Raw genomic sequence first — 50,520 nt, 5'->3', positions numbered from 1 at the left:
AAAGGCGGTGGGACAGAAATCGATAGACAAAGTCTCGATTTCGTAGTCCCAGCCCCGCGAAGATGATTAGGAGTTTTAGGAGTCTAAAAGACGAACGAAAAGTCCAATCAGCTACCGCGTCAAAGTTTGATTGCTAATAAAAAGTGAGGTCGGGATCTTTTTTCCCAACCTCTGTATATCTATTATTAGTATAGAAGTTCGTAAATTTCCATCGCAATCAAGTCGATGCTGTCAAAAGTATATGTTTCACGAGCTTCAACATCACGAAGTGTAAAGATTGGGCCATTTTCTTCATCATGGTTAAAAGCAACTTCAGCTACAACAACTCCCTCGCGCTCAAAGTTACGTTTTAAGTTACCACCATCTTTTGTCATTGCTTCTAGGCGGTTGATGATTCTAACCAAATGTGATTCCATTTTGATTCTCCTCCATTTCTTATCGTTACTATTTTACCATAAAGAGTATCCACTTGACTAGAAAAAACTAAGATTTCTCGCTATTTCTGTTTTCTTTGAAATTTTATTGAAAATAAAAGGAAAAAGATTGCATTTTTATTCAAAACATGTTATACTCATACAAGTTTTAAGTTAGAATTAGAAAGTAGTGAATTTATGAATTTTTCTTTTTTACCTAAATATCTGCCATATTTTAATTATGGTGCTCTCGTAACGGTCTTGATTTCTGTTTTGGTTGTCTTTTTGGGGACAATTTTAGGGATAGTCTTGGCTTTTGCTCAACGTTCTAAAATGAAGCCCTTAGCTTGGCTTGCCAATATTTATATTTGGATTTTCCGTGGAACACCTATGATGGTACAGATCATGATTGCTTTTGCTCTTATGCACATCAATGCTCCTACAATTCAGATTGGAGTTTTGGGAGTTGATTTTTCACGTTTGATTCCAGGGATTATCATTATCTCTATGAATAGTGGTGCCTATGTATCAGAAACAGTTCGTGCTGGTATCAATGCAGTACCTAAAGGGCAATTAGAGGCGGCTTACTCTCTAGGGATTCGTCCTAAAAATGCTATGCGCTATGTCATCTTGCCACAGGCCATCAAGAATATCTTGCCAGCCTTGGGGAATGAGTTTATTACCATTATCAAGGATAGTTCACTCTTGTCAGCAATCGGTGTCATGGAATTGTGGAATGGAGCTACTACGGTGTCAACAACCACCTACTTACCTTTAACTCCACTCTTATTTGCAGCCTTTTACTACTTGATTATGACCTCTATCTTGACACTAGCCTTGAAAGCTTTTGAAAATCGTATGGGACAAGGAGAGAAAAAATAATGACTGAAACGCTTATAAAAATTGAAAACCTTCATAAAAATTTTGGGAAAAATGAAGTTTTAAAAGGAATTGATCTGGAGATTAAAAAGGGAGAAGTTGTGGTGATTATCGGACCGTCAGGTAGCGGGAAGTCAACCCTCCTTCGCTCCATGAATCTCCTCGAAGAAGCGACAAAAGGCAAGGTCATCTTTGAAGGAGTGGATATTACGGATAAGAAAAATGACCTCTTTGCCATGCGTGAAAAGATGGGAATGGTATTCCAACAGTTCAATCTCTTTCCAAATATGACAGTAATGGAAAACATCACGCTTTCTCCTATCAAGACCAAAGGGGAAAGTAAGGAAGTTGCTGAGAAGAGAGCCCATGAGCTTTTGGAAAAGGTTGGTTTACCAGATAAGGCAGATGCTTATCCACAAAGTTTGTCTGGTGGGCAGCAACAACGTATTGCTATTGCGCGTGGTCTTGCCATGGAACCAGATGTCCTACTTTTTGATGAACCGACTTCTGCCCTAGACCCAGAAATGGTAGGGGAAGTACTAGCGGTTATGCAAGAACTTGCTAAGTCAGGAATGACCATGGTCATCGTGACGCATGAGATGGGTTTTGCGCGTGAAGTGGCAGACCGCGTCATCTTTATGGCTGACGGTGTTGTTGTCGAAGATGGAACTCCAGAGCAAGTCTTTGAACAAACCCAAGAACAAAGAACCAAGGATTTTTTGAGTAAGGTTTTGTAAGAATATCATGAAAAGCTCCAAGTGGGCTTTTTCTTATAGTTTCAGACTATAAGGTCTCTTAGGTAAGAAGTGTTAGAGGGACAAGTGTTTTTTTGATATAATAGAAGATATTTGTTAGAAAAGAGAAAACACATGACACAGATTATTGATGGGAAGGCCTTGGCGGCTAAGTTACAGGGACAATTGGCTGAAAAGACTGCGAAATTGAAAGAAGAGACGGGATTGGTGCCTGGCTTAGTCGTTATTTTAGTTGGAGAAAATCCAGCCAGCCAAGTTTACGTTCGTAACAAGGAACGTTCAGCTATTGCAGCAGGATTCCAGAGTGAAGTTGTGCGAGTTCCTGAAACAATTACCCAAGAGGAATTGTTGGATTTGATTGCCAAATACAATCAAGATCCAGCTTGGCATGGGATTTTGGTTCAATTGCCTTTACCAAAACACATCGATGAAGAGGCTGTTCTACTAGCCATTGATCCAGAAAAGGATGTGGATGGTTTTCATCCGCTCAACATGGGACGCCTTTGGTCTGGTCACCCAGTTATGATTCCTTCAACTCCTGCTGGTATTATGGAAATGTTTCATGAGTATGGGATTGACTTAGAAGGTAAAAATGCTGTCGTTATTGGTCGTTCCAATATTGTTGGGAAACCCATGGCCCAGTTACTGTTGGCTAAGAATGCAACTGTAACCTTGACCCACTCTCGCACCCATAATTTAGCCCAAGTAGCTTCTAAAGCCGACATTCTTGTAGTAGCTATCGGTCGTGCCAAATTTGTGACTGCTGACTTTGTCAAACCTGGGGCTGTTGTTATTGATGTGGGGATGAACAGAGATGAAAATGGCAAACTCTGTGGAGATGTTGACTATGAGGCTGTTGCGCCAATCGCTAGTCATATCACGCCTGTACCTGGTGGAGTTGGGCCTATGACCATTACTATGCTAATGGAGCAAACTTATCAGGCTGCATTGCGTAGCTTGGATAGATAGAACAAGCATTTATTCTAGATAGTGAAGAAACAAGTTCTAAAAAGTGAACTTGTTTTTTTCTTGCACTTATTTTAATAAAATTACAGTAAAACTTCTACAAATTATTGAAAAAACTCTACTATTTTGATATATTAAAAGCATCAATATTTATATGGACAAAATAAGTAAGCGTCTAGAGGGAGGTTTATTTTTTGGAGTAAAATGTAATCGCTTACTAGAACATTGGAAAGGAACAATAATGGATAAGAGATTTTTTGAAAGACGGTGTCATTATAGTATTCGTAAATTTGCCATTGGTGCGGCTTCGGTTATGATTGGAGCTAGTATATTTGGTCTTCAGGTGGCTCAAGCTGCTGAAACTGAAACAACTAGTTCCAGCGAGGAAACAATTCATCAAGTTCAACCTTTAGATAAGCTTCCAGATGATCTTGCTGCGGCCATTGCAAAAGCTGAGCAAAATGGCCCACAAGATTCCGCTACTGAAGAAGAAAATGATGCGGTTGAACCAGCAAAACCAGTAACTGAAGAAAAGATGACTGAGGCTACAAATCCTAAGGAAGAAAAGGAAGCAGAAGTAGTTAGCCCTAAAAAAGACAAAGTTGAAAAAACTGAAAAACCTGCTACTGAAGTGGATGGGAAAGAGTCTACAGATTCAGAAGCAAGTTCTGACAAGCCAGCAGTTCGAGAAGAACATTCAGGTACACCTAATCAGAATAAACCTGTAACGGACGATAAAAGCAAGGAAGAAAAAGCTTCGGCAAGTGAATTGCCTCAAGCCACAAAAGAGAAGGAAAAAGAAGACCAACTTTTACAGGAAAGAAAACAAAATTTCAACAAAGACTGGTATTTTAAATTAAACGCTCAGGGTGATTTTTCTAAGAAAGATGTTGATGTTCATGACTGGTCTAAGTTGAACCTTCCTCATGACTGGAGTATCTATTTTGATTTTGATCACAAGTCTCCTGCTCGAAATGAAGGTGGTCAATTAAATGGTGGTACTGCCTGGTATCGTAAGACCTTCACGGTTGATGAAGCTGCCAAGGACAAAGACGTTCGTATTAATTTTGATGGAGTTTACATGGACTCTAAGGTTTATGTAAATGGCAAATTTGTAGGTCACTATCCAAGTGGTTATAATCATTTTTCATATGACATCACTGAATTTTTAAATAAAGATGGTAGTGAAAATACCATTGCGGTCCAAGTTACTAATAAGCAGCCAAGTAGTCGTTGGTACTCAGGAAGCGGTATCTATCGAGATGTGACTTTAAGCTATCGTGATAAGGTACAGGTGGCTGAAAATGGAAACCATATTACCACTCCAAAATTGGCTGAACAAAAAGATGGCAATGTTGAAACACAAATCCAAAGCAAGGTAAAAAACACTGCCAAGACTCTAGCTAAGGTATTTGTAGAACAACAGATTTTTACCAAAGAAGGTAGGGCTGTTTCAGATTTGGTTCGTTCTGTAACTAAGAGTCTAGCAGGAAATGAGACAGCTGACTTTAAACAAACGATTTTGGTTAATAAACCAACTCTCTGGACAACAAAAAGCTACCATCCTCAACTCTATGTTCTAAAAACCAAGGTTTATAATGACGGGCAGCTAGTTGATGTGACAGAAGATACTTTTGGTTATCGTTATTTCAACTGGACAGCCAAGGAAGGCTTCTCTCTTAATGGCGAGAGAATGAAATTCCATGGAGTTAGTATTCACCATGATAATGGAGCCTTGGGGGCAGAAGAAAACTATAAGGCAACCTACCGAAAATTAAAACTCCTAAAAGATATGGGAGTTAACTCTATCCGTACAACCCACAATCCAGCAAGTCCACAGTTGTTAGATGCTGCGGCTAGTTTAGGACTTTTGGTCCAAGAAGAAGCCTTTGATACTTGGTATCGTGGTAAGAAAACGTATGACTATGGACGTTTCTTTGACCAAGATGCAACTCACCCAGAAGCTAAGAAGGGTGAAAAGTGGTCTGATTTTGACCTCAGAACCATGGTCGAACGTGATAAAAATAATCCATCTATCGTTATGTGGTCACTCGGTAATGAAGTTGATGAGGCTGATGGTGGAGCTCGTTCACTAGAAACAGCCAAGCGTTTGAAAGCTATTATCAAAGCAATTGATACAGAGCGCTATGTGACTATGGGTGAAAATAAGTTCAGTCGTGCTTCTACAGGCTTGTTCTTAGAATTAGCAGCAATCATGGATGCTGTAGGTATGAACTATGGAGAGCGTTTTTACGATGCTGTTCGTAAAGCCCATCCAGACTGGTTGATCTACGGTTCTGAAACTTCTTCAGCAACTCGAACTCGAGATTCTTATTTTGATCCTGCTCATTTACTCTGGCACGACAATCGTCCAAATCGTCACTATGAACAATCAGACTATGGTAATGATCGTGTAGCCTGGGGTAGAACAGCTACTGAATCTTGGACCTTTGACCGTGATCGTGCTGGCTATGCAGGCCAGTTTATCTGGACTGGTTTCGACTATATCGGGGAACCTACACCATGGCATAATCAAGATAATACACCAGTGAAAAGCTCTTACTTTGGTATCATTGATACGGCAGGATTGCCTAAGAATGATTTCTATCTCTATCGCAGTGAGTGGTATAGTGCCAAAGAAAAACCAACTGTTCGTATCATGCCTCACTGGAATTGGACAGAAGAAACGCTCAAGGAACGTAATATGCTCATCAATGGCAAGGTTCCAGTTCGGACCTTCTCAAATGCCGCTAGCGTAGAATTGTTCTTGAATAACGAGTCCCTTGGTAAGAAAGAATTTGTTAAGAAAACAACTGAAGATGGGCGTCCTTATCACGAGGGAGCTAAACCAAGTGAATTGTATCTTGAGTGGTTGGTTGACTATAAACCAGGTACCTTAACTGCTATTGCTCGTGATGAAAATGGCAAAGAAATTGCGCGTGATAGTGTGACAACAGCAGGGGAACCAGCTAGAGTTCGACTCACCAAGGAAGAACATGTCATCACTGCAGACGGTAAAGATTTATCTTATATCTATTATGAAATCGTTGATGAAGATGGCAATGTTGTTCCAACAGCTAACAATCTTGTTCATTTCAATCTTCATGGGCAAGGACAAATTGTCGGTGTGGACAATGGAGAACAAGCTAGCCGTGAACGTTATAAAGCTCAGAAAGATGGTACATGGCAAAGAAAAGCCTTCAATGGTAAAGGTGTTGTCATTGTAAAATCTACTGAAAAAGAAGGTAAATTTACTCTATATGCGGATTCTGCAGGATTGGCTTCTGACAAGGCGACGGTTACAACTGTTTCAGGCAAAAAAGAAAATCGTCATTTTGTCGCTTTTGCCCCTGTGAAGGCGACTACAGATGTTAGCGAAAATCCTAAATTGCCAGAAACCGTGACAGCTATTTATAGCGATGGTAGTGTCGAAGAAAAAGCTGTGACTTGGGACATCCCAGATGATCTCCTTGCAAGTGCTGGTGATAAAAAAGTTCTTGGTAGTGTGGAAGGACTCGAAGCCAAGGCTGAAGCCCTTGTTAAGGTGGTTGCACTCGATAAGTGGTTGCCTAAGGTAGCAACAGTCCCAGTGGGAACAGCAGCAGAAGATTTGGATAAAACTGTAACGGCTGTTTTGTCAGATGGTAACTTGGTTGATGCGGATGTCGTTTCTTGGACCTTGAAAGATCCTGATGCCTTGAAAAAAGAAGGTGGACGTACTGAAGCAACTGGTAAATTGGAAGGCAATGACTACGAGGTGACAGCAACCTTTATCGCAAGTGATAAGGAAACAGAAAATACTGTTACAGGTCTCACTGTTGGTGACAAGGCTCTCGCTGACTTTGAGTCTGGAAAGACCTACTACCGAGTATCCCTTCCTTATACTGCTAAGATTCCAAATGTTGGTGCACAAACCACTGGCTATCAGGTAACAGTTCAACAAGCCTCAGCTGCCAATGATTATCAGGCTTCTGTATTTTTGAGTGACCAGAAGGGCGATTTGGCTCAAACTTATTTGATTCAGTTTGTGAAAGAAGCGCCTGCCTTGACACGCTTGGAAGTAAGCGTTGAAGGAAAAGAGACTGCAACAGAAGACCAAGTTCTCCCTTATCATGTCATTGGGCACTACGAAGATGGTACACAAACTGAATTTTCGGCGTCAGATATCCATTTGGAAGTTAAGTCAGCTGATGGTGCTCATCTTGAGGTGAATGGTCAGAACTTGCTTCTTTACAAGAAAGGTAGTGTAACCCTCACTCCTCGTATTGACAATCAAACTGATAAGACTCAGTCTGTAGCAACTGAACTTGTGATTAAAGAAAATACAGTAGACAAGAAAATTGTCAAGCTACATCCTGTTTCTATCTCTACAGATATCAATCAGCAACCGAATTTGCCTGATCAAATCGGAGCAGAATTTGATAAGGGCTTGCCTCGTAAGGTAGCTGTAACTTGGGATAAGGTAGATGCCAAAGAACTTGGTTACTATCATAGCTTTACCCTTAAAGGTCATGTCGAAGGTACAGATATTGAAGCTGTAGCAAATGTAACTGTTGAAGGTTTGCAGGTTGCAGAAGAAATCAGTTTAACACTACCTAAGGGTGAAACTGTTCAATTGCCAGCTAACGTACGTGCCTACCATTCTAATGGAACAACTGTCTATAAAGATGTCCTTTGGGACAAGGTTCCTGAAAACTTTAGTCAGACTGAAGGTATCTATGAAATCAAGGGTCAATTAGTGGGTAGCCATCTAACTACCAAGGCCCATGTCCGTGTTTCTAGTCAAGTTGTTGCTGGAAATAATATCTCTAAACAGTGGACTGGTTCTCAATTGCCAGCTGCTATTGTATCCAATACGGGTGGTGATGATTCGGCAAGTACCCTGAACGACTTGACAGTTTCAAGAGCCAATACAGATGTTAAGAATCGATGGACTACATGGCAAACAGGCACAGATAATGATTGGGCGTCTATCTTGTTTGGTAATTCAGGTGATTTGACCAAACGATTTGTCGATAATCTTTCCGTTGATTTCTACACAGACGGAGCTATCGGACTTCCAAAAGAATATGTCATCGAATACTATGTCGGTCAAGAAGTTCCAGATCTTCCAAACGATGTCAATCATGCTCAAGGAGATACCAAGCATCCATTTAACAATGCTGCCAACTGGAAAGAGGTTGAACATCTCAAAGCTCCTGGACAATTATCTGCAGGTCAAACAAACCACTTTACATTTGATAAGGTTGAAACTTATGCTGTTCGTATGCGTATGAAGAAGGCAGATGGAAAGGCTGGTATTGGTTTAACAGAAATCACTATCTTAGGAAGTAAGGTTCCAAGTGCTACCAGCTCAGAAATTTCTATCCAAGTAGATGGCAAGAAGCTCGAACATTTCAATCCATCTAAGACAGATTATTATATTCCTCAAGCAAGCAAGGAAATCACTGCCACAGCCAGCAACAACGGTTTGGTAACGGTTGTTCCTGCAACAAGTGAAAAAGGTGCGACACGTCTTATTTTGAAAGCTGAGGATGGAACTGTTCTTAAAGAATATCGTATCTTCCGTGATGACGAAAAAGAGTCAACACAACCAGTAGCTGCGGAAAATAGTGCCCAGACCTTGAATGTTGGCGATCAGCTTCAATTGCCTGCCGAAGTAACAGTCTACTATCCATCACAAGATGGCTGGGTTAAAGCTAACCTTGCTGTCCAATGGGATGCAATTCCAGAACATGCGACTGCCCAAGAAGGTAACTTTGAAGTGCTTGGTCATGTTCTAGGAACAGACTTAACAACCAAGATGCAAGTAACAGTTGTTACAAAAGGTAATCAAGTTATCTCAGAAAATCCAAGCAATAATGCGACAGATTCTAAAGCCTTTGCGTCTACTACAAATGATACACAAGCAGCTTCTCGGGATAAAATTTTCTATATCAACGATGGTCACTTTAACGAAGATGGACGTTGGACTAACTGGTCTCGTACTCCGAAAGACCAAGAAACATCTGTGGGAATTCTCTTTAAGAAGAATGGTCAGATTACACCTCAGTCTGTTGGAAAAGTAGCTATTCAGTTCTTTAAAGACAGTGGAACAGACGCACCAGCGACAATGGTATTAGAAAAATATGTTGGCCCTGCCTATACAGAACCAAGTACCATTTCTCGTTATGAAGAAAATGCGGATCATCCATTTAATAAGGCAGAAAACTGGCAAGAAATTCCTTATAAAGCATCTGGAGAAATCGTGGCTGGTAAACCAATCGAATTTACCTTTGATCCAATTCAGACAACAGCTATTCGAGCACGCATGACTCGTAAATCTACAACTAATGGTCTAGCAATGGTCGAATTTAGTGCTTACTCTCCTGCTAAAGCAAACGATGTGGAAACTCCTTCAGTGACTATTTCGGTTGCTGGAAAAGCATTGGAAAACTTTGATCCTGCGGTTTCAGATTATACAGTGAACTTAAATGGCACTAAACCACAGGTGACTGCTCAAGCAAGTGGTCACGGTGTGACAACGGTTGTTGAGTCTAGTCAGGATAACCTTCCTAGCCTTGTTCGTCTTCTTGCTAAGGATGGTAGTCTTGTCAAGGAATATCGTATTCACTTTAAGCCTAGTCACCGTATTGTTCCTGAAGAAGGCGACCAAAGTCCTGTTCTCGAACGACCAAGTTTAGAGGTTGTCAAGACTGAAATTCCATTTAAGGAAATTATTCGTGAAAACAATGACTTAGCGCAAGATGAGCGTCGTGTAATCTCAGAAGGTAAGAAGGGTGAAAGAGTTGATTATGTTGAGGTTCTAGGTTCTAACCGTACCACTGTTCATACAGATACGACTGAGGCGCAAGATCGAGTTGTTGAAGTTAAGGTCAAACCAGCCATTACTACAAGTAAGGGTGATGAGCCAGCACCAGTAGTAGAAGTACCAGAATTCAAGGGTGGAGTCAATGCTGCAGAAGCAGCTAAGCATGAGTTGCCAGAATACACAGATGCAATCGGGACAGCAGGTGATGAGCCAGCACCAGTAGTAGAAGTTCCAGAATTTGAAGGTGGTGTCAATGCAGTAGAAGCCGCTAAGAATGAATTGCCAGAATACACAGATGCAATCGGCACGGTAGGTGACGAACCAGCACCAGTAGTAGAAGTCCCAGAATTTAAGGGTGGTGTCAATGCAGTAGAAGCCGCTAAGCAAGAGTTACCAGAATACACAGATGCAATTGGCACAGTAGGCGACGAACCAGCACCAGTAGTAGAAGTACCAGAATTTGAAGGTGGTGTCAATGCAGTAGAAGCTGCTAAAAACGAGTTGCCAGAATACACAGAGGCAATCGGCACAGTAGGCGACGAGCTAGCTCCAGTAGTAGAAATCCCAGAATTCAAGGGTGGTGTCAATGCAGTAGAGGCAGCTAAGAATGAAGTCCCAGAATTTACAGGTGGCGTCAATGCTCTAGAAGCCGCTAAGAATGAATTACCAGAATACACAGGAACAGTGGCTACAGCTGGAAATGAGCCTGCACCAAGTCTTGTTAAACCAGCCGAAGAGGTCCGAATCTTGACTGATAAGGAAACTGGAGTTCTGGTAGCAGGGCTAACTACAGAGTTATCTAAAGACCTCAAGCTTCAAGTTCAAAAGGTTCTACGTCAAGAATTAGCTGGTAAGCACTACGATGCTTATCAAGTGAAATTGCTGGATAAGGACAACCAAGAAGTTGAACTCAAAGGCGCTGTCCTAGTGAGATTACCAGTCAAGGGACAGGTTCAAGGAGTTTATCACATGAGCTTAGATCAAGGCTTACAGGTTCAAAAGGTGACGCTAGTAGGTGACATGGTTGAATTTGTCACCAAAGATCTAGGACTTTATGCGATTGTCTATAAAGAACAAAACCAAGAACCAGTAAAACCAGTAGAACAAGCTCATGGGCCAGCAGTTAAGGGAGAAAACTTTGAAAATGCTTCAGAGAAAGTAGATTCAGCAAGACTTCCAGAAACAGGTGAAAGTCGATCTGATACAGCTGCCTTCCTAGCAAGTCTCAGTCTTGTTTTATCAGTGGCTTTACTAACAGTTAAACGTAAAGAAAAATAAGGACTGATAACTCCCAGCTCTAAAAAACTAATTATTATAAATAAAGGAGAAGATAGCATAGTCTTCTCCTTTATTAATTGGGTAGTGAGGTGTATAATGAAGGTAAGAGAATGTGAGGAGAAGGACCATGCTTGTAAAAGTTTGTAATGCAGATTTTAGTCTTCAGTGGGATGGGATGTATCAATTTGCTCTTGAAAACTATCCTCAGATTCAAAAATGGGAATTGGAGAAGCTAGCAAAGTTTATTGCTTACGAACAGGATCATCATCGTCAGACAATTATGGAATGTGAGGATCTTGAATTAAATATACAAATTCATGATTACTTGCAAGAGCACAGCTATTTTCCTCCATACAGGCCAAGTCATCGCCTTGTAGCTTCTACCTATGATATCCAGAGGAAGTTGGTTACTTCAGATTATTGTAGTCATACTTGTACAGTTGAAGTGGCTCAGGCTATTTTTCAGACTGGAAAACTCATGTCAGCGGTTAAAGTATTTGGTAAAAGTGGGGCTGAGCTAGTTACAGATAGTCGTAATGCAGCTTCTGATCTAGCAGACTATTTTGACTATATTATGTTCGGATGGTCTAATACGTCTTCGGGTTACCGACTCGCAATGGAGCGTTTGTTAGAACGGGCACCGTCTGAGGAGGAATTGCAAGAAAAGTTCATTCCTGGCGTTAGTTTTCATTTTCTGTATGAAGAATTAATTCAAGCGCCAGGTTATATCTTTGATGGCTATCATGTTGCGAAGGTAAGAGATAGTTTAGATTTGGATACCTTTCTTCATTTGTGTGTTATTCCTTCAAAAGATAAGGCTTGTTTTGAAGGTTTGATTCCTTGTCAATTACAAGATAGAGTGATTTACCTAGACTATGAGGGAGAAGGGTTACAGGCTTGGAATACCAAGGTTAATCAAGTACTACATGGTAAGGATAAATTGAAGGAGTAGCTTATGAAAGAGATTGATCAAGCTCTACTGAAAAAAGTGATCATCGAGCGTTCTCGTTCTAGTCATAAGGGAGACTACGGGCGTCTTCTCTTGATTGGAGGGACTTATCCCTATGGGGGAGCGATTGTTATGGCTGCCTTAGGGGCTGTTAAAAGTGGCGCAGGATTGGTGACAGTAGCAACGGATAAGGAGAATATTCCAGCTCTGCATAGCCATCTGCCAGAGGCTATGGCTTTTGACCTTGATGATAAGCAATTACTGGAGCAACAGTTGAAGAAAGCAAGTGTTGTCTTGGTTGGACCTGGATTAGTGGATGATGAGCGTGGAGAACAGCTTCTCCAAACAGTTTTTTTTCATTTAAATCAAGACCAGACTCTCATACTGGATGGTGGTGCCTTATCCATTTTTGCGAAGACGGGAATGAAATTTCCCAAAGCCCATCTAGTTTTAACTCCTCACCAGAGGGAATGGCAAGTCTTGTCAGGCTTAGATTTGGATTCCCAAGGAAGCAAGGAAACAGGAGATGCTTTGAAGGGCTTTCCTTCAGAAACGATTTTAGTCCAAAAAGGTCCAGCTACTCGAATCTGGCAAGCCGGGCATGCTGATTTTTATCAGCTGGGTGTTGGCGGTCCCTATCAGGCAACTGGCGGCATGGGGGATACTCTGGCTGGGATGATCGCTGGCTTTGCAGGCCAATTTCCCCAAGCAAGTCTCTATGAAAGAGTGACGGTAGCGACCTATTTACATTCAGCAATTGCTCAGGAACTAGCTGAGGACAATTATGTCGTCATGCCAACTACGATTAGTCAACATATCCCAGCATTCATGAAGAAAATACAAAAAGACACCTGAGGTTTTCAGGTGCCTTTTAAGGATTAGAAGAGTCCTTTGACCTTATCAACAAGATTACCGATTTCTTCTGAACCTGAAATCAAGCTTTGAGCTTGATTAAGGTATTCACCGAGTTGATCCTTATTTTCTTCGACAAAGGTTTTTGCAGCAGTCAAATCTTTTTTCTCGATTAGCTCTTTTACTTGATTAAACAAATCTAATGGGTTCATGATTTCCCTCCTTTTCTAAACTTCTATTCAATCATTTTTTAGAAAAACTTGCAAGAAACTTGACCCTTCCAATAAAGTTCATGGATGTCAAATTGTGTAAATTTTGATATAATTTTTAATGATGACTTTTAGAAATGATCGGTACGTGGTCGTGGATTTAGAGGCGACCAGTACCGGAAGCAAGGCAAAAATTATCCAAGTGGGAATCGTGGTCATTGAAAATGGCGAGATTGTTGAACAATTTGCAACGGATGTCAATCCCCACGAACCCTTGGATTCTCATATCAAAGAATTAACGGGCTTGACCGATCAGCGACTAGCAGAGGCACCGGAATTTTCTCAGGTGGCTGGAAAAATTTTTGACTTGGTCAAGGACGGTGTTTTTGTTGCGCACAATGTCCAGTTCGATGCCAATTTGTTGGCAGAATTTCTCTTTTTTGAGGGCTATGAATTGCGCACTCCTCGTATCGATACAGTCGAGTTGGCCCAGGTATTTTATCCTCAGCTTGAAAAATACAATCTGGGGATTCTCTGTCAAGAGTTGGGAATTTCACTAGAAAAAGCCCATACTGCCCTATCAGATGCCCAAGCAACAGCAGAGCTCTTTCTTTGTATGCGACAAAAAATGTTTCAACTACCTAAAGGCTTGTTGGAGCGCTTATTGAGTTTATCAGACAGCTTACTCTATGAATCTTACCTAGTCATCGAGGAAGTTTATCAAAAACAGTCTCTCCTCGTTGAGCATGATTTGGTAGAAGTGCAAGGTTTATTTTTAAGAAAAGAAAAGCCAGCCCTTTCTCCACGTAAACTATCTAAAGATTTCCAAACCAATATTGCCTTGTTGGATTTGGAAGATAGAGCCTCGCAAGCTAGCTTTGCTCAAAAGGTTCAAGATTTTCTACAGAATGAGAAAATTGCTTTTGTGCAAGCTCAGACTGGAATTGGGAAAACCTACGGCTATCTCCTTCCAGCCTTATCACTAGAAAACGAAAAAGGAATCCTTCTCAGTGTTCCTACTAAAGTTCTACAAAATCAAGTGATGCAAGAAGAGGCTCGTAGATTGGAAGAGGTCTTTCACCTTACGATTCATAGTCTTAAAGGACCCCAGAATTATCTAAAACTAGATGCCTTTCATGCAGCACTAGAGGAAGAAGAGTCCAATCGCTTGTACACTCGTTTCAAGATGCAACTCCTGGTTTGGTTGACCGAAACAGAAACTGGAGATTTGGATGAGATTGGTCAGCTTTATCGCTACCAGCAATTTTTACCAAACTTGGTACATGATGGGAATCTTCCCAAAGCTTCTCTCTTTTGGTTAGAGGATTTTTGGAGGCGGGGGCAGAAAAAAGCTCGCTCTTGCCAGCTACTTGTGACAAATCATGCTTATCTCGTTACCCGACTTGAGGATGATCCCAGTCTACTAGAGGGCCGTCTCTTGATTTTGGATGAGGCCCAGAAGATCTTACTAACTTTGGAAAGTCTTTTACAAAAGAGTTTCGTTTTAAATGACATAGTAGACCAGCTAGATCAAGCTCTAGTTCGAGAAGAAGGGACGCTTCAGAGACGCTTGATGGAGAGTATTCGCTTTGAGCTTTGTCATTTGATGGACCAGTTCCTATCTGGCAAACGAAGAATGTGCCCAGCGACAACAATGGCACAACTCCAACAGGATTTCTCAGAGTTAGAAGTTCAAAGTTTCCGGGATTGTCAGCGATTTTTCTGCACTGATGGAGAATTTTGGCTATCAGCCTCAGACTTGTCTAGCAAGAAGGTTGTCATTTCTTCCAGTCGCAATCAACGTCTGCTCTTTTCGGAGATCTTTCCAGAGAGTTGTCAACTCTTAGCTGTCTCTGCAACCTTGGAAATTAGTAGCAGAGTATCTTTACCAGAACTAATGGGATTCCCGCATGCAACCTTTGACAGACTGGATGAGAATTTTCAAGAAAATCAAGAAATTTTGGTTGTTAAGGATTTTCCATTGGTGACTGAAACCTCTCAAGAAGACTATGCTCATGCTCTTGTAGAAGTGCTGGAAGATTTGTCTTATCTTGAAGAGCCTATGCTTGTTTTATTCACCTCAAAAGACCTTTTGTTGCAGGTATCAGATTCTTTATCTCTTTCTCATTTAGCCCAGTATAAGAACGGAGATCCGGCTCAACTCAAGAAACGATTTGAAAGAGGAGACTCTCAACTCTTACTAGGGACAGGAAGTTTTTGGGAGGGAGTTGATTTTGCAACTCACCCTCGAGTGATTGAAGTGGTGACACGCCTGCCCTTTCAAAATCCAGAAGATCCTTTTACGAAAAAAATGAATCAGGAACTGCGTCTTGAAGGGAAAAATCCTTTCTACGACTATCAACTTCCTATGGCTATTATTCGCCTCAAACAAGCAATTGGTAGAACCATGCGTCGTCTTGGACAGCGCTCATCTGTCCTTATCTTGGATAGCCGAATGACAAGCAAACGATATGGAAAGCAGATTAGCAAGGCCTTGTCACAGACTAGTCGAGTGAGAGAAGTTGGCAAAGAGCAAGTATTCTCAAAAGTTCAAGAATTTTTACACAAAAAATAAAATAAACATCTGAAAGAATGAAGGAGACCTTTATGAAACGTTCTCTCGACTCTCGGGTCGATTATAGTTTGATTTTACCAGTATTCTGTTTGCTGGTGATTGGAGTGGTAGCTATTTACATAGCTGTCAGCCATGACTATCCTCAAAATATTTGGCCTATTCTCGGTCAGCAACTTGCATGGATCGTCTTGGGAATTATCATAAGCTTTGTAGTCATGTTCTTCAATACAAAATTTTTATGGCAGGCGACTCCCTATCTCTACGCCCTAGGTCTAGTCCTTATGGTTTTACCCTTGATTTTTTACAATCCTAATTTAGTGGCAGCAACAGGGGCTAAAAACTGGGTGTCAATTGGAGGAGTGACACTTTTCCAACCTTCCGAATTCATGAAAATTTCCTATATTTTGATCTTGGCTCGGGTCGTTGTCCAATTCACACAAAAATATAAGGAAAAAGAACGAACGATTGCATTAGACTTTCACTTGATATTGTGGTTGATTGTCTTCACACTACCAGTCTTAGTTTTACTGGCCTTGCAGAGTGACTTAGGAACGGCTTTGGTCTTTGTCGCCATCTTTGCTGGACTCGTCTTGCTTTCTGGGGTATCATGGAAAATTATCATTCCAATTTTTGCGACAGTTGTATCAGGAATTGCAGGTTTTTTGGCAATTTTTATCACAAAAGATGGGCGTGCCTTTATGCATCAGATCGGGATGCCAACCTATCAGATCAACCGTATCCTTGCTTGGCTCAATCCCTTTGATTATGCACAAACGACCACCTATCAACAGGCCCAAGGGCAAATCGCCATCGGAAGTGGAGGCTTATTTGGTCAAGGATTTAATGTATCCAATCTCCTTATTCCCGTTCGTGAGAGTGATATGATTTTTACAGTTATTGCAGAAGATTTTGGTTTTATCGGCTCTGTCCTTGTAATTGCACTTTATCTCCTACTTATCTATCGAATGTTAAAAATCACTCTCAAGTCCAATAACCAATTTTATACCTACATTTCAACTGGCTTTATTATGATGCTCTTGTTCCATATCTTTGAAAATATCGGTGCAGTGACAGGCCTCCTTCCTTTGACAGGGATTCCTCTGCCATTCATTTCCCAAGGGGGATCAGCCATTATCAGTAATCTGATTGGTGTTGGATTGCTTCTATCGATGAGTTATCAAACGCATCTAGCCGAAGAAAAGAGCGGTAAGACAAGATTTAAACGGAAGAAAGTTGTATTGAAAAAAGTTAAATAAGGAGTAAATCATGGCTAAAGTAGCAGTTATCTTAGCAGATGGTTTTGAAGAAATCGAAGCCCTAACAGTTGTGGACGTATTACGTCGTGCCAATATTACTTGTCATATGGTTGGCTTTGAAGCCCGAGTGACGGGATCACATGCCATCCAAGTACAAGCAGATCGAGTGTTTGATGGTGATTTATCTGAGTACGACATGATTGTCTTACCAGGAGGTATGCCCGGTTCAGCTCACTTGCGTGATAATGAGCAATTGATTGCTAAACTTCAAAAATTTGAGCAAGTTGGTAAAAAAGTAGCAGCCATTTGTGCAGCACCAATTGTACTGAATCGAGCCGGTCTCCTCAAGGACAAAGAGTTCACCTGCTATGATGGTGTCCAAGAGCAAATTGCTGATGGTCACTATCGCAAGGAAACAGTAGTTGTCGATGGTCAGTTGACTACCAGTCGCGGTCCAGCAACTGCCCTTGCCTTTGCTTATAACTTAGTAGAACAACTTGGTGGAGATGCAAATGCTTTGAGAGAAGCCATGCTCTATCGTGATGTGTTTGGATTAGATTAACTAAAACGAGAGGAATCTATCAATTAGGGGATTCTTCTCGTTTTTTACTGTTAAAATAGAAGGAAATCGTCGCTTTTTTGATAAAAAAATGCTATAATGAAGGGTATGAAATATCACGATTATATCTGGGATTTAGGTGGGACTTTACTTGATAATTATGAGACTTCGACCGCTGCTTTTGTGGAAACATTAGCTCAATTTGGAATCAAAGAAGAACATGATAAAGTTTACAATGCCTTGAAAGTGTCAACTGCTTTTGCGATTGACCAATTTGCCCCAACAATAGAGCATTTTTTAGAAAAATATAAGGAAAATGAAGCGCGAGAGCTTGAACATCCTGCCTTGTTTGAGGGAGTACCTGCTTTATTGGAGGAAATCTCAGACCAGGGAGGACGGAACTTTTTAGTTTCGCATCGCAATGACCAAGTTTTGGAAATCCTTGAAAAGACTGGAATTGCTGCCTATTTTACAGAAGTAGTAACAGCTAGCTCTGGCTTTAAGAGAAAACCAAATCCAGAGTCTATGATCTATTTGCGAGATAAGTACAAGATAAGCTCAGGCATTGTTATTGGTGATCGACCTATAGATATTGAAGCTGGACAAGCAGCTGGCTTAGCGACGCATCTCTTTGAAAATATCGTGACATTGAGACAAGTATTAGACATGTAAGAAAAAGGAAAAAAATGACAGAAGAAATCAAAAACCAACAGGCACAGGATTATGATGCCAGTCAGATTCAAGTTTTGGAAGGTCTGGAAGCCGTACGTATGCGTCCTGGAATGTATATCGGATCGACTTCAAAAGAAGGTCTTCACCACCTAGTCTGGGAAATCGTTGATAATTCTATCGATGAGGCCTTGGCGGGATTTGCTAGTCATATTCAGGTCTTTATTGAGCCAGATGACTCTATCACGGTTGTCGATGATGGACGTGGTATTCCTGTTGATATCCAAGAAAAGACAGGCCGTCCTGCCGTTGAAACCGTCTTTACCGTTCTACACGCTGGAGGAAAATTTGGCGGTGGCGGATACAAGGTTTCAGGTGGACTCCACGGTGTAGGTTCATCCGTTGTAAATGCCCTCTCAACTCAATTAGATGTTCGCGTTCATAAAAACGGTAAGATTCATTACCAAGAATACCGTCGAGGACATGTTGTTGCTGACCTTGAGGTGATTGGAGATACTGATAAAACAGGTACAACAGTACACTTCACACCAGATCCAGAGATTTTTACAGAAACAACAACCTTTGATTTCGATAAATTAAACAAACGGATTCAAGAGCTAGCCTTCTTGAACCGTGGCCTTCAAATCTCTATCACAGATAAGCGTGAAGGACTTGAACAAACCAAGCATTATCACTACGAAGGTGGGATTGCGAGCTACGTTGAGTACATCAATGAAAACAAGGATGTTATTTTTGAAACCCCAATCTACACAGATGGTGAAATGGATGACATCACAGTCGAAGTCGCTATGCAGTATACAACGGGTTACCATGAAAATGTCATGAGTTTCGCTAACAATATTCATACCCATGAAGGTGGAACCCATGAACAAGGTTTCCGTACAGCCTTGACTCGTGTCATTAACGACTATGCTCGCAAGAACAAACTCCTAAAAGACAATGAAGATAATCTAACAGGTGAGGATGTCCGTGAAGGCTTGACAGCAGTTATCTCTGTCAAGCACCCAAATCCTCAGTTTGAAGGGCAAACCAAGACTAAACTTGGAAATAGTGAAGTTGTGAAGATTACGAATCGTCTCTTTAGTGAAGCTTTTTCAGACTTCCTGATGGAAAATCCACAGATTGCTAAGCGTATCGTAGAAAAAGGGATTTTGGCTGCGAAAGCGCGCGTGGCAGCTAAACGTGCGCGTGAAGTTACCCGTAAGAAGTCAGGCTTAGAAATTTCAAACCTTCCAGGTAAATTGGCAGATTGTTCATCAAACAATCCAGCTGAAACTGAGCTTTTCATCGTCGAAGGAGACTCAGCGGGAGGTTCTGCAAAGTCTGGTCGTGACCGTGAGTTTCAAGCTATCTTACCAATCCGTGGTAAAATCCTTAACGTAGAAAAAGCTAGCATGGATAAGATCCTTGCCAATGAAGAAATTCGCAGTCTCTTCACAGCTATGGGAACTGGCTTTGGTGCGGAATTTGATGTCAGCAAGGCACGTTATCAAAAACTCGTTATCATGACGGATGCCGATGTCGATGGAGCCCATATCCGTACCCTCTTGTTAACCTTGATTTATCGTTATATGAAACCCGTTTTAGAAGCAGGTTATGTTTATATCGCTCAACCACCAATTTACGGTGTTAAGGTCGGTAGTGAAATTAAAGAATACATCCAACCTGGGGCAGATCAAGAAATCCGTCTCCAGGAAGCCTTAGCTCGCTATAGTGAAGGTCGTTCCAAACCAACTATTCAGCGATATAAAGGTCTCGGAGAAATGGATGATCATCAGCTTTGGGAAACAACTATGAATCCTGAACACCGTCTCATGGCACGTGTATCAGTTGATGATGCTGCAGAAGCAGATAAAATCTTTGATATGCTCATGGGTGACCGTGTAGAACCACGTCGAGAATTTATCGAAGAAAATGCTGTTTACAGTACACTTGACGTCTAAAAAAATTTGGAAATAGTTCCCATGGTTTGAAAAATATGATATAATCATTACAATTGTTTCAAGTATAAAAAGGAGTTTGATATGTCTGATAATCTGTTGATTATTACTATGATTGCAATCGCGGCTCTTCTGATTATTGCATATGTTGTGGCAGTTTTGTTACGCAAACGCAATGAAAAGAGGCTCGCAGTATTAGAAGAAAGAAAGGAAGAGTTGTATAACCTTCCAGTTAACGATGAAGTAGAAGCTGTTAAGAATATGCATCTGATTGGTCAAAGTCAGATTGCATTTAGAGAGTGGAATCAAAAATGGGTAGACCTATCACTCAACTCATTTGCAGATATTGAGAATAATCTGTTTGAAGCAGAAGGGTACAATAATTCATTCCGCTTCTTGAAAGCTCAACACAAAATTGATCAAATCGAAAGCCAGATTACCCTTATCGAAGAAGATATTGCTTCCATTCGAAATGCTTTGGCAGATCTAGAAAAACAAGAATCCAAAAATAGTGGTCGTGTCTTGCATGCTTTAGATTTATTTGAAAGCCTACAGAAATCGGTCGTGGAAGATTCTGAGAAATATGGTCAAGCACTCCTTGAAATTGAAAAACAAATTGAGAACATCCAATCAGAATTTTCTCAATTTGTGACTCTAAACTCTTCAGGAGATCCAGTTGAAGCAGCAGGAATTTTGGATAATGCGGAAAACCATATTCTCGCTTTGACACATATCGTAGAGAGAATTCCGGCAATTGTTACTAAACTAACTACTGAACTCCCTGATCAACTTGAAGATCTAGAGGCTGGCTATCGTAAGTTGCTTGATGCCAACTATCACTTTGTAGAAACTGACATTGAATCACGTTTGCAGTTGTTGTATGAAGCCTTGAAAAATAACCAAGAAAATATTAAAAAATTGGAATTGGACAATGCTGAATATGAAAATAATCAGATTCAAGAAGAAATCAATGCTCTCTATAATATTTTCACACGAGAGATTGCTTCTCAAAAAGTTGTTGAAAACTTGTTGTCAACACTTCCAACCTACCTTGACCACTTAAAAGACAATAATCAAGTCTTGGTGAAAGATATCGAGCGTTTGAGCAAGACATACTTGATGGCTGAGAGTGATGTAAATCATGTTCGTCGTCTTCAAGTGGATTTGGATTCCCTAGAACTTACAGTTAGCGATTTGACTTCAGAACAAGAGGAATATTCAGAAGCTTACTCTGTTTTGGAAGAACGTTTAGAAAATGTTCAAGCTACATTAAAAGAAATTGAAGATGATCAAGTTTCAGTGAGCGAACGTTTAGTACAGATTGAAAAAGATGATGTTAATGCTCGTCAAAAGGCAAATGTTTACGTCAACCGCCTCCACACGATTAAGCGCTACATGGAGAAGAGAAATCTTCCAGGAATCCCACAGAACTTCTTGAAATTGTTCTTTGCTGCTAGCCATAGTACTGAGGATTTGATGGCAGAGTTGGAACAGTCACAAGTCAACATTGAGTCTGTTAATCGTATCCTAGAAATCGCATCACATGATATGGAAGTTTTGGAAACAGAAACTTACAGCATTGTGCAATATGCAACCTTGACAGAGCAATTGCTTCAATATTCTAACCGCTACAGATCATTTGATGAAGGGATTCAACAAGCCTTCCATGAATCTTTAGAAATCTTTGAAAATGCCTTTGATTATCAAGCATCTTTCGAAAAGATTTCCCAAGCTTTGGAAGTTGCTGAACCAGGGGTAACAAATCGCTTTGTTTCTTCATATGAAAAAACAAGAGAAATCATTCGATTTTAATCAAGTGAAGGCGGTGGGACAGAAATCGATAGACAAAGTCTTGATTTCGTAGGCCCAGCCCCGCGAAGATGATTAGGAGTTTTTGGAGTCTAAAAGATCAACAAAAAGTCCAATCAGCTACCGCGTCAAAGTTTGATTGCTAATAAAAAATGAGGTAGGGATATTGTCCCAACCTCTTTCTTTTACCTATCTTTTTTGAAAAAATGGACATTTTCCTATTTATCATTGAAATTATAGGCCTGATTTGATATGATAAAACTATGACAAAAAAAAGAACAAACCGAAAAGAAAACGACAAGAAGAGAAGAAATTTGTGGATTATTGTGGGGCTTCTATTCTTCACAATCTTAACATTAGGTGCTGGTATTGCTTATAAAGTCTTGACCAAGCAAGCTTTTGAACAAAAAATTGAAGCACTGAAAAAAGAAAAAGATGATTCCTATTCACAAGGAAGTCAGAAAGATCATTTTCGTAAGGGGCAGGCAGAAATCATCACCTACTATCCTATGACGGGGGACAAGGTGATTACCTCTGTTCAGGATATCATTGTAAAAGATATTACGGATAAGGTAGAAGATAAAGAACATTTGATTTTTTACTACCCTGAAAAAGATTCTTCTTCCATCAAAGGTGTGGAGAGCCATCTTGTAAAAAAACAGGCCTATGACCTGAGTGATTCTACTGTTGTGGAATTAGAAAATATCTCATTAGATCAGCTTTATCTTAAGGAAGATGGGACCCTGTTTACTTTAGATCAGCTCTTTACAGATGCTAGCAAAGCTAAAGAGAAGTTTCTTGAGGATATCAAGTCAACGCTCCAAGATAAAAAGATTGAGCAAACACTTGTAGATCAAGTAATAGCCGATTTTTCAGCTAGCGATTTATCATCTTGGAAGTTTGCTTACAAAGATAGTCAATTGGTTCTTTATCCAATCAAAGCAACCAATAATGTAGAAGAAATAGCTTTGCCTATTTCAGACTTCTTTGATGTTATCCAATCGTCCTATCTAACTGAAAAGGATGCAGAACTTTATAAGAAGGCTCAGGCTGAGAAAAATAAAAAAGTAGTAGCTCTTACCTTTGATGATGGACCGGATGGAAATACAACTCCACAAGCTTTAGATATTCTAGCCAAGTACAAGATCAAAGCAACCTTCTTTGTACAAGGAAAAAATATTGCAGGCAATGAGTCGATTCTTAAACGTATGCAGTCTGAAGGTCATGAAGTTGGAAACCATAGTTGGAATCACCCGGTTTTAACAAAACTGTCATTGGAAGACGCTAAGAAACAGCTTACAGATACCGAAGATGCTATTACAAAAGTTCTTGGCAAAAGCTCTAAATTGATGCGTCCACCATACGGTGCAATCTCAGATGATATTCGCAATAGCCTTGATTTAAGCTTTATCATGTGGGATGTGGATAGTTTGGATTGGAAGAGTAAAAATGAAGCAGCGATTTTGACAGAAATTCAGCGTCAGGTAAGCAATGGATCTATCATTTTGATGCATGATATCCATCAAACATCTGTTAATTCACTACCAAAAGTAATTGAGTATCTACAGGAACAAGGATATAGTTTTGTGACTGTATCAGATCTACTCAACACTCGTTTGAAGCCACATGAGATTTACTATTCTCGTAACCAGTAAGTTCACAGTAGGCAAATATTTAAAAAAATTAAAAAAAGATAGTTTTAATCTTGACAAGTAGGGGAAAACTTGATATCATATAAAAGTTGAGAAAAGCAGAAGTGAGAACTTCTCGCCTTGCGACTAACGTTGTCTGGCCCCTACGGATCAAATTTCAGAAATGAAATACAATCATGTAGTGCGGGTTTGCGTTAGCAAGTCCGCTCTTGTTTTTCTCTAAATTAAAAAAAGAGGTGAAAACCATAGCAAAGCAAGACTTATTCATCAATGATGAAATTCGTGTACGCGAAGTTCGCTTAATCGGTCTTGAAGGTGAGCAATTGGGTATCAAACCACTAAGCGAAGCGCAAGCACTTGCGGACGAAGCTAATGTGGACTTGGTTCTCATTCAACCTCAAGCTAAACCTCCTGTTGCGAAAATTATGGACTACGGTAAGTTCAAATTTGAGTACCAGAAGAAACAAAAAGAGCAACGCAAAAAACAAAGCGTTGTGACCGTGAAAGAAGTTCGTTTGAGCCCAGTTATCGACAAGGGTGATTTCGAAACTAAACTTCGCAATGCTCGCAAGTTCCTTGAAAAAGGAAACAAAGTGAAGGTATCCATTCGCTTTAAGGGGCGTATGATCACCCATAAAGAGATTGGTGCAAAAGTTTTAGCCGAGTTCGCTGAAGCAACTCAAGATATTGCTATCATTGAACAACGTGCTAAAATGGATGGACGCCAAATGTTCATGCAATTGGCGCCAGCAACTGACAAAAAATAATTGTCAGAAAGTTAAATAAAGGAGAAAAAATCATGCCAAAACAAAAAACACACCGCGCATCAGCTAAACGTTTCAAACGTACAGGTTCTGGTGGACTTAAACGTTTCCGTGCTTACACATCTCACCGTTTCCACGGAAAAACTAAAAAACAACGTCGTCATCTTCGTAAAGCATCTATGGTGCATTCAGGAGATTTCAAACGTATCAAAGCAATGCTTACTCGCTTGAAATAATCGCGTATTTGTAAGTAAAGAATTCTAGGAAATATTTGGAGGAAATATAAATGGCACGTGTTAAAGGTGGCGTTGTATCACGCAAACGTCGTAAACGTATTCTTAAATTAGCAAAAGGTTACTATGGAGCTAAACACATCTTGTTCCGTACTGCAAAAGAACAAGTAATGAACTCTTACTACTATGCATACCGTGACCGTCGTCAAAAGAAACGTGACTTCCGTAAATTGTGGATCACACGTATCAATGCGGCAGCTCGTATCAACGGACTTTCATACTCACAATTGATGCATGGTTTGAAATTGGCTGAGATCGAAGTTAACCGTAAAATGCTTGCTGACTTGGCTGTTAACGATGCAGCAGCTTTCGCAGCTCTTGCAGATGCAGCTAAAGCAAAACTTGGTAAATAATTATTCATAAGACTGGTGCAGGTTTGTTCCAGTCTTTTTTAAACAAAGGAGAAAAAAATGGCTTCAAAAATGCTACACACATGCTTACGAGTTGAAAATCTTGAAAAATCAATCGCTTTTTATCAAGATGCTTTTGGTTTTAAGGAATTACGTCGCAAGGACTTTCCAGACTATGCTTTCACTATTGTTTATCTTGGACTTGAAGGTGATGATTATGAGTTAGAGTTGACTTACAACTATGATCACGGACCTTATGTTGTTGGTGACGGTTTTGCTCACATCGCTCTAAGCACACCTGATCTTGAGGCTCTTCACAAAGAACATAGCGTCAAAGGCTACGAAGTGACAGCGCCTAATGGACTTCCAGGGACTCAACCAAACTATTACTTTATCAAAGATCCAGATGGATACAAGGTAGAAGTAATTCGTGAAAATTCATTATAGTTCGTATCGAGTAGCTTGTAGGCTACTCGTTTTTTGTATTTGTAGTAGAATGAAAGAAAAAGAATGGCGTCAGGCATTCACTTAACTCAAAACAAAAAAATGTGCTCGGTTCTTCTATTGAGGCTTTATTAAAACGTGTGAGTCAAGGAAGAGAATTTAATCTAATAAATCATTTGGTAGATATCTATAATAGCTTTTCACTTTCTTACGCAGTTCCTTGTGGGGGAAAAGATTTAGCTAAGATTGTTGGTGACTTCTTGGAAGAGCACGAAGGAATGAATCCTTCTTCCACTAGGGGCTGAAAGTGATGCTCCTGCCTTAGCTGATGAAATGATTTATTTTGATGAACACGGTGCGGTTTGTCGCTGTTAAAATTGGTGTGAACCCCAAAGAACCATGTTAACAGAAGAAACCAAAGATGCTATTTTAGTCATTGAAGCTATCAATGAAGAGCAGGCATCACGAGCTCGAGAAGCAATGCTAGAATTACATACTAAAATTGAGGAATATTTCGGTTTCAGTGGCATGATCAGTCATTTTACAGCTACAAATCCTATCCTATAGGTAGAATAATGAATGGGAATCACGGTTAATTCAACTGTGATTCTTTTTTTCCAAGGGAAGAAAGAAATTGTTTTTCTATTTTCTAAAATGGTATAATATAAGAAGAAAAAGGGAGGTGATAGCGAGTGATTGCACAACTTGATACAAAAACGGTTTATAGTTTCATGGAGAGTATGATTTCCATTCAGAAGTATGTTGACAAGGGAAAAGCATACGGCTACACAGTACTTGGAATCATGGATATTGACAATCTCTATGGGGCTTATTATTTTATCAAAGAGTGCCAAAAACAGGGGATTCAGCCCTTATTAGGTCTTGAGATGACAGTTCATCATAAGGAGGAAATCGTCAACCTCCGATTTTTAGCCTTGTCAAATCATGGCTATCGAAATCTCATGAAGATTTCGACTCTAAAAATGACAGGTAAAAAGGAATGGACTGATTTTTCTCCTTATCTAGAGGATGTTTGTGTTATTGTTCCCTATTATTCTGCAATTGATTCCTTGGACTTAGGGCATGACTATTATATCGGAGTATATCCAGATACACCTCAGTCGAATTTTTCTCAACCCATCCTCCCACTTTATCGTGTTAATTCCTTCGAATCTGAGGATTTAGAAACGCTTCAAATGCTCAAGGCGATTAAGGAAAATGTGACCTTGCGAGAGGTAGATGTTCAATCTCAACAAGGCATGTTTTTACCTACTGATCGCTTAGAGCAAGTATTTCAAGAAAAGTTTCCGCAAGTCTTAGAAAATCTTTCTGAACTGATTGGAGCAACTACTTATGAGATTGATAGTAGTCTCAAGCTTCCACGTTTCAATCCAGAGCGTCCTGCTGTTGAAGAGTTGCGCGAAAGAGCTATTAAGGGCTTGGAACAGAAAGGCTTACTCGATTCGGTTTATCAGGAACGTTTGGAAGAAGAACTATCTGTGATTCATGACATGGGCTTCGATGACTATTTCTTGGTTGTCTGGGATCTCTTACGTTTCGGTCGGTCTCAAGGTTATTACATGGGGATGGGACGCGGGTCTGCAGTTGGAAGTCTAGTGGCCTATGCCTTAAATATTACTGGTATTGATCCTGTAGCTAAGAATCTTATCTTTGAGCGCTTTTTAAATCGTGAACGCTATACCATGCCTGATATCGATATTGATATTCCTGATATCTATCGTCCTGAATTTATCCGCTATGTTCGTGACCGTTATGGTAGTATTCACGCTGCTCAGATAGTCACCTACTCGACTTTTGGTGCCAAACAGGCTATCCGAGATGTTTTTAAACGGTATGGTGTTCCCGAGTACGAGTTGACATCCATAACCAAGAAAATTGGTTTCAAAGATACCTTGACAAGCGCCTATGAAGGCAATCTAGGATTTAGACAACTGATTCAAAGTAAGATTGAGTACCAAAAGGCTTTTGAAATTGCCAAAAAGATAGAAGGCTATCCTCGACAGACCTCTATCCACGCTGCTGGTGTCGTGATTAGTGATAAAAATCTAACGGATTATATCCCTCTTAAGTATGGTGAGGATATGCTCATTACCCAGTATGATGCTCATGGAGTTGAAGGAAATGGCTTGCTCAAGATGGATTTCTTGGGCTTACGAAACCTAACTTTTGCTCAAAAAATGCAGGAGCTCTTATTTGAAACTCAAGGAATTCAGTTAAGGATTGAGGAAATTGACCTTGAGGATAGGGAAACTTTAGCCCTCTTTGCAGCTGGGAAGACCAAGGGGATCTTTCAGTTTGAACAACCTGGTGCTATTCGCTTATTAAAGCGCGTGAAACCAGAAAGCTTTGAAGAAGTAGTGGCAACGACTTCCCTCAACAGACCGGGAGCGAGTGACTATATCGACAACTTTGTGGCTCGAAAACATGGTAAAGAAAAGGTAACAGTTCTGGACCCAGTTTTGGAAGATATTCTGGCTCCAACCTATGGCATTATGCTTTACCAAGAACAGGTGATGCAAGTGGCACAGCGTTACGCTGGTTTCAGCCTTGGGAAGGCCGACATTTTACGTCGTGCTATGGGGAAAAAGAATGCGGCCAAGATGCACCGAATGGAGGAGAGTTTTATCCAAGGTGCACTCGAAAAAGGTCATGGAAAGGAACAGGCTCAGCAGGTTTTTGCTGTCATGGAAAAATTTGCTGGTTATGGTTTCAACCGATCACATGCTTATGCTTATGCGGCTTTAGCTTTTCAACTTGCTTACTTTAAAACACATTACCCAGAAATCTTTTATCAAGTTATGCTTAACTATGCCAGTGGAGATTATATTCTCGATGCGCTTGAAATGGGCTTTGAACTGACACCACTCTCTATCAATACAATCCCATATCAGGATAAATTGACAGACAAGACTATTTACTTGGGACTTAAGAGTATCAAGGGGATGCCTCGAGATTTTGCCTATTGGATTTTAGAGAATCGTCCTTTTAGTAGTGTCGAAGATTTTGTCACTCGCTTGCCTAAAAATTATCAGAAGTTGAGTCTTTTAACTCCCCTAGTCGAGATTGGTTTATTCGATAGTTTTGAAAAAAATCGCCAAAAAATCTTATCCAATTTACCTACTTTGTTTATTTTTGTGGAAGAATTGGGTAGTTTATTTGCAGATAATAGCTACAATTGGCTTGAGAGTGAGGATTTTACGCAAGTCGAGAAGTTTCGTAAGGAACAGGAGTGGCTTGGAGTTGGTATCAGTCCGCATCCCTTACTGGTTTTAGCAAAGAATCCCCTCTATCCAATTGTGAGTTTGTCTGAACTATCTGAAGGACAGACAGCTACAGTACTCGTTGAGATACAGTCTATCCGAGTAATCAGAACTAAAAAAGGTGAAAATATGGCCTTTTTGAAAGTTAGTGATAGCAAATCAAATTTGGAAGTTACTGTTTTTTCTGACCAGTACCGCCAATTTAACAATCTCTTACATGAAGGAAGATTTTACTACCTTAATGGAAAAGTGCAGGCAAGAGACGGTCGCCTTCAGTTAGTATTAAATAATCTAAAAGAAGCAGTGAGTGAACGATTTTGGATTCAGGCTGCTGATCATGAACATGATTCTGAAATTTATCATATTTTAGAACAATACAAGGGACAAATTCCAGTCATTATTCGCTACGAAAATGAACAAAAAAATGTTCTTTTGCCGGGTTATTTTGTTGCAAAAGATGTTAGTTTGCAGGAATCTTTGAGTCAAATAACTATGAAAACGATTTATCGTTAAAAATCAATGAAAATAAAAGAATTTTAACTTTAATTATGGTATAATCAGTTAGAATGTTAAAAGAAAAAGGAGCAAAACCAAATGAAACGTATTGCTGTTTTGACTAGTGGTGGAGACGCCCCTGGTATGAATGCTGCCATCCGTGCAGTAGTTCGTCAAGCAATCTCAGAAGGAATGGAAGTTTTTGGTATCTATGATGGATACGCAGGTATGGTTGCCGGCGAAATTTATCCACTTGATGCTGCTTCAGTGGGAGACATCATTTCACGTGGTGGTACTTTCCTTCACTCTGCTCGTTATCCTGAGTTTGCAAAACTCGAAGGCCAACTTAAAGGGATTGAGCAGTTGAAAAAACACGGTATCGAAGGTGTCGTGGTTATCGGTGGTGACGGTTCTTATCACGGAGCTATGCGCTTGACTGAGCATGGGTTCCCTGCTATCGGACTTCCAGGAACAATCGATAACGATATCGTAGGTACTGATTTCACAATCGGATTTGATACTGCAGTTACAACTGCAATGGATGCCATCGATAAGATTCGTGATACCTCATCAAGTCACCGTCGTACTTTCGTAGTTGAAGTTATGGGACGTAATGCTGGAGATATCGCTCTTTGGGCTGGTATTGCCACTGGTGCTGATGAAATTATCATCCCTGAAGAAGGCTTCAAGATGGAAGACATCGTAGCAAGTATCAAAGCTGGATATGAACACGGTAAGAAACACAACATTATCGTTTTGGCAGAAGGTGTTATGTCAGCGGCTGAATTTGGTCAAAAACTAAAAGAAGCTGGAGATACAAGCGACCTTCGTGTAACTGAACTTGGTCATATCCAACGTGGTGGATCTCCAACTGCTCGTGACCGTGTATTGGCGTCACGTATGGGAGCACACGCTGTTAAACTTCTTAAACAAGGAATCGGTGGTGTCGCTGTTGGTATCCGTAACGAGAAAATGGTTGAAAATCCAATTCTTGGAACTGCAGAAGAAGGAGCTTTGTTTAGCCTAACAGCTGATGGTAAGATTGTTGTTAACAACCCTCATAAAGCTGACCTTGAACTTTCTGCTTTGAACAAGAGCTTGTCATAATCAACTTTAACTAAACTGGTAAAATGACCATAAAAGGTCAAATTATATAAAGGAGTCACAAAAATCATGAACAAACGTGTAAAAATCGTTGCAACTTTGGGTCCTGCGGTAGAAATCCGTGGTGGTAAAAAATTTGGTGATGACGGATACTGGGGTGAAAAACTTGACGTTGAAGCTTCAGCTAAAAACATTGCTCAATTGATTGAAGCAGGAGCTAACACTTTCCGTTTCAACTTCTCACACGGTGACCACCAAGAACAAGGTGACCGTATGGCAACTGTTAAACTTGCAGAAAAACTTGCAGGTAAAAAAGTTGGTTTCCTTCTTGACACTAAAGGACCAGAAATCCGTACTGAATTGTTTGAAGGTGAAGCTAAAGAGTACTCATACAAAACTGGTGAAAAAATCCGTGTTGCAACTAAACAAGGAATCAAATCAACTCGTGAAGTGATTGCTTTGAACGTTGCTGGAGCTCTTGACATCTATGATGACGTTGAAGTTGGTCGCCAAGTATTGGTTGACGATGGTAAACTTGGTCTTCGTGTTGTAGAAAAAGACGATGCAACTCGTGAATTTGTCGTTGAAGTTGAAAACGACGGTGTAATCGCTAAACAAAAAGGTGTAAACATCCCTAACACTAAAATTCCTTTCCCAGCTCTTGCTGAACGTGATAACGCTGATATCCGCTTCGGTCTTGAACAAGGTATCAACTTCATCGCGATCTCATTCGTACGTACTGCAAAAGACGTTAACGAAGTTCGTGCAATCTGTGAAGAAACTGGTAACGGTCACGTTCAATTGTTCGCTAAAATCGAAAACCAACAAGGTATCGATAACTTGGACGAAATCATTGAAGCTGCTGATGGTATCATGATCGCTCGTGGTGACATGGGTATCGAAGTACCATTTGAAATGGTTCCAGTTTACCAAAAAATGATCATCACTAAAGTGAACGCTGCTGGTAAAGTTGTTATCACTGCAACAAACATGCTTGAAACAATGACTGAAAAACCACGTGCAACTCGTTCAGAAGTATCAGACGTATTTAACGCTGTTATCGACGGAACTGATGCTACAATGCTTTCAGGTGAGTCAGCAAATGGTAAATACCCACTTGAGTCTGTTCGTACAATGGCAACTATCGATAAGAACGCTCAAACTCTTCTTAACGAATACGGACGTTTGAACTCAGATTCATTTGAACGTAACTCTAAGACAGAAGTTATGGCTTCAGCAGTTAAAGACGCTACAAACTCAATGGACATCAAATTGGTTGTAACTCTTACTAAGACTGGTCACACAGCACGTTTGATCTCTAAATATCGTCCAAATGCTGATATCTTGGCATTGACATTTGACGAATTGACAGAACGTGGATTGATGTTGAACTGGGGTGTTATCCCAATGTTGACAGAAGCTCCATCATCAACTGATGACATGTTTGAAATTGCAGAACGTAAAGCAGTTGAAGCAGGTCTTGTACAATCTGGTGACGATATCGTTATCGTTGCAGGTGTGCCAGTTGGAGAAGCAGTTCGTACTAACACAATGCGTATCCGCACTGTACGTTAATCTAATATTAAAAAACCTATCATATCAAGCTTTATAGCTTGTGTGATAGGTCTTTTTTTGTGACGAGGGGCAAAATATATCATTTTCCTTTCAATGCTAAGGTATATAATACAGTTTGCCCTGTAACTTTTGCTGTAATTATAGATAGCAATGGTCATCTTAGTATCTTTTTGTCTAAATCTAGCTAGGATTTTTTGGATAATAAGTCTATAAGTGTTTGATTGTTGCTTGAGCTTATTGCTATTTGGACAGAAAGGATTGCTAAAAGATAGGAGTTAATAGTGTTTAGGAAAATAAAAAAAGCTCTCTGGAAAAACCAGAAAGCCTGAGAGGCATCTCCATGTGAGAAATTGGTTCACACAATTTCTCAAGGTCCGCTCCTGCGTTATGACCTCCTTTGCTCAATAGTAGCTCTCGCTACATATCGACTCATCGCAAGTTTTATTTTACTATAAGGACAATAAAATGTCAATAAAAAAAGTTCCTATACCAAGGAACTGATGAACAATGCTAATTGCCGGGATCGAACCGGCGACCTCATCCTTACCATGGATGCGCTCTGCCTACTGAGCTAAATCAGCTTACTTAAAAAGTATACTATAGAATCAAATCTTTGTCAATAAAATGTTTTATTTAAAAGTAATCAGATGTCAGTCAAACTAAAATGGCTTAAGAGAATATCCCTCAGCCATTTTATTCTAACCTAATTGATTTTGTTTTTTTCTGGATTCCAGATAAAACTTGCGATAAAGCTAAAGATGATGGTAATAATCGCAACTAAGACAGCAAGAATCAGTGCTGGTATGCGAATAAACCACCACAAAGGATTTGGTTTTTTGTTATCGTGCCATTGTTTTGTTTCCTCATCCAGACGTTGGAATTCTGATTGGATACGTTCAGCAACCATCTCAATTCCTTCATCATTCATTTTCTTAATGTCTGAGATATCGATAGGATTTCCGAAGTTCATATCGACACGTTCACGACTGATGAGTCCTTTTAAGGTCATTGGACCAGTGTAAGTAACTGGCATGATGCGAACCTTGGCCATTTTAGCAATCAGAGCTACGCCACCTTTGACATCGTTAGAATGACGACTACCGCTTGGAAACATGATGAGAGATCGGTCGCTCTTTTTAAGAACATTAATAGGGTATTTGATAGCCGAAGCGCTAGGATTCTCCCGATCAATAGGAAAGGCACCACACATACGGATCCACCAACCAAAGATTCGATTAGAGAACAGTTCCTTTTTAGCCATAAAAACAAACTGTTTCGGTTTGGTCGCAAATGCCATGTAGACAGGATCCCACCAAGTACGATGGGGAGCAACTAGGATATAGTTTTCATCTTGACTCGGAATTTTATCCGTATTATGATAATGAGCATTACCGTTGATAGACCAGAGAATCAACATAACCAGTCCACGAAGATAAGTATAAAACATGGTGTCTCCTTCAATTTTCTTTCTTTTATTATACCTTATCATTGTAGGACAAGCAAATGTTTTTTTGTTTAGGCGGAATTGCTCTTCATATGAAATTAGAATTATTCAAAAAAAAATGATATGATAGAGATTATGGATAAAAATAAAATTATAGGCTTAAGCCAATCAGAAGTTAATGAACGTCAGAAACAGGGACAGGTCAATGATTTCAAAGCATCAGCTAGTACCAGTACTTGGCAGATTGTAAAACGAAATGTCTTTACTCTCTTTAATGCTTTAAACTTTGCTATTGCATTAGCGCTCGCTTTTGTTCAAGCCTGGAGCAACCTGGTTTTCTTTGCGGTTATCTGTTTTAATGCTTTTTCAGGAATTGTAACCGAGCTACGTGCCAAACATATGGTAGATAAACTCAATCTCTTGAATAAAGAAAAGATTACCACTATCCGTGATGGACAAGAGATTGCTTTGAATCCAGAAGAGCTTGTTTTGGATGATGTGATTCGCTTGTCTGCAGGGGATCAAATTCCAAGTGATGCGATTGTATTAGAAGGTTTTGCAGAAGTCAATGAAGCCATGTTAACGGGCGAGAGCGACTTGGTGCAAAAAGAAGTAGAAGACTTAATGTTGTCAGGTAGTTTTCTTGCCAGTGGTTCTGTCCTCGCTCAGGTTCATCATGTAGGAGCAGATAACTATGCAGCTAAACTCATGCTTGAAGCTAAGACAGTTAAACCAATCAATTCTCGTATCATGAAATCGCTAGACCAGCTAGCAGGCTTTACTGGAAAAATCATCATTCCATTTGGAATTGCTCTTTTGCTTGAAGCTTTGGTCTTGAAAGGTTTACCACTGAAGTCTTCTGTAGTGAATTCCTCTACAGCTCTTTTGGGAATGTTGCCTAAGGGGATTGCCCTCTTGACCATTACCTCTCTTTTAACCGCTGTTATCAAGCTTGGTTTGAAGAAGGTCTTGGTGCAGGAGATGTACTCTGTTGAAACCCTTGCGCGCGTGGATATGCTCTGCTTGGATAAGACAGGTACCATCACCCAAGGTAAGATGCAGGTTGAGACTGTTCTTCCTCTGACCCAGGCTTTTGATAAAGATGCTATTGCTAAAATACTAACCAGCTATATGGCTAACAGTGAGGATAAAAATCCAACTGCTCAAGCTATTCGAAAGCGTTTTGTGGGAGAGGTAGTTTATCCGATGATTTCTAGTTTTCCATTTTCAAGCGATCGAAAATGGGGAGCCATGGAGTTGGAAGGTCTAGGAACTGTTTTCCTAGGTGCACCGGAGATGTTGTTGGATGCTGAAGTTCCTGAAGCTAGAGAAGCTCTTGAACGAGGATCTCGTGTCTTGGTGTTAGCGCTCAGTCAAGAAAAACTTGACCATCACAAGCCGCAAAAGCCATCTGATATTCAGGCTTTGGCTTTGCTTGAGATTCTAGATCCAATCCGAGAAGGGGCAGCTGAAACGCTAGACTATCTTCGTTCTCAGGAAGTGGGGCTGAAAATTATCTCTGGTGATAATCCAGTTACCGTTTCAAGTATTGCTCAAAAAGCTGGCTTTGCAGACTATCAGAGCTATGTAGATTGTTCGAAAATTAATGATGAAGAATTGATAGCCATGGCTGAGGAAACAGCCATTTTCGGACGTGTCTCGCCTCATCAAAAGAAACTCATCATCCAAACTCTGAAAAAAGCAGGACATACTACAGCAATGACAGGGGATGGTGTCAATGATATCCTAGCTCTCCGTGAGGCAGACTGTTCCATTGTTATGGCTGAAGGAGACCCAGCAACTCGTCAGATTGCAAATCTGGTCCTCTTGAATTCAGATTTCAATGATGTTCCTGAGATTCTTTTTGAAGGACGTCGTGTGGTCAATAATATTGCCCACATTGCTCCGATTTTCTTGATTAAGACAATCTATTCCTTCTTGTTAGCAGTTATCTGTATTGCCAGTGCTTTGTTGGGACGTACTGAATGGATTTTGATTTTCCCATTCATTCCCATTCAGATTACCATGATTGACCAGTTCGTGGAAGGATTCCCACCGTTCGTATTGACCTTTGAACGAAATATTAAACCTGTGGAACAAAACTTTCTCAGAAAATCCATGCTCCGTGCTTTACCAAGTGCCTTGATGGTAGTCTTTAGTGTTCTCTTTATTAAAATTTTTGGAACCAGTCAAGGCTGGTCAGCCATTGAAATTTCGACACTTTTGTATTATCTGTTGGCATCGATTGGTTTCATGTCTGTAGTTAGAGCCTGCTTGCCATTTAGCCTGTGGCGTGTCCTCTTGATTATTTGGTCAGTTGGTGGCTTCCTTGGAACGGCTCTATTCCCAAGAATCCAAAAACTACTTGAAATTTCAACACTGACAGGACAAACATTACCTGTCTATGGCATCATGATGCTCATCTTTACTGTGATTTTCATCCTGACAAGTCGTTATCAAGCTAGAAGATAAAGAAAGGCTGCAATCCATGATTGCGGTCTTTTTTAGGTACAGGATTGCTAGACAAAATATGGTATAATAAAGAGAAATAGACTTTTGGAAAGTGAGAGAAAATGATTTCGAAGAGATTAGAAATGGTAGCTTCTTTTGTACCTCAAGGAGCCGTTTTACTGGACGTCGGGAGTGATCATGCTTATCTACCCATTGAATTGGTTGAAAAAGGTCACATCGATCGTGCCATTGCAGGAGAGGTTGTAGAAGGTCCCTATCAATCTGCAGTTACAAATGTTAAAAGTCATGGTTTAACTGAGAAAATTCAGGTTCGTTTAGCCAATGGTTTAGCAGCATTTGAAGAAAGTGATCTGGTATCTGTCATCACTATTGCTGGAATGGGTGGCCGTTTGATTGCTACGATTTTGGAAGACGGATTAGACAAACTTGCTACTGTTGAGCGTTTGATTCTTCAACCCAATAATCGAGAAGACGAGTTGCGTTCTTGGTTACAAGAACATGGTTTTCAAATCATAGCAGAAAGTATTCTAGAAGAAGCTGGGAAATTCTACGAGATCATAGTTGCAGAAGCTGGTAAAATGAATCTATCAGCAACTGATGTCCGCTTTGGTCCATTCTTGTCCAAAGAAGTCAGTCCAGTCTTCGTCCAAAAATGGCAAAAAGAAGTTGCTAAGCTTGAGTTTGCCCTTAGTCAAATTCCAGAAAAAAATCAAGAAGAACGTCAAGTTCTAGCAGAAAAAATTCAAGCCATCAAGGAGGTGCACCATGAAAGCAAGTGAAGTGATTAAGCGTTATGAAGCCTATTGCCCACAAGAATTTTCTATGGAAGGGGATAGTCGTGGTCTGCAAATTGGCACCCTAGACAAGGAAATTCAAAAGGTCATGGTTGCTCTTGATATCCGTGAAGAGACAGTCGCTGAAGCTATTGACAAGGGTGTTGATCTGATTATCGTTAAGCACGCCCCTATCTTTCGTCCAATCAAGGACTTGGTAGCTAGTCGTCCTCAAAATCAGATTTATATCAATCTCATCAAGCACGATATCGCTGTCTACGTCAGTCATACTAATATTGATATTGTTGAAAATAGTCTCAATGACTGGTTCTGCCAACTGTTAGATATTAAAGATACAACCTATATACAAGAAACAGGTCCTGAACGTGGGATTGGCCGTATTGGAACGATTAGACCTCAAAAATTTAAGGAATTTGCTGACCATGTTAAGGAAGTCTTTGGTCTAGATAGCCTTCGTATGGTGTATTATCAAGAGAAGGATTTGCAAAAGACAATCTCAAGAGTGGCTATCTGTGGTGGCAGTGGGCAATCTTTCTATTCTGATGCTTTAGCAAAAGGAGCAGATCTTTATATCACTGGTGATATTTATTATCATACTGCCCAAGATATGCTGTCAGATGGTTTATTAGCTTTGGATCCAGGACACTATATCGAAGTGCTTTTTGTGGAAAGAATTGCAGCGCTCTTGAACGAATGGAAGGAAGAGAATGCTTGGTCGCTAGAAGTAGTCGCAAGTCAGGCTTCTACCAATCCATTCCATCATATCTAGTTAGAAGGTAAAGACAATGAAAAAAGTTGCCATTGTAGGAGCAGGAATTGTAGGGGCAACAGCTGCCTACTATCTCTCTAAGGAAGCAGATGTCGAAGTAACTGTCTTTGATCATGGGTACGGACAAGCTACCAAGGCAGCGGCAGGAATCATCAGTCCTTGGTTCTCTAAACGACGTAATAAAGCTTGGTACAAGATGGCTCGCCTAGGAGCAGACTTTTATGTAGATTTATTAGCTGATTTAGAAAAAAATGGTCAAAAGATTGATTTCTACCAGCGCTCAGGAGTCTTACTTCTCAAAAAAGATGATTCCAAGCTCGAGGAACTCTATGACTTAGCCTTGCAACGTAGAGATGAATCTCCCTTAATTGGCGAATTAGCCATTTTGGACCAAGCTGCTGCAAGTAGCTTATTCCCTGGATTAGTGGGATTTGAAAGATTACTCTATGCTTCTGGTGGCGCTCGAGTAGACGGACAACTCCTAGTCAGTCGTTTACTGGAAGCCAGTCAAGTGAAGGTCGTAAAGCAAGAGGTCAGTCTAACTCCTTTATTATCAGGCTATCAGACAGACAATCAAATGTTTGATCAAGTAATTTTATCTACGGGAGCTTGGCTTGGACACATTTTGGAGCCTTTAGGCTATGAGGTGGATGTTCGTCCTCAAAAAGGTCAACTTAGAGATTATCAGGTGCCACAAGACATGGGAGCTTACCCTGTAGTTATGCCGGAAGGTGAGTGGGATTTGATACCATTTCCTGGAGGTAAGTTATCTCTAGGAGCTACCCATGAAAATGACATGGGATTTGATCTTACAGTCGATAAAAATTTGCTCCAACAAATGGCTGAGGCAGCGAATCCATTTTATCCGAGTTTAAAGGATGCAGTTTTATCTGGTGAACGTGTAGGAATTCGGGCTTATACGAGTGACTTCTCGCCATTTTTTGGACAGGTTCCAGACTTATCAGGAGTATTTGTTGCGAGTGGATTAGGATCGTCAGGATTGACAACTGGACCCATTATAGGCTATCACCTAGCCCAAATGCTTCAAGGGAGAAAAGGAGTATTGGATCCAGCAGATTATCCGACTGAAAGATACATTAAAAAGAAACAATAGTAAACCTTTTACCTAGTTTTTACGATAGTCTTAGGAAAGTAAATGACTTTCCCTATCAAAAATGGTAAAATGAAAAAAATAATCCAAGAATTGAGGAAATAAAATGCAAGAAAAAATTCTGGTAACAGGTGGAGCAGGTTTTATCGGAACTCACACGGTCATTGAATTGGTCCAAGCTGGACACCAAGTAGTTGTCGTGGATAATTTGGTAAACAGTAGTCGTAAAAGTCTTGAAGTAGTCGAAAGAATCACTGGGGTAGAAATTCCTTTCTACGAAGCAGATATTCGTGACACAGATACACTTCGTGATATTTTCAAACATGAAGAACCAACAGGTGTGATTCATTTTGCTGGTTTGAAAGCTGTAGGTGAGTCTACACGTATCCCACTTGCCTACTATGATAACAACATTGCGGGTACAGTTAACCTTTTAAAAGCAATGGAAGAAAACAACTGTAAGAACATTATCTTCAGCTCTTCAGCGACAGTGTATGGAGATCCCCATACTGTTCCGATCCTAGAAGATTTTCCACTTTCAGCTACCAACCCTTACGGTCGTACTAAACTAATGCTGGAAGAAATCCTGACAGATATCTATAAAGCAGATTCAGAGTGGAACGTTGTTTTACTTCGTTATTTCAACCCAATCGGTGCGCATAAGAGCGGTGATTTGGGTGAAAATCCAAACGGTATTCCAAATAACCTTCTTCCATATGTGACACAAGTTGCAGTTGGTAAGTTGGAACAAGTTCAGGTCTTTGGAGACGACTACGATACTGAAGATGGAACAGGTGTACGTGACTATATCCACGTCGTTGACCTAGCAAAAGGGCACGTTGCGGCACTTAAGAAGCTTCAAAAAGGTTCAGGACTAAACATTTACAACCTTGGTACAGGAAAAGGCTACTCAGTTCTTGAAATTATCCAAAATATGGAAAAAGCAGTCGGACGTCCTATTCCATACCGTATTGTTGAACGTCGCCCAGGTGATATTGCAGCTTGCTACTCAGATCCAGCAAAAGCTAAGGAAGAGCTAGGATGGGAAGCAGAACTTGGTATTACAGAGATGTGTCAAGACGCATGGCGTTGGCAAAGCAAGCATCCAAACGGATTTGAAGACTAAGATGATGATTTCAATCATAGTCCCATGTTTAAACGAAGAGGAAGTACTTCCTCTTTTTTATCAAACTCTTGAAGCACTGATCCCAGATTTGGAAACAGAAATCGAATACATTTTTGTAGATGATGGTTCGACTGATAAGACTTTGGACGTTCTAAAGGTTTATCGAGAGAAAAATCCTGCAGTACATTATATTTCTTTCTCGCGAAATTTTGGGAAGGAAGCGGCCATATATGCAGGTTTACAACAAGCAAGTGGAGATTTGGTGGTGGTTATGGATGCAGACCTTCAGGATCCACCAAACCTCTTGCTTGAGATGAAAGAACTACTAGATCAGAATCCAGACTTGGATTGTGTTGGAACTAGGAGAACTAGTCGAGACGGGGAACCCGTTTTACGTAGTTTCTGCGCCGATCTTTTTTATCGTTTCATGCAAAAAATTAGCCCAGTAGCTCTTCCATCGGGTGTCCGTGATTTTCGAATGATGAGAAGAACAGTTGTGGATGCAGTGTTGGAATTGACAGAATACAATCGCTTTTCCAAAGGGCTCTTTGCCTGGGTTGGTTTTCGCACTCACTATATAGAATACCCTAATGTTGAAAGGCGGGCAGGTAAGACTAGTTGGAGCTTTAGACAACTCTTTTTCTACTCTATTGAAGGGATTGTGAATTTTTCAGATTTTCCTTTGATATTAGCTTTTGTTGCTGGTCTTTCATCATGTTTTCTGGCTTTGGTGATGACACTGTTTGTAGTTGTCCGTACTCTCTTACTTGGCAATCCAACTTCTGGTTGGACCTCTCTGATGGCTGTCATTCTATTTCTTGGTGGTGTCCAATTATTGACGATTGGGATTCTCGGAAAATATATCAGTAAAATTTATCTGGAAACGAAAAAAAGACCCCTCTATCTGATAAAAGAACAGAGTGAGTCAAGATAAGATTTGCTAAAAATAAGTCCTTCAAAAGACTATAATTTTCTGTAAAAATATGCTAAACTAGAGGAAGTGGTATTTGGAAATCTAATCACCACTGATGACAAATTAATCTTTGATGAGCGCGCGAGTAGGACACTGTTTTACAGCTTCCAGTAGCTCTTCACTAGCTGGGACGTCTCTCTCTAGTTGATTAGGATCATCATAGAAACGCACAATACCATTATCATGGTAATCAAATAAATCAGAATAGGTTTGGCATAGCCCGCAGGCAATGCATCGTTCAGGTATAAGTGTGATTTTCATATTTATATTGTAATAAGAAATTAGAAAAAAAACAAGGAGTAAGGTATGGAAAAGGAACCATGGCAAGAAGATATTTACGACATCGAGGAAAGTCGTTCGGAACGCAGAAACAGAGGAAATAAGGAATCAGGAGTAGGAGCTAATCGTATTTTAACGATTTTGGCTAGTATTTTCTTTGTTATCGTTGTCGGTATGATTGCTATTCTAATCTACCTGTCATCCGGTGGAAGTGATCGTACGGCAGCCTTGAAAGATTTTCATGATTCTTCTGCGCCTAAGGTAGAGGAAGTTTCTTCAACATCATCAAGTAGTTCAGTTGAAGCATCAAGTTCTGAAGCAGCATCAACTTCTTCAAGTAGTTCAGAGGAACATACAAATGCTGAGGGAACCATTACTGTCCTTGCAGGTGAAGGTGAGGCAGCTATTGCAGCTAGAGCAGGTATTTCTATTGCCCAGCTTGAAGCCTTGAACCCTGGTCATATGTCTTCAGGAACTTGGTTTGCAAATCCTGGTGATGTCCTTAAGACAAGATAGGAGTTAGAATGAAAACAATTCAGATCGCTATTGATGGTCCAGCTTCAAGTGGTAAGAGTACAGTAGCAAAGATTATCGCTAAGGACTTTGGTTATACTTATCTGGATACAGGAGCCATGTATCGTGCTGCGACTTACATCGCTTTGAATAACCAAGTGAGTCCAGAGGAGTCTTCTCGACTTCTTGAATTATTGGAACAATATCCGATTAGCTTTGGTCGAGCCGAAACAGGAGAACAGCTTGTTTTTGTTGGTGACGTTGATGTGACCAGTCCTATTAGAGAAAATGAGGTAACGAATGCTGTATCTGCTTTTGCAGCCATTCCAGCTATTCGCGAAAAATTGGTAGCCCTCCAGCAAGAGATTGCTCAACAAGGTGGAATCGTCATGGATGGTCGCGATATTGGTACAGTGGTGTTACCTAAGGCTGAATTGAAGATTTTTCTAGTAGCATCTGTAGATGAGCGTGCAGAACGTCGTTACAAGGAAAATCTTTCAAAGGGGATCGAAACAGATTTGGAAACTTTGAAAGAAGAGATTGCAGCGCGTGATTATAAAGATAGTCATCGTGAAACTTCTCCTCTTAAGCAAGCAGAGGATGCTATTTATTTAGACACGACAGGACTAAGTATTTTAGAAGTTGTCGAAAAAATCAAGTCAGAGGCAGTTAAACAATTTTAATCAGAGAATATAACCGATTGACCATGATAGTGGTGAGTCGGTTTTTTAGCAATTTGTCAAATTTTTAATTTTAAGGTATAATAATCTCTGTTAACGAAAATTTGACAATCAAACCATCATGAAAATAGAAGGAGATAAAATGAACAATCTACCAAATTGCCCAAAATGTAATTCAGAATATGTCTATGAAGACGGAGCCTTGCTAGTCTGTCCAGAGTGTGCTTATGAATGGAATCCTGCTGAGCAAGCAGAGGTTGAAGAAGGCCTTGTTGCTATCGATGCTAATGGAAATAAACTAGCGGATGGAGATACAGTCACCTTGATTAAGGACCTTAAGGTCAAAGGAGCTCCTAAAGACCTCAAACAAGGAACTCGTGTGAAAAACATCCGTATTGTTGAGGGTGACCACAACATCGATTGTAAGATTGATGGTTTTGGTGCTATGAAGCTTAAATCAGAATTTGTGAAGAAGATTTAATCATGATTAAAAATGAAAAAGTAATATTTTATAGTCGTATCTTTTTATTTATAGCAGCCTTTACCGGTGTATACTTGGAGATTACCAAACGTGGTGGTTTAGGGATGTTGCTTTACTATACAGTCCTTTCCAACCTCTTGGTGATGATTTTTACGGGTTATCTTTTATGGAAGATGCGACGTGAGGGTGACCATTGGCAAAGTTCAAGTCTTTTGCGACTCAAGGGTGGTGTCACCATGAGTATCATGATTACTTGTGTCATCTATCATTTCATGCTAGCTCCTTTGACGACAGATTTTTACCGTTTGGAAAATTTCCTTTGCCATTATATTGTCCCTCTCTGGTTTTTAGCAGATACAATTATTTTTGACAAGAGTCGCCAATATAAGTTGGTTGATCCCATGCTTTGGACTAGCCTTCCTTTGCTTTATATGATTTTTGCCCTCTTAAACGGTTTTGTTCTAAAGATGGATGTCCCTAATGCTAAGGATAGTCCCTTCCCTTATTTCTTTTTGAATGCTACCAAACATGGTTGGGGCTTTGTCTTTAAATGGGCAGCTACTATCTTTGTTGCCTATATGGTTTCAGGATATCTGTTTTATCTTGTTAAAAACATTAAAAAATCTAAGAAATAAGAGTACCTTATATGGGTACTTTTTTGATGATTGATATAATTGTACCCGGACAAATCGATTTTTTTTATCTTGTACTTGAGTCATTTCTACCTTAAAATAAAATTGTAGCTACCAATACAACTATTGAGGAAGAGAAAATGACTGAAAATCGTTATGAATTAAATAAAAATTTGGCACAGATGCTTAAAGGTGGCGTCATCATGGATGTTCAAAATCCTGAACAAGCAAGAATTGCGGAGGCTGCAGGTGCAGCAGCGGTTATGGCCTTGGAGCGAATCCCAGCGGATATTCGTGCAGCTGGTGGTGTCTCTCGCATGAGCGACCCTAAGATGATCAAGGAAATCCAAGAAGCAGTCAGCATTCCAGTTATGGCCAAGGTTCGAATTGGGCATTTTGTTGAAGCACAGATTTTGGAAGCCATCGAGATTGACTATATCGATGAGAGTGAGGTACTATCTCCAGCTGACGATCGTTTCCATGTGGATAAGAAAGAATTCCAAGTTCCTTTTGTTTGCGGTGCAAAAGATCTAGGAGAAGCCTTGCGTCGTATTGCTGAAGGAGCATCGATGATCCGTACAAAAGGAGAGCCAGGAACAGGAGACATCGTTCAGGCTGTTCGTCATATGCGCATGATGAATCAAGAAATCCGTCGCATCCAAAATCTCCGTGAAGATGAACTCTATGTCGCAGCAAAAGAACTCCAAGTCCCTGTAGAATTAGTTCAATACGTCCACGAACATGGGAAATTACCAGTTGTCAACTTTGCAGCTGGAGGTGTGGCAACACCTGCAGATGCTGCTCTTATGATGCAGCTAGGTGCAGAAGGTGTCTTTGTTGGTTCAGGAATTTTCAAGTCGGGTGATCCTGTCAAACGTGCAGCAGCTATTGTTAAGGCTGTTACGAATTATCAAAATCCTCAAATTCTAGCTCAAATCTCAGAAGATTTGGGAGAAGCCATGGTTGGTATCAATGAGAATGAAATCCAAATTCTCATGGCTGAGCGAGGAAAATAGATGAAAATCGGAATATTGGCCTTGCAAGGTGCCTTTGTAGAACACGAGAAAATGCTTGCTCAACTAGGAGTTGAAAGTATTGAACTGCGAAACCTAGAAGATTTTCAGCAACACCAGAGTGACCTGTCGGGGTTAATCTTGCCAGGGGGAGAGTCTACAACTATGGGGAAACTGTTGCGAGATCAGCAGATGCTAATTCCTATAAGAGAGGCTATTCTCAATGGTTTACCAGTCTTTGGAACTTGTGCAGGTTTAATTTTGCTAGCAAAACAAATCACTTCTAAAGAGGAAAGCCATCTAGCGACTATGGACATAGTAGTAGAGCGCAATGCCTATGGACGTCAGCTAGGAAGCTTTTATACAGAAGCTGACTGCAAGGGCGTTGGTAAAATTCCAATGACTTTTATCCGTGGCCCGATTATCAGTAGTGTTGGTGACAGTGTTGATGTTCTAGCGATTGTGAACAATCAAATCGTTGCGGCACAAGAAAAAAATATGCTAGTGACCTCCTTTCATCCGGAATTGACAAATGATCTTCGCTTGCATCAATACTTTATCAATATGTGCAAATAAAAATAGGTCGGGATTTTCCCGGCCTATTTTTACATGTAATAAACAATTGCGATGTATTGGAGAGCTGAAGCTGCCAGAATGAAGAGATGCCAGATCATGTGGAAGTAAGGTTTCTTCTTAGCATAAAAACCAGCACCAACTGTATAGCAAAGCCCACCTGATACCATAAGAGTCCAAAAGATTGGATTTGTTTGACTGATGATTGCTGGTAGGATAGCCACAACTAGCCAACCCATGATGAGGTAGAGTATTAGACTAAATTTTTCATTGACTTTTTTGGCAAATATTTTATAAAGAATACCAAAAATAGTTGTTCCCCACTGAATGGCGATAATCAGATAACCAAACCAGTTATTCATCAAGGTCAAAACGACAGGAGTATAGGAGCCAGCAATCGCAACATAAATCATGGAATGGTCGATGATACGAAGCACGTACTTATGAGTGGAACCATAAGCCATAGAATGATAAATAGTCGATGAAAGAAACATGAGAAAGAGGCTGATAACGAAGATGGATACACCGATAGACGATAAGAAACCATGTGCCTCATAACTATAGGTTGATGAAATAGGAAGTAAGATGAGCATAAGTACAGCCCCTATAGCATGGGTGACACTGTTGGCAATTTCTTCTCCAAAACTAAGGCGCTTGCTAAGTTTAAAACTAGTATTCATTTGTTTCCTCCTCTTCATTTTCTGTATAGACTAGTGCTAGTGTTTGATGATAAAGTTTGACCGTTTGACAGCTTGCTTGAATGATTGGATTAGCTGGGTCTAGGTCTTCATTCATATAGTCCACAAAAGCATTGTAAAGTTCTTGTGAGTTAGTCTCTGTGTGTAGGGTGTTTAGGGTTTGAGCAATTTCCTGGATTGAAAAAACAGACTTGAGTGTTGTGATAGCAATCAGTCGGGCAATTTGTTTGCGTTGGTATTTTTTCTTTTCAGGTTTACTGATATATCCGTGTTTGACATAGTTGTTCACCATTGATGCAGTTAAACCTTTCTCTTTAGCAAGAGAAATAGGGGAACAAACTTTATTCACATAAAGTAGGACCTGATCCAAATAGAGATCAATGTTTGGAATTTCGTCCCATTCTGGGTAGGAAAAAGTAGTTTTCATTTCCAACTCCTGTTTATCTAGTTTTTATAACCAGATTATAAAATAATAGAAATAAAAAGTCAAGTTTTAACTGCTTGTAGAAAGCCTTAAATTATGCTATGATGAGAGAAACTAGTCAGAAAAGAGGAGATAAGATGGAAATTCGTTTAGCCTTTCCAAACGAAGTAGATGCAATTATGCAGGTGATTGAAGATGCTAAAAAATGCTTGGCGGAAGCTGGCAGCACCCAGTGGCAAAATGATTACCCAAATGCCGACACGATTATTGAAGATATCGTCTCTGGTCAGGCTTATGTAGCCTTGGACGAAGGAGAACTTTTAGCCTATGCAGCAGTGACTAAAAGTCCAGAAAAAGCTTATGAAGCCATTTATGATGGAAGTTGGGAAGGAAGAGAACCAGAATACCTTGTATTTCATCGGATTGCGGTTTCTAGAGGTGTCCAAGGCCAAGGTGTTGCCCAGACCTTCTTGGAAGGCTTGATTGAAGGCTTTGATTACCTAGATTTTCGTTCAGATACACATGCTAAAAACAAGGCCATGCAACATATCTTTGAAAAGCTTGGTTTTAAACAGGTCGGTAAAGTTCCAGTTGATGGCGAACGCTTGGCCTATCAAAAATTGAAATCAAATGCCTAAGAAGTATGCAAAGATGCTGTACAGTTCTCCAATTGGGATCTTATCTTTGGTAGCAGATGATCACTATCTGTTTGGGATATGGGTTGAAGCACAGAGTTATTTTGAGAGAGGCTTGTCGGTAGGTAATCTAGTTGAGGTGGAAAGTCATCCAATCTTAAGTCAAATTGCTTGTAATTTGGAAGCCTATTTTAAAGGAGAGAATCAGGATTTGTCTCAGTTACCTTTAGCTCCTGTCGGTAGTGATTTCGAAAAAAGAGTCTGGAACTACTTGCGGGGAATTCCTTTTGGTCAGACAGTTACTTATGGACAAATAGCTAAGGACTTGCAGATAGCTTCGGCTCAGGCAATCGGAGGTGCTGTGGGGCGCAACCCATGGTCTATCCTAGTACCTTGTCACCGCGTATTAGGTGCAGGTAATCGTCTAACGGGCTATGCTTCCGGAATTGACAAGAAGGCTTGGCTCTTAAAGCATGAAGGTGCAGCATTTCAAGAGAATAAGGAATAGAAAGAAAAGAAAATGTTAGAATTTATCGAATATCCAAAATGTACAACTTGTAAAAAAGCCAAAAAAGAGTTAGATCAACTCGGATTAGAGTATAAAGATGTTCATATTGTAGAAGAAACTCCTAGTGAAGAAGTCATTTTAAATTGGCTTGAAACTTCAGAATTTGAGTTGAAGCAATTTTTCAATACCAGTGGTATTAAATACCGTGAACTTGGTTTAAAAGACAAGGTTGGAACTTTATCCAATAAAGAAGCAGCCAAACTCTTGGCCAGTGATGGTATGTTATTAAAACGTCCAATATTAGTGGAGAATGGTGCTGTGAAGCAGATTGGTTATCGTAAAACCTACGACAGCTTGGATTTGAAATAGTTTTTTTCTATCTCCTTGATAGGTAAAATATATAACCTCACGCTTTTAAAGTATGATAAACTAGTAGGTAAACAAAGTCTCTTCTGCTCGTAGCAAATATTTTAAATCTAGGCAGAAGTATGATAGAATGATTCATTATCAGGAGAGGATGTTTCTATGAATGTTACAACAATTTTAGCATCAGATTGGTACCAAAACTTGATGCAGTATATTCCAGACGGCAAACTGTTTAGTTTTCGTTCTGTCTTTGATGGGATTCCAAGAATTGTACAACAATTGCCAACAACATTGATGTTGACAGTATTTGGTGCTTTTTTTGGTATAATCTTGGCCTTGGTTTTTGCTATTGTAAAAATTAATCGCGTTAGAATTCTTTATCCATTACAAGCATTCTTTGTTAGTTTCTTAAAAGGGACACCAATCCTAGTGCAGTTGATGTTGACTTACTATGGAATTCCTCTAGCATTAAAAGCGTTGAATCAACAATGGGGAACTGCTTTTAATATCAATGCGATTCCGGCCGCAGCTTTTGCCATTGTAGCTTTTGCTTTTAACGAAGCAGCTTACGCTAGTGAAACTATCCGTGCCGCTATTCTTTCTGTCAATCCTGGAGAGATTGAAGCCGCTCGTAGTCTTGGAATGACACGTGCACAAGTTTACCGTCGTGTGATTATTCCCAATGCAGCGGTAGTAGCGACTCCAACCTTGATTAACTCCCTAATCGGTTTGACTAAGGGGACTTCCCTAGCCTTTAGTGCGGGTGTTGTAGAAGTCTTTGCCCAAGCTCAGATTTTGGGTGGTGCCGACTATCGTTACTTCGAACGTTTCATCTCAGTTGCCCTTGTATACTGGGTGGTAAATATCGCTATTGAAAATCTTGGCCGCTTTATTGAGAAAAAAATGGCAATCGAAGCACCAGATAATACGAAAACAGATGTGAAAGGAGACCTTCGCTAATGATTAAGATTTCAAATTTAAGCAAATCCTTTTCTGGTCAAACCGTCTTGGATCATCTGAATTTAGATATTCAAAAAGGGGAAGTAGTAGCTTTGATTGGTTCCTCAGGAGCGGGGAAGTCAACTTTTCTTCGTAGCCTAAATTATCTGGAAACACCTGATAGTGGAAGTATTCAGATTGATGATTTCAAAGTGGATTTTTCTCAAATTACTCAAGATGAAATCTTGACTCTTCGTCGTAAGTTGTCCATGGTGTTCCAACAGTTCAATTTGTTTGAGCGTAGAACAGCCTTAGACAATGTCAAGGAAGGTTTGGTAGTTGTTAAAAAACTTTCCGACCAAGAAGCAACTAAGATTGCCAAAGAAGAGTTGGCTAAGGTTGGTCTTTCAGATCGTCAACAGCACTATCCTCGCCACTTATCAGGTGGACAAAAACAACGGGTAGCTTTGGCGCGTGCTTTAGCCATGAAGCCAGCAATCTTGCTCTTGGATGAACCTACTTCAGCTCTTGATCCAGAATTAGTCGGTGAGGTAGAACGATCTATTGCTAATGCTGCCAAATCAGGTCAAACCATGATTTTAGTCAGTCACGATATGTCCTTTGTTTCTCAGGTAGCTGATAAGGTTTTGTTCTTGGATAAAGGAAAGATTATTGAGTCTGGAACACCAGATGAGATTATCAATCATCCTAAAGAAGAACGAACAAAAGAATTCTTTGCTAGTTACAAACGGACCTATATTTGATATAATAGAAGATAAGAAAGACTCAGTTGGCTAGGCTAACTGGGTTTGCTCTTTAAAATTAATAGAAATGAGAGAGAGCATGCTAGTTCAGCTATTTGCTTTGTATTTAGAGAGTTTAGTGTTGACAATTCTACTGGTCTTGATTATTTTGGGACTCTGGATTGGACTTAGAGCTCTGTCGGGGGTTGATAAAACTGCTAAAGCACGTCAAGCCCATCTCTACGATATGATTATGATTGGAGTTTTGACCATTCCAGTATTGTCATTTGCAACCATGAGCATCTTGTTGGTTCTCAAAGCTTAATAGTTGTAAAATGGGATTTAATTCGTTAGAATAAAAATAGTTACAACAAGAAAGAAGGAAAGAGAATGTACGATACGATTATTATCGGTGCAGGTCCTGCTGGGATGACTGCAGCCTTGTATGCAGCACGCAGTAATCTGAAAGTGGCTTTGATTGAAGGGGGCCTTCCAGGAGGTCAGATGAATAATACTTCTGACATTGAAAACTATCCAGGCTATGCCAATATCAGTGGCCCAGAATTAGCAGAAAAGATGTTTGAACCTCTTGAAAATCTAGGTGTTGAACATCTCTATGGCTTCGTTGAAAATGTTGAGGATCATGGGGAATTTAAAAAAGTCGTAACAGACGACCAAGTTTATGAAACTCGCACAGTTATCGTAGCGACAGGTTCTAAGCATCGTCTCTTGGGGGTTCCAGGAGAAGAAGAACTCAATAGCCGTGGTGTTTCTTACTGTGCGGTTTGTGATGGAGCCTTTTTCCGCGACCAGGATTTGTTGGTCGTAGGTGGAGGTGACTCCGCGGTTGAAGAGGCTATCTTCTTAACACGGTTTGCAAAATCTGTTACCATTGTTCATCGTCGGGATGAACTACGTGCCCAAAAGGTCTTGCAAGATAGAGCTTTTGCCAATGAAAAAATCAACTTCATTTGGGATTCTGTCGTTAAAGAAATCAAGGGTGAAAACCGTGTGGAATCGGTTGTGATTGAAAATGTTAAAACAGGTCAGGTGACAGAACAAGCCTTTGGTGGTGTCTTCATCTATGTTGGTTTAGACCCAGTTAGTGACTTTGTCCAAGAGTTGCAGATTCGCGACCAGGCAGGTTGGATTGTGACAGATGACCATATGAAAACAAGTGTTGCAGGAGTCTTTGCAGTTGGGGATGTTCGTCAGAAAGACCTTCGACAAGTTACAACAGCTGTTGGAGATGGTGCTATTGCAGGTCAAGAGGCCTATAAATATATTACTGAACATAGTTAAAAAGGCGGTGGGACAGAAATCGATAGACAAAATCTCAATTTCATAGTCCCAGCTCCGCGAGGATGATTAGGAGCTTTTTGGAGTCCAAAAGACGAACAAAAAGTTCAATCAGCTACCGCGTCAAAGTTTGATTGCTAATAAAAAGT

General features: G+C 40.2%; 45 protein-coding genes, 1 tRNA gene, 1 pseudogene and 1 other annotated feature. Of the genes and pseudogenes, 40 read left to right on the top strand and 7 right to left on the bottom strand.

Translation table 11 applies throughout. From position 1 onward, the window contains the following. Window positions 1-185: 185 nt before the first annotated feature. Entirely contained in the window at window positions 186-416 is a 231-nt protein-coding gene (locus ADM33_RS00580; protein WP_000443576.1) for a DUF1797 family protein, read from the bottom strand. A 195-nt stretch (window positions 417-611) separates the two neighbouring features. Here ADM33_RS00580 and ADM33_RS00575 point away from each other — a divergent pair, with 195 nt between their 5' ends. The 6 genes from ADM33_RS00575 (at window position 612) to ADM33_RS00550 (ending at window position 12,906) form a co-directional block, all read left to right on the top strand. Continuing rightward, complete coding sequence (locus ADM33_RS00575; protein WP_049502722.1) at window positions 612-1,295, top strand: amino acid ABC transporter permease; 684 nt, start codon at window positions 612-614, stop codon at window positions 1,293-1,295. Next, window positions 1,295-2,029 carry an amino acid ABC transporter ATP-binding protein gene (locus ADM33_RS00570; protein ID WP_049502721.1) on the top strand — a complete coding sequence of 245 codons (735 nt, stop codon included), beginning with the start codon at window positions 1,295-1,297 and terminating at the stop codon, window positions 2,027-2,029. The genes ADM33_RS00575 and ADM33_RS00570 overlap by 1 nt, the downstream gene beginning before the upstream one ends. Before the next feature lie 132 nt (window positions 2,030-2,161). Further along, on the top strand, window positions 2,162-3,016 hold the full coding sequence (locus tag ADM33_RS00565; RefSeq protein ID WP_049502720.1) for a bifunctional methylenetetrahydrofolate dehydrogenase/methenyltetrahydrofolate cyclohydrolase: 855 nt from the start codon (window positions 2,162-2,164) through the stop codon (window positions 3,014-3,016). A 238-nt stretch (window positions 3,017-3,254) separates the two neighbouring features. Continuing rightward, complete coding sequence (locus ADM33_RS00560) at window positions 3,255-11,102, top strand: SIALI-17 repeat-containing surface protein (RefSeq protein WP_049502719.1); 7,848 nt, start codon at window positions 3,255-3,257, stop codon at window positions 11,100-11,102. A 127-nt stretch (window positions 11,103-11,229) separates the two neighbouring features. Next, window positions 11,230-12,054: a hypothetical protein gene (locus ADM33_RS00555; protein WP_049502718.1), complete on the top strand. Its 825-nt coding sequence runs from the start codon at window positions 11,230-11,232 to the stop codon at window positions 12,052-12,054. Between the two features lie 3 nt (window positions 12,055-12,057). Further along, on the top strand, window positions 12,058-12,906 hold the full coding sequence (locus tag ADM33_RS00550; protein WP_049502717.1) for an NAD(P)H-hydrate dehydratase: 849 nt from the start codon (window positions 12,058-12,060) through the stop codon (window positions 12,904-12,906). A gap of 23 nt (window positions 12,907-12,929) precedes the next feature. Here ADM33_RS00550 and ADM33_RS00545 read toward each other — a convergent pair whose 3' ends face one another. Next, window positions 12,930-13,115 (bottom strand): hypothetical protein, encoded by a 186-nt coding sequence (locus ADM33_RS00545; RefSeq protein ID WP_049502716.1) that lies wholly within the window; start codon window positions 13,113-13,115, stop codon window positions 12,930-12,932. Between the two features lie 118 nt (window positions 13,116-13,233). Here ADM33_RS00545 and ADM33_RS00540 point away from each other — a divergent pair, with 118 nt between their 5' ends. The 15 genes and pseudogenes from ADM33_RS00540 to pyk all read left to right on the top strand — a co-directional run bounded on the left by ADM33_RS00540 (window position 13,234) and on the right by pyk (window position 31,899). Then, the gene (locus ADM33_RS00540) at window positions 13,234-15,687 is read left to right on the top strand and encodes a bifunctional DnaQ family exonuclease/ATP-dependent helicase (protein ID WP_049502715.1); all 2,454 of its coding nucleotides are present in this window, start codon (window positions 13,234-13,236) and stop codon (window positions 15,685-15,687) included. Window positions 15,688-15,719: 32 nt separating this feature from the next. Continuing rightward, the gene (locus tag ADM33_RS00535) at window positions 15,720-16,943 is read left to right on the top strand and encodes an FtsW/RodA/SpoVE family cell cycle protein (RefSeq protein ID WP_049502714.1); all 1,224 of its coding nucleotides are present in this window, start codon (window positions 15,720-15,722) and stop codon (window positions 16,941-16,943) included. Between the two features lie 10 nt (window positions 16,944-16,953). Beyond that, window positions 16,954-17,505 (top strand): DJ-1 family glyoxalase III, encoded by a 552-nt coding sequence (locus tag ADM33_RS00530; RefSeq protein ID WP_049502713.1) that lies wholly within the window; start codon window positions 16,954-16,956, stop codon window positions 17,503-17,505. A gap of 105 nt (window positions 17,506-17,610) precedes the next feature. Next, window positions 17,611-18,174: an HAD family hydrolase gene (locus tag ADM33_RS00525; RefSeq protein ID WP_049502723.1), complete on the top strand. Its 564-nt coding sequence runs from the start codon at window positions 17,611-17,613 to the stop codon at window positions 18,172-18,174. Window positions 18,175-18,188: 14 nt separating this feature from the next. Continuing rightward, on the top strand, window positions 18,189-20,135 hold the full coding sequence (gene gyrB, locus ADM33_RS00520) for a DNA topoisomerase (ATP-hydrolyzing) subunit B (protein ID WP_049502712.1): 1,947 nt from the start codon (window positions 18,189-18,191) through the stop codon (window positions 20,133-20,135). 81 nt (window positions 20,136-20,216) lie between these two features. Further along, window positions 20,217-21,944 (top strand): septation ring formation regulator EzrA, encoded by a 1,728-nt coding sequence (ezrA, locus tag ADM33_RS00515; RefSeq protein WP_001282633.1) that lies wholly within the window; start codon window positions 20,217-20,219, stop codon window positions 21,942-21,944. 260 nt (window positions 21,945-22,204) lie between these two features. Beyond that, the gene (gene pgdA / locus ADM33_RS00510) at window positions 22,205-23,596 is read left to right on the top strand and encodes a peptidoglycan-N-acetylglucosamine deacetylase PgdA (RefSeq protein WP_049502711.1); all 1,392 of its coding nucleotides are present in this window, start codon (window positions 22,205-22,207) and stop codon (window positions 23,594-23,596) included. 87 nt (window positions 23,597-23,683) lie between these two features. Further along, window positions 23,684-23,814 (top strand) — a sequence feature (ribosomal protein L20 leader region). A 15-nt stretch (window positions 23,815-23,829) separates the two neighbouring features. After that, window positions 23,830-24,360, top strand: a complete 531-nt coding sequence (gene infC, locus ADM33_RS00505; RefSeq protein WP_000848177.1) for a translation initiation factor IF-3 — start codon at window positions 23,830-23,832, stop codon at window positions 24,358-24,360. Window positions 24,361-24,392: 32 nt separating this feature from the next. After that, a complete protein-coding gene (gene rpmI / locus ADM33_RS00500) occupies window positions 24,393-24,593 on the top strand; it encodes a 50S ribosomal protein L35 (protein WP_001125942.1) in 201 nt (66 codons plus the stop codon). A 50-nt stretch (window positions 24,594-24,643) separates the two neighbouring features. Then, window positions 24,644-25,003 (top strand): 50S ribosomal protein L20, encoded by a 360-nt coding sequence (gene rplT / locus ADM33_RS00495; RefSeq protein WP_000124829.1) that lies wholly within the window; start codon window positions 24,644-24,646, stop codon window positions 25,001-25,003. Window positions 25,004-25,060: 57 nt separating this feature from the next. Then, window positions 25,061-25,447: a VOC family protein gene (locus ADM33_RS00490; protein WP_049502710.1), complete on the top strand. Its 387-nt coding sequence runs from the start codon at window positions 25,061-25,063 to the stop codon at window positions 25,445-25,447. A 58-nt stretch (window positions 25,448-25,505) separates the two neighbouring features. Further along, window positions 25,506-26,011 (top strand): annotated as a pseudogene (locus ADM33_RS11665) (B3/4 domain-containing protein); the annotation flags it as partial. Window positions 26,012-26,136: 125 nt separating this feature from the next. Further along, the gene (locus ADM33_RS00485) at window positions 26,137-29,238 is read left to right on the top strand and encodes a DNA polymerase III subunit alpha (RefSeq protein WP_049502709.1); all 3,102 of its coding nucleotides are present in this window, start codon (window positions 26,137-26,139) and stop codon (window positions 29,236-29,238) included. Between the two features lie 81 nt (window positions 29,239-29,319). Further along, window positions 29,320-30,327, top strand: coding sequence for a 6-phosphofructokinase (pfkA, locus tag ADM33_RS00480; protein ID WP_000820873.1), 1,008 nt, complete (start codon window positions 29,320-29,322; stop codon window positions 30,325-30,327). Window positions 30,328-30,393: 66 nt separating this feature from the next. Beyond that, window positions 30,394-31,899: a pyruvate kinase gene (pyk, locus tag ADM33_RS00475; protein ID WP_049502708.1), complete on the top strand. Its 1,506-nt coding sequence runs from the start codon at window positions 30,394-30,396 to the stop codon at window positions 31,897-31,899. A gap of 508 nt (window positions 31,900-32,407) precedes the next feature. On the opposite strand, the gene ADM33_RS00470 is transcribed toward pyk, so the two are convergent. Both ADM33_RS00470 and ADM33_RS00465 read right to left on the bottom strand, forming a co-directional pair. Continuing rightward, window positions 32,408-32,480, bottom strand: a tRNA-Thr gene (locus ADM33_RS00470). 122 nt (window positions 32,481-32,602) lie between these two features. Beyond that, complete coding sequence (locus tag ADM33_RS00465; protein WP_045762901.1) at window positions 32,603-33,346, bottom strand: lysophospholipid acyltransferase family protein; 744 nt, start codon at window positions 33,344-33,346, stop codon at window positions 32,603-32,605. A 132-nt stretch (window positions 33,347-33,478) separates the two neighbouring features. Between ADM33_RS00465 and ADM33_RS00460 the strand changes: the two genes are divergently transcribed. The 6 genes from ADM33_RS00460 (at window position 33,479) to ADM33_RS00435 (ending at window position 40,549) form a co-directional block, all read left to right on the top strand. Next, window positions 33,479-35,815 (top strand): cation-translocating P-type ATPase, encoded by a 2,337-nt coding sequence (locus ADM33_RS00460; protein ID WP_049502707.1) that lies wholly within the window; start codon window positions 33,479-33,481, stop codon window positions 35,813-35,815. A 101-nt stretch (window positions 35,816-35,916) separates the two neighbouring features. Beyond that, window positions 35,917-36,594, top strand: coding sequence for a tRNA (adenine(22)-N(1))-methyltransferase (locus ADM33_RS00455; protein ID WP_007555963.1), 678 nt, complete (start codon window positions 35,917-35,919; stop codon window positions 36,592-36,594). After that, complete coding sequence (locus ADM33_RS00450) at window positions 36,581-37,378, top strand: Nif3-like dinuclear metal center hexameric protein (protein ID WP_000647628.1); 798 nt, start codon at window positions 36,581-36,583, stop codon at window positions 37,376-37,378. The genes ADM33_RS00455 and ADM33_RS00450 overlap by 14 nt, the downstream gene beginning before the upstream one ends. 16 nt (window positions 37,379-37,394) lie before the next feature. Then, window positions 37,395-38,492: an NAD(P)/FAD-dependent oxidoreductase gene (locus ADM33_RS00445; protein WP_049502706.1), complete on the top strand. Its 1,098-nt coding sequence runs from the start codon at window positions 37,395-37,397 to the stop codon at window positions 38,490-38,492. 103 nt (window positions 38,493-38,595) lie between these two features. Next, window positions 38,596-39,615 carry a UDP-glucose 4-epimerase GalE gene (gene galE / locus ADM33_RS00440; RefSeq protein WP_049502705.1) on the top strand — a complete coding sequence of 340 codons (1,020 nt, stop codon included), beginning with the start codon at window positions 38,596-38,598 and terminating at the stop codon, window positions 39,613-39,615. A 1-nt stretch (window position 39,616) separates the two neighbouring features. Beyond that, window positions 39,617-40,549: a glycosyltransferase family 2 protein gene (locus tag ADM33_RS00435; protein WP_049502704.1), complete on the top strand. Its 933-nt coding sequence runs from the start codon at window positions 39,617-39,619 to the stop codon at window positions 40,547-40,549. A 102-nt stretch (window positions 40,550-40,651) separates the two neighbouring features. On the opposite strand, the gene ADM33_RS10715 is transcribed toward ADM33_RS00435, so the two are convergent. Further along, window positions 40,652-40,849 carry a ferredoxin gene (locus ADM33_RS10715; protein ID WP_080979354.1) on the bottom strand — a complete coding sequence of 66 codons (198 nt, stop codon included), beginning with the start codon at window positions 40,847-40,849 and terminating at the stop codon, window positions 40,652-40,654. A 45-nt stretch (window positions 40,850-40,894) separates the two neighbouring features. On the opposite strand from ADM33_RS10715, the gene ADM33_RS00430 reads away from it, so the two are divergent. The 6 genes from ADM33_RS00430 (at window position 40,895) to pdxT (ending at window position 44,762) form a co-directional block, all read left to right on the top strand. Next, complete coding sequence (locus tag ADM33_RS00430) at window positions 40,895-41,383, top strand: SAG1386/EF1546 family surface-associated protein (RefSeq protein ID WP_049502703.1); 489 nt, start codon at window positions 40,895-40,897, stop codon at window positions 41,381-41,383. Between the two features lie 8 nt (window positions 41,384-41,391). Then, window positions 41,392-42,063: a (d)CMP kinase gene (gene cmk, locus ADM33_RS00425; protein WP_049502702.1), complete on the top strand. Its 672-nt coding sequence runs from the start codon at window positions 41,392-41,394 to the stop codon at window positions 42,061-42,063. A 139-nt stretch (window positions 42,064-42,202) separates the two neighbouring features. Beyond that, window positions 42,203-42,541: a zinc ribbon domain-containing protein YjdM gene (locus ADM33_RS00420; protein ID WP_045762909.1), complete on the top strand. Its 339-nt coding sequence runs from the start codon at window positions 42,203-42,205 to the stop codon at window positions 42,539-42,541. A 2-nt stretch (window positions 42,542-42,543) separates the two neighbouring features. Next, window positions 42,544-43,176, top strand: coding sequence for a Pr6Pr family membrane protein (locus ADM33_RS00415; protein WP_049502701.1), 633 nt, complete (start codon window positions 42,544-42,546; stop codon window positions 43,174-43,176). A gap of 137 nt (window positions 43,177-43,313) precedes the next feature. After that, window positions 43,314-44,189, top strand: a complete 876-nt coding sequence (gene pdxS / locus ADM33_RS00410) for a pyridoxal 5'-phosphate synthase lyase subunit PdxS (protein WP_006153788.1) — start codon at window positions 43,314-43,316, stop codon at window positions 44,187-44,189. Beyond that, entirely contained in the window at window positions 44,190-44,762 is a 573-nt protein-coding gene (gene pdxT, locus ADM33_RS00405; protein ID WP_049502700.1) for a pyridoxal 5'-phosphate synthase glutaminase subunit PdxT, read from the top strand. It begins immediately after the preceding gene. Between the two features lie 29 nt (window positions 44,763-44,791). On the opposite strand, the gene trhA is transcribed toward pdxT, so the two are convergent. Both trhA and ADM33_RS00395 read right to left on the bottom strand, forming a co-directional pair. Then, window positions 44,792-45,439 carry a PAQR family membrane homeostasis protein TrhA gene (gene trhA / locus ADM33_RS00400; RefSeq protein ID WP_049502699.1) on the bottom strand — a complete coding sequence of 216 codons (648 nt, stop codon included), beginning with the start codon at window positions 45,437-45,439 and terminating at the stop codon, window positions 44,792-44,794. After that, a complete protein-coding gene (locus ADM33_RS00395; protein ID WP_049502698.1) occupies window positions 45,429-45,884 on the bottom strand; it encodes a DUF1836 domain-containing protein in 456 nt (151 codons plus the stop codon). The genes trhA and ADM33_RS00395 overlap by 11 nt, the downstream gene beginning before the upstream one ends. 134 nt (window positions 45,885-46,018) lie before the next feature. On the opposite strand from ADM33_RS00395, the gene ADM33_RS00390 reads away from it, so the two are divergent. The 7 genes from ADM33_RS00390 to trxB all read left to right on the top strand — a co-directional run bounded on the left by ADM33_RS00390 (window position 46,019) and on the right by trxB (window position 50,374). Further along, the gene (locus tag ADM33_RS00390; RefSeq protein ID WP_049502697.1) at window positions 46,019-46,519 is read left to right on the top strand and encodes a GNAT family N-acetyltransferase; all 501 of its coding nucleotides are present in this window, start codon (window positions 46,019-46,021) and stop codon (window positions 46,517-46,519) included. 13 nt (window positions 46,520-46,532) lie between these two features. Then, window positions 46,533-47,024 carry a methylated-DNA--[protein]-cysteine S-methyltransferase gene (locus ADM33_RS00385; protein ID WP_193390751.1) on the top strand — a complete coding sequence of 164 codons (492 nt, stop codon included), beginning with the start codon at window positions 46,533-46,535 and terminating at the stop codon, window positions 47,022-47,024. Window positions 47,025-47,036: 12 nt separating this feature from the next. After that, a complete protein-coding gene (locus ADM33_RS00380; protein ID WP_049502695.1) occupies window positions 47,037-47,393 on the top strand; it encodes a Spx/MgsR family RNA polymerase-binding regulatory protein in 357 nt (118 codons plus the stop codon). 156 nt (window positions 47,394-47,549) lie between these two features. Beyond that, window positions 47,550-48,350, top strand: coding sequence for an amino acid ABC transporter permease (locus ADM33_RS00375; protein WP_049502694.1), 801 nt, complete (start codon window positions 47,550-47,552; stop codon window positions 48,348-48,350). Further along, complete coding sequence (locus ADM33_RS00370; protein WP_049502693.1) at window positions 48,350-49,093, top strand: amino acid ABC transporter ATP-binding protein; 744 nt, start codon at window positions 48,350-48,352, stop codon at window positions 49,091-49,093. The genes ADM33_RS00375 and ADM33_RS00370 overlap by 1 nt, the downstream gene beginning before the upstream one ends. Window positions 49,094-49,172: 79 nt before the next feature. After that, window positions 49,173-49,397: a DUF4059 family protein gene (locus ADM33_RS00365; protein ID WP_000960970.1), complete on the top strand. Its 225-nt coding sequence runs from the start codon at window positions 49,173-49,175 to the stop codon at window positions 49,395-49,397. A 65-nt stretch (window positions 49,398-49,462) separates the two neighbouring features. Next, entirely contained in the window at window positions 49,463-50,374 is a 912-nt protein-coding gene (gene trxB, locus ADM33_RS00360; RefSeq protein ID WP_049502692.1) for a thioredoxin-disulfide reductase, read from the top strand. The last annotated feature ends 146 nt before the right edge of the window (window positions 50,375-50,520 follow it).

Source organism: Streptococcus oralis, assembly GCF_001075875.1.
GTDB classification, from domain to species: domain Bacteria; phylum Bacillota; class Bacilli; order Lactobacillales; family Streptococcaceae; genus Streptococcus; species Streptococcus oralis_I.
Note: the sequence above shows the minus strand (reverse complement) of the source record. Positions and strands in the feature narration are given on the sequence as shown.

Bases quoted from the DNA above. Each gene is read 5' to 3' on its own strand.
- pfkA (WP_000820873.1), top strand. From the start codon at position 29,320: ATGAAACGTATTGCTGTTTTGACTAGTGGTGGAGACGCCCCTGGTATG.
- gyrB (WP_049502712.1), top strand. From the start codon at position 18,189: ATGACAGAAGAAATCAAAAACCAACAGGCACAGGATTATGATGCCAGT.
- pdxS (WP_006153788.1), top strand. From the start codon at position 43,314: ATGACTGAAAATCGTTATGAATTAAATAAAAATTTGGCACAGATGCTT.
- ADM33_RS00365 (WP_000960970.1), top strand. From the start codon at position 49,173: ATGCTAGTTCAGCTATTTGCTTTGTATTTAGAGAGTTTAGTGTTGACA.
- ADM33_RS00435 (WP_049502704.1), top strand. From the start codon at position 39,617: ATGATGATTTCAATCATAGTCCCATGTTTAAACGAAGAGGAAGTACTT.
- ezrA (WP_001282633.1), top strand. From the start codon at position 20,217: ATGTCTGATAATCTGTTGATTATTACTATGATTGCAATCGCGGCTCTT.
- ADM33_RS00385 (WP_193390751.1), top strand. From the start codon at position 46,533: ATGCTGTACAGTTCTCCAATTGGGATCTTATCTTTGGTAGCAGATGAT.
- ADM33_RS00460 (WP_049502707.1), top strand. From the start codon at position 33,479: ATGGATAAAAATAAAATTATAGGCTTAAGCCAATCAGAAGTTAATGAA.
- ADM33_RS00535 (WP_049502714.1), top strand. From the start codon at position 15,720: ATGAAACGTTCTCTCGACTCTCGGGTCGATTATAGTTTGATTTTACCA.
- trxB (WP_049502692.1), top strand. From the start codon at position 49,463: ATGTACGATACGATTATTATCGGTGCAGGTCCTGCTGGGATGACTGCA.
- ADM33_RS00555 (WP_049502718.1), top strand. From the start codon at position 11,230: ATGCTTGTAAAAGTTTGTAATGCAGATTTTAGTCTTCAGTGGGATGGG.
- trhA (WP_049502699.1), bottom strand. From the start codon at position 45,439: ATGAATACTAGTTTTAAACTTAGCAAGCGCCTTAGTTTTGGAGAAGAA.
- cmk (WP_049502702.1), top strand. From the start codon at position 41,392: ATGAAAACAATTCAGATCGCTATTGATGGTCCAGCTTCAAGTGGTAAG.
- ADM33_RS00465 (WP_045762901.1), bottom strand. From the start codon at position 33,346: ATGTTTTATACTTATCTTCGTGGACTGGTTATGTTGATTCTCTGGTCT.
- ADM33_RS00445 (WP_049502706.1), top strand. From the start codon at position 37,395: ATGAAAAAAGTTGCCATTGTAGGAGCAGGAATTGTAGGGGCAACAGCT.
- pgdA (WP_049502711.1), top strand. From the start codon at position 22,205: ATGACAAAAAAAAGAACAAACCGAAAAGAAAACGACAAGAAGAGAAGA.
- ADM33_RS00490 (WP_049502710.1), top strand. From the start codon at position 25,061: ATGGCTTCAAAAATGCTACACACATGCTTACGAGTTGAAAATCTTGAA.
- ADM33_RS00375 (WP_049502694.1), top strand. From the start codon at position 47,550: ATGAATGTTACAACAATTTTAGCATCAGATTGGTACCAAAACTTGATG.
- ADM33_RS00530 (WP_049502713.1), top strand. From the start codon at position 16,954: ATGGCTAAAGTAGCAGTTATCTTAGCAGATGGTTTTGAAGAAATCGAA.
- ADM33_RS00395 (WP_049502698.1), bottom strand. From the start codon at position 45,884: ATGAAAACTACTTTTTCCTACCCAGAATGGGACGAAATTCCAAACATT.
- ADM33_RS00430 (WP_049502703.1), top strand. From the start codon at position 40,895: ATGGAAAAGGAACCATGGCAAGAAGATATTTACGACATCGAGGAAAGT.
- ADM33_RS00455 (WP_007555963.1), top strand. From the start codon at position 35,917: ATGATTTCGAAGAGATTAGAAATGGTAGCTTCTTTTGTACCTCAAGGA.
- galE (WP_049502705.1), top strand. From the start codon at position 38,596: ATGCAAGAAAAAATTCTGGTAACAGGTGGAGCAGGTTTTATCGGAACT.
- pyk (WP_049502708.1), top strand. From the start codon at position 30,394: ATGAACAAACGTGTAAAAATCGTTGCAACTTTGGGTCCTGCGGTAGAA.
- ADM33_RS00570 (WP_049502721.1), top strand. From the start codon at position 1,295: ATGACTGAAACGCTTATAAAAATTGAAAACCTTCATAAAAATTTTGGG.
- pdxT (WP_049502700.1), top strand. From the start codon at position 44,190: ATGAAAATCGGAATATTGGCCTTGCAAGGTGCCTTTGTAGAACACGAG.
- ADM33_RS00420 (WP_045762909.1), top strand. From the start codon at position 42,203: ATGAACAATCTACCAAATTGCCCAAAATGTAATTCAGAATATGTCTAT.
- ADM33_RS00380 (WP_049502695.1), top strand. From the start codon at position 47,037: ATGTTAGAATTTATCGAATATCCAAAATGTACAACTTGTAAAAAAGCC.
- ADM33_RS00415 (WP_049502701.1), top strand. From the start codon at position 42,544: ATGATTAAAAATGAAAAAGTAATATTTTATAGTCGTATCTTTTTATTT.
- ADM33_RS00525 (WP_049502723.1), top strand. From the start codon at position 17,611: ATGAAATATCACGATTATATCTGGGATTTAGGTGGGACTTTACTTGAT.
- ADM33_RS00575 (WP_049502722.1), top strand. From the start codon at position 612: ATGAATTTTTCTTTTTTACCTAAATATCTGCCATATTTTAATTATGGT.
- rpmI (WP_001125942.1), top strand. From the start codon at position 24,393: ATGCCAAAACAAAAAACACACCGCGCATCAGCTAAACGTTTCAAACGT.
- ADM33_RS10715 (WP_080979354.1), bottom strand. From the start codon at position 40,849: ATGAAAATCACACTTATACCTGAACGATGCATTGCCTGCGGGCTATGC.
- ADM33_RS00545 (WP_049502716.1), bottom strand. From the start codon at position 13,115: ATGAACCCATTAGATTTGTTTAATCAAGTAAAAGAGCTAATCGAGAAA.
- ADM33_RS00580 (WP_000443576.1), bottom strand. From the start codon at position 416: ATGGAATCACATTTGGTTAGAATCATCAACCGCCTAGAAGCAATGACA.
- ADM33_RS00450 (WP_000647628.1), top strand. From the start codon at position 36,581: ATGAAAGCAAGTGAAGTGATTAAGCGTTATGAAGCCTATTGCCCACAA.
- ADM33_RS00390 (WP_049502697.1), top strand. From the start codon at position 46,019: ATGGAAATTCGTTTAGCCTTTCCAAACGAAGTAGATGCAATTATGCAG.
- ADM33_RS00540 (WP_049502715.1), top strand. From the start codon at position 13,234: ATGATGACTTTTAGAAATGATCGGTACGTGGTCGTGGATTTAGAGGCG.
- rplT (WP_000124829.1), top strand. From the start codon at position 24,644: ATGGCACGTGTTAAAGGTGGCGTTGTATCACGCAAACGTCGTAAACGT.
- ADM33_RS00565 (WP_049502720.1), top strand. From the start codon at position 2,162: ATGACACAGATTATTGATGGGAAGGCCTTGGCGGCTAAGTTACAGGGA.
- ADM33_RS00550 (WP_049502717.1), top strand. From the start codon at position 12,058: ATGAAAGAGATTGATCAAGCTCTACTGAAAAAAGTGATCATCGAGCGT.
- ADM33_RS00370 (WP_049502693.1), top strand. From the start codon at position 48,350: ATGATTAAGATTTCAAATTTAAGCAAATCCTTTTCTGGTCAAACCGTC.
- ADM33_RS00560 (WP_049502719.1), top strand. From the start codon at position 3,255: ATGGATAAGAGATTTTTTGAAAGACGGTGTCATTATAGTATTCGTAAA.